Raw genomic sequence first — 56,741 nt, forward strand, 5'->3', positions numbered from 1 at the left:
CTGTAGCGGTGCAGAACATGTCATCCAACTACGGCAAGGTGAACATCTCTGGCAACTCGAGTCAGACCACATCCATCTACGGTGCGTCGATTGTGGCGAATCTGGCCAACGGTGCTTTTGCACATGCCTATCAGAACATCGCCTCGAACGACTCCTGCGATCCCCCCCCAGTGGTCTGCGTAGGCCCGGCCTGCGGCCCATACGCAATGCGCTAAGCAAGCGAACTCAGCCGGCCCAGCCACGGGCTGGCTGAACATGCATCCGTACTTGCGCACGCGATACGGCCATCCACTGCGACTGCCTGGAGGCTTGTCATGACTTCCTCTATCCGAATTCTTTGCACCTTCATGGCGGCTCTGCTGACCGCGCATATCAGCTCCTGGGCCGCTCCGGGCGAAGACCCGGTCGCGATTACCGGACGCGTCAATTATCTGCAGCTCCCTCTTGCGCCCGTCACACGCTCTACTAGCGTTCAGTATCTCCAGCAGATGCCCGATGATGCCGCCGCCAAAATTAGCCGCTATACCGCCAAGGCCTATAGCAACAACCTCGGTGAGATCAAAACAGAAAAAGATGTTGTGCAGTCCGTGCAGACCAAGGGCATGCAGACCAATTGCTATCAGTCCATTGGAAGCGTTGTCGCGCCTAAAGGCATGGGAAATAACGAGCAAGTCGTGGTGCTACGTGGCGATGTCATCAATATCTGCAATTGAATAAGAAGTGGCAACCAGCGCTGCGTCACGACTCATTCAGGGCTGAATGAATCTCACCAAACAGATCCACTCCATAAAAGCAAATTCAAGAGGTCATCATGGAACGCACTGAAGTGGAGACAGTGACATGCAAAGCCGGGCAAGGCCTGCAGAAAGGCCGCATCACCCAACTCTGGTATTGGCTGGGCTCGGCGCTGATACTGGCCAATACGGGCTGCGGCCAGCTGGATGCCCGCCGCCATACCGACGCTCATGAAATGGCAACCACGGTGAACCGGCCTGTGGTTCGCCCGGTTCGCTCCATCTCCAGCTTCTCCGAATCACTCAGCTGCATGGACCACATGCTGCGAGCGGCTGAGCTGCCTACGACCTTGATCAGTAGCAAACAATTCCCGGACTTCTCGGGCAAGGTGCCGGTCGCCGTCAAGGACATGGTGGTGACATCGCTCTCGCAGATGTCGCACCTGAGCAATGCCTTCCGATATGTGGATTACGAAGTAGACATCGCCCGTCAGGACACTGTTCAGAACCTGACCACGATTTTGCTCAACAACAACCAGATGCAGCTGCAGCGCCCTGCCCTGTACGTCTCTGGCGCTATCGCGTTTGTGGATCAGAACGTGATCAGTCAGCGCAGAACCGCCGGGATTTCTGGCGACCGTGTGGATCTTGGACACAGCAAAAGCAACACCGCCACCGTCGTCGCACTCGAAGCCCATCTGGGAGATTTTCGTACCCGCACCATCATTCCGGGACTGGATTCCGCCAATGAGGTGGTGATCGGCGGCGCTGGCGACGGGCTTGATCTCGCAGGCCGCATCGGAAGCTACGGCGTACGGTTCAATGTAGGGCGCGACTATGCCATGGGAACCGGAGGCGCTTTGCGCACTCTGGTCGATCTGGCCATGATCGAACTGGTGGGGAAATGGGCTCGCGTGCCCTACTGGCAATGTCTGATGCTCGATCAGACCAACCCCAGTTTTCAGCGCCAGATGCGCGACTGGTTTGACGCAAGCGGCCCCGAGGGCCAGTTGCGCCTGGTGCGCTCTTCCTTGATCAGCCGCGGCTATCTGCCCAACAACCAGGAAAACCTGAACGCCAACGCGCCCGCCCTGCGCGAAGCCCTTGCCCAATTTCAAGCGGACAAAGGTGTGATCGTCAGCGGCACCATCACTTTTCCCACCTACGAAGCCGCGCTGCGTAACTTTGTAGGTCTCGATCAAGAGGGAGCTCTGACGCGCATCGGCTGGAACAATGACAGCATGCAGACCAGCACGGCATCTCGCTCACCTTGGCCGTCCTGGAACATCAACCTGCAGCTGGAAAACCCCCAGCCCGCTGGCGCCCGCCCAGCCTTCACCGAAGGCGAGCAAATCTTCCTGTCAGCCACGGTTTCAAAGGCATCGCACCTTTATTGCTACTACGTTGACAGCGCCGGCACTGTCACGCGTCTGCTGCCCAATGCACTGCAGACCAGCACACTGCTCTCGGCAGACCAAGCCGTGCGCATTCCCGACTGGATGAGCCCCAGCCCAGGCTTCATTCTGGATGCAGGCAAGCCAGGTAGCGAAAACGTGATCTGCATCGCGACAGCCCATGACGCCATGCCAAGACTATCTGCAGACATGCAGGGCCCGGCGCTCACGGTGATGAAGGATGTGCGAGGTACCCAGGGTGTACTGGATCGATTCCAGCAAGCGCTGGGCAGCGAGGGACATGTCGTGCAAAACATCAACTGGAACGTGATCGCCCGCAAGACCCCGCCCGCTGAAGCCCCTGAAAAAGGAGCGAAGTAATGCCCCGACAGCAGCCTGAGCTCTGTAGCCTCGCGGCAGTCGGCCAAGGGCTTGCGCTGTTGATCCTGATCTTGGTCTGTGCGGAGGCGGCAGAGGCTCGCACCCGCTCTGCGGAAGCTGCCCACTGGAGCGCTCTGCAACCTCAACCAGTACCCATCGCCAGCACCCCATTGCCTGCTCAGAGCATCCCGCCCCTCACCACCGACAGCCCTCGCATTGAGGCACCGGCCACGCCTCTGACACCCGGTATCAGCGCCCCTCCGCTCCCCTCTCCGGGCGAAACGCTCATGCCCAAGGCCGCAGCAGGCATGGTGCTGAACCGAGAAATTGAGCAGCTGCAAAAAACAGCCTCGCCTGCCAGCGGCTACGGCAGCAGTAATGCCAGTGCGCAGGCCGCGTGGCTGCTGGGCCTGATATATCTGCATGGCACGGGCGTGCGCATCGACCAGCCACTCGCTTTGCAGTGGTTTGAACGCGCGGCGCGCAAAGGGCGCGAGCCTTGGGCTTTTGCCGGTCTTGCCTGGTGCGCCATTGATGGCTGCGGCACCGCCGCCAACCCGGCAACCGCCACTCAATCCATCAGTCGCTTACGGGCCGCGCACCCCGCGCGCGCAGATTTTTTGGCCTGGCTTCAGGCCGCACGCCTCAAGCCCTTGCAGCTCAACACGGCATCGGCAGGTGCCAGCCCCGCCGCGCCCGAGCGGCAGCTGCTGGAGCGTGCTGCTGCCGCGGGTGACATTCAGGCCAATATCGAGCTGGGGATTCAAGCATTCGCCAGCAAGCAAACCTCACAGGCTGTGACCTACTTTCGCCGGGTGGCTGCGCGCTCTTCTGTGGCCGCAGAAAACCTGCGCATTGTCCAGTCGCGAGGTCAAGCCTCTGAAGCAGCAGCACCCTCGGCTCACCCGGGATCGGCACAGTTCGCACTCGATATGGCCCGCATGTACCACCGCGGGCAAGGCGTGCCCGCCAACTATGCGGAAGCTCTGCGCTTTTACCGCCTGGCTGAGCAGCGTGGCAGCTCGGAGGCCCACAAGATGATTGAACTCATTTTCTCCAGACCCATGCCCAACGGCAGCTTTGACCCAGGCTGGATGCAGCAACTCGCCAGGGTTGACCTCAGCCACGCCACCCCGCAGATTGCCAGCAGTGTCACGGCGTTGCAGCTTCAGCGTGAGCCGACTCCGTTGTTCGACCTTCTGCCTGCCGTCTGGCAAAAAAGGCAGCAAGCGATTGCGCCGTAACGCCCGCTGCTGCCTTGACCACCTAAAAAGCTGAAACCGGGCGATCAACCCGGACGCTTTTCAAACGCATACTTTTCAGTATCCACCTCGCCCTGGCCTTGCAGCGCATAGCGGTCACCGGCAATGGCTTCAGGCTTGAAAATGTCATCCAGCTCGGCCAGCAACTCAGAGCTCAGCTTCACGCTGCCGCCACGCACATCTTCGTGCAGATGGTCCACCTTGGTGGTGCCGGGCAACGCGATCACATGCTCGCCCTGCGCCAGCACCCAGGCAATGGCCAGCTCGGCCAGCGTGCAATCGGCTTTTTCAGCCACCGCCTGCATAGGGGCCAGCAGGCGCAGGTTCCGCGCATAGGCATCTGCCGTAAAACGCGGCATGGTGGCGCGGATATCGCCTTTGACTAGATCATCCACTTGCTGCAACTTGCCGCTCAAAAAGGCGCGCCCCATGGGGCTGAAGGCCACATAGGCAATGCCCAGCTCTTTGCAGGCGGCCAGCGTGCCCAGTTCTGCATTGCGCGACCACAGCGAATATTCGCTTTGCAGGGCCGCAATCGGATGTTCCTTATGGGCGCGACGCAAAGCTTCGACACCGACTTCGGACAGACCCAGTGCGCGAATTTTTCCCTCGTCCTTCAGGCGCGCCATCTCGCCCACGGATTCCTCGATGGGCACGTTCTTGTCCCAGCGGTGCAGGTAGTAAAGGTCGATCACGTCCGTGCCCAGGCGTTGCAGGCTGTCTTCGCAGTTCTGGCGCAGGGTTTTGGGGCGACCGTCAATCACGCGGCGCATGACGCCATCGTCGCCACGCACGCCGGCCATGCCGCCTTTGCTGGCCAGAGTGATGCGCTGGCGGTTAGGCTTGAGCACGGGGCCGACCAGCGATTCGCTGGCACCAAAGCCATAAAGCGCAGCGGTGTCGAACATCGTCACGCCCGCATCAAGGGCCGCGTGCAGCACGGAGTGAGACTGCTCGGTGGAGACTGGGCTGCCATACGCGTGGCAGAAATTCATGCAGCCCAGCGCGACGTTCGCCACGCTGAATGGGCCTAGTGCTCGGTTTTGCACGGAGACTCCTTGAAATTACAAAATTAAAGCATTTATAGCCGATAGCCCAATGAGATAAAGCGCTGGCAGCTATCAACATAGAAGCAAAAAAGGCCGGAGCATGCCCCGGCCTTTGTCTGCATCAATCCATCATCCGAACTTACTCGGCGTTCAGTTGCTGCTCCAGGTCGTGCAAAACCTTGTAGCAGTTGAACACTTGCTGCACGCTGGAGTTGGGCTCGCGGCCTTCGCGGATAGCCGCGAAGAATTCGCGGTCCTGCAGCTCGATGCCGTTCATGGACACATCGACGTTAGAGACATCAATCTTCTCTTCCTTGCCGGTGTACAGGTCGTCGTAACGGGCCAAATAGGTGCCGGTATCGCCGATGTAGCGGAAGAAAGTACCCAGAGGGCCATCGTTGTTGAACGACAGGCTCAAGGTGCAGATGGCACCGTTGGCGGCCTTGAGCTGAATGCTCATGTCCATGGCAATGCCCAGATCCTTGTGAATCGGGCCTTGCACGGCATTGGCCTTGACGATGGGGCTGCCCGCTTGATACGCAAACAGGTCCACGGTGTGGGCAGCGTGGTGCCACAGCAGGTGGTCGGTCCAGCTACGGGCCTGGCCCAGCGCATTCATGTTGGTGCGGCGGAAAAAGTAGGTTTGCACATCCATTTGCTGGATGTTGAACTCACCGGCTTCAATCTTCTTGTGCACCCACTGGTGGCTGGGGTTAAAGCGACGGGTGTGGCCCACCATGGCGACCAGACCGGTCTGCTTTTGCAGCTCGGCCACTTCCTGCGCATCCTTCAGGGCGTCAGCAAGAGGAATTTCAACTTGCACATGCTTGCCGGCCTTCAGGCAGGCAATGGACTGCTCGGCGTGCATTTGCGTGGGCGTGCACAGAATGACGGCATCGACTTCAGGCAGCGCCAGCGCATCAGCCAGGTCGGTGCAGACATGCTTGATGCCGTACTTGTCAGCCACTTCCTGGGTTTGATCCAGACGACGCCCGACCAGCGAGACGACTTCCACGCCGTCGATGTTCTTGATGCCGTCCAGGTGCTTGATGCCGAAGGCACCCGCGCCAGCCAGCGCGACTTTGATGGTCTTGCTCATTATTGATTCTCCAAGATGAGGTGACCCACAGCCGTATTGGATGCGGGCACATGGTAGAAGCGGTGTGCCACTTTAGGCAGGGGCGCAGGGCCATCCACGTCGGACATGGCGCCGCGCGCAATCAGCCACATCACCAGCTCGATGCCTTCGGAGCCGGCTTCGCGTACGTAGTCGATGTGAGGCTTCTTGGCCAATCCGTGTGGGTTCTCGATCAGCAGGTCGAGGAAATTGTTGTCCCATTCCTGATTGATCAGACCGGCGCGTGCGCCTTGCAGCTGGTGGCTCATGCCGCCTGTGCCCCAGATGTGGACGTTGATGTCCTGGTCGTAGCTCTCGATGGCCTTGCGGATGGCGCGGCCGATGTTGAAGCAGCGCTGGCCCGATGGCACGGGGTACTGCACCACGTTCACGGCAAAGGGAATCACAGGGCAGGGCCAGGAACCGGTCTTGGGGTCCTGCTCGCCGCACATCAGCGACAGAGGCACGGTCAGGCCGTGGTCCACCGCGATGTTGTTGACGATGGTCAGGTCAAAGTCCTGCTGAATGACCGACTGCGCGATGTGCGCGGCCAGCTCGGGGTGGCCCTTGACGACGGGCACAGGGCGTGGGCCCCAGCCTTCATCGGCGGGCTGGTACTCAGCCGAGGTGCCAATGGCAAAGGTCGGGATGATGTCCGAGCTGAAAGCCGTGGCGTGGTCGTTGTAGACCAGGAAGATCACGTCAGGCTTGTTGTCCTTCATCCACTGGCGGGAGAAGTCATAGCCTTTGAACAGAGGCGCCCAGTAGGCTTCCTGCGTCTTGCCCATGTCCATGGCTGCACCAATGGCAGGCACGTGCGAGGTGAAAACAGATGCGGTAATGCGTGCCATGTCTTAGTTGCTTTCCTTGTTCGCTGTACCTGTGCCACCGGCGCTGCCTTGAGGCTGGCGGTGGGCCTGTGCATCGCCCTCTTCGCCCACATAGCGGTTGCCCTCAACCGAGCGGCCGCCAGCGACCATCATTGCGCGGTACTCGTCTTCGGTCATGCCGGTCATGGAGCCCGCCATCTGCTGGAAGCTCTTGCCATCGGTGGAGCCGATCTTGGCCAGAAAATAGATATTGCCGCCGGTGCGCATGCACCAGTTCAGATCGCGGGCCAGCACGGCCTGCTTTTGCTCCTCAGACATGGCCCATTCGTCCAAATAAGCGCGCTCATTGGCACGGAAACGATCACGGTTTTCCGGCTTCATCAGCGACATGCAAAACTGGTTGAGCCAGTAGCCCCGACGCGCTTGCTCGGCATCAAAAATGATGGTGCCAGGCACGTCCAGATAGGGTTTTTCCAATGCCATAAATTTTCCTCGTTTACGGATGCCCGAGCCCATGCGACAAGGCTCCGGGCTGTGTCCGGGTGTATGTTTCGCCGGAACTCCGTCAGACCTCTTCGGGCCAGTACAGACGCATGGGGTTGTCCACCAGCAGCTTTTGCTGCAGCTCGGCGGTCGGTGCGATGTGGGGGATGAAGTCCACCAGCAAGCCGTCATCGGGCATATGCTCCTTCAAATTGGGGTGCGGCCAGTCGGTGCCCCACAGCACGCGATCGGGGAATTCTTCCACCACGCGACGGGCAAACGGCACCACATCCTGATAAGCGTTCTGCTCACCATCCAGCGCCTTGGGACCGGAGACTGACAAACGCTCGGGGCAGGACACTTTGCTCCACACATTCTTGTGCTCGCGCATGAACTTGAGGAACAGAGCGAACTCTTCGCTGTCCACGCCCTTGGCCACATCGGGGCGACCCATATGGTCCACCACCACGGTGGTGGGCAGCGCGGTGAAAAAGTCCCACAGCTCAGGCAGATCCACGGCTTCAAAGTAGATGACCACATGCCAGCCCAGCTTGTTAATGCGGGCGGCAATCTCCATCAGTTCGTCCTTGGGCGTGAAATCGACCAGGCGCTTGACGAAGTTAAAACGCACACCACGCACACCGGCGTCATGCAGCTCCTGCAGCTCGGCATCCGAAATGCTGCGCTTGATCGTGGCCACACCACGGGCCATGCCGCCCGAAGCCTTGCAGGCATCGACCATGGCGCGATTGTCCGCACCGTGGCAAGTGGCCTGCACCACCACGTTGCGGGCAAAGCCCAGGTGATCACGCAGTGCAAACAGCTGCGCCTTGCTGGCGTCGCAGGGCGTGTACTTGCGCTCGGGCGCAAAGGGGAATTCATGGCCGGGGCCAAAGACATGGCAATGCGCATCCACAGCGCCCGCAGGCAGCTTGAAGCGGGGCTTGCTGGGGTTGGCGTACCAGTCCATCCAGCCGGGGGTCTTTTCAAATTGGCTCATGTCAGTCCAGTCGTTATCGTCAAAGAGGGATCAGATCACCATCAAATCCTTGCCCACCACGGCATCGCCCTTGAAGTGCTTGCGCACACCTTCGAGCAGCATCTCATCGGTGATGCTGGGGTCGTCGCCCGGCACGATGTGCGAGAGCACTAGCTTCTTGACGCCCGCAGCGGCGGCAATGCGACCCACGTCGTCGGTCGTGGTGTGGCTGGCCAGCAGATGCTCCTTGAGCGAGGCCGCATTGGGCACGCGCTTGACCATGGCATCCACGCCGGGCACATAAATCACCTCATGCACCAGCACGTCTGCCCCCTTGGCCAGCTCGGCCACGGCAGGGCAATAGGTCGTGTCGCCGGAGAAGACGACGGAGCGGTCCTTGGTGTCAAAGCGCAGCGCAAAAGAATCGGTGATCGGCGGGTGAATATTGCGCACCGCCGTGACCTTGACCTTGTCGTTTTCCAGAATCACGCCGGGCTTGGAGAACTCATGCGTCAGCACCATCTTGCGCAGGTCGGGCTTGCCTTCGTCACCCATGCGGATGTCAATGTCGAACTTCATGGACTCCATGAAGGCCTTGGTCATCGTATCCAGCGTGGGCGGACCCCATACATCAACCTTGTTGCGCAAACCGGCAGCCCAGGCCGAATACAGCATGGGGCCGTACTCCAGGTTGTGGTCCGAGTGCATGTGGGTGATGAACACCTTGCTCAGACGCGGCAGGGCAATGCCAGCCTTGACCAGCTGCGCCGCCACGCCATAGGCGCAATCGACGACAAAGGGTTCGCCATCGATCAGCAGCACACTGGCCGGGTTGGAGCGCTCACCGCCCACGCGCGGGCCGCCCTTGGTGCCCAGCAAGATGAGTTGTGTGCCCTGCTGCCCGGCAGCAGCCTTGACAGCCTGTGCCAGGGCATTGCTGGAAAAGCCCAGACCCAGTGCACCGGCACCGGCCAGACTGGCCGCAGAAGCCAGGCATTGGCGACGCGAGAGGTTCACCGATGGCTCGGTGTTGGAGGAAGAGGATTTGATGGAAGAGAACATACGGCGGCTCCTGTTGTAGTGGTTTTGGGGTGCGTTTGTTCTGATTAGTCGATGTACTTGAGGCCGGCAGCCGCCAGGGGCTCGCGCATCTTGTACATGTCCAGGCCCAGAATGCCCGAGGCCAGCTTGGCGCGCTTTTCGCCTTCAAAGCTTTCGCGCTTCTGAGCGGCTTCCAGCACTTGTGCAGCACGGGCAGCGGGCACGCAGACCACGCCGTCGTCATCGGCCACAATCACATCACCGGGCGTGACCAGCATGCCGGCGCAGACGATGGGGATGTTGACCGAGCCCAGGGTCGCCTTGATGGTTCCCTTGGAAGAAATGGCTTTGCTCCACACGGGGAAGTCCATCTCCTGCAGTGTCTTCACATCGCGCACGCCGGCATCGATGATCAGCGCGCGCGCGCCGCGGGCCTGAAAGCTGGTGGCCAGCAGGTCGCCAAAGTAGCCGTCGGTGCACTCGGCAGTGACGGCAGCGACGACGATATCGCCGGGCTGAATCTGCTCGGCCGCGACGTGCATCATCCAGTTGTCGCCGGGCTGCAGCAGCACCGTGACTGCCGTGCCAGAGACTTGCTTGCCCGCAAAAATGGGGCGCATATAGGGCTTGAGCAGGCCGACGCGGCCCATGGCTTCGTGCACGGTGGCAGAGCCCAGAGCGGCCAGACCATCGGCCGCCGCGCGATCAGCGCGCTGGATATTGCGGTAAACGACGCCGAGTTCGTACATGAAATACCTTTTTGCTTAGACATTATTGAATCAAAAAAGAGAGCTGCTAGCGCTTGCTTTGCATCAAATTCAAAATGATTTAATGCTTGAAGGCTTATGGAGTCAGCGCTAGCCGCTCCTCTTTTTAAGAATTACAGACCCTTGGCCTTCAGTGCCGAATCCAGACGCGTGAACACGCGGCGGGCATTGCCTTCGTACACGGCGTGCTTTTCGTCAGCCGTCAGGTTCTGCGTCGCTTCGATATAGCGCTTGGTGTCGTCGTAGTAATGACCCGTCTGCGGGTCGATACCGCGCACGGCGCCAATCATCTCGCTGGCGAACAGAATGTTCTTGGTCGGAATCACTTCAGTCAGCAAGTTGATACCGGGCTGGTGGTACACGCAGGTGTCGAAGTAGATGTTGTTGAGCAGGTGCTCTTCCAGCAGCGGCTTCTTCATCTCTTGCGCCAGACCGCGGAAACGGCCCCAGTGGTAAGGCACAGCGCCGCCGCCATGGGGAATCAGGAACTTCAGTGTGGGGAAGTCCTTGAAGATATCGCTGGTCAGGCACTGCATGAAGGCGGTGGTGTCCGCATTCAGATAGTGCGAGCCGGTGGTGTGGAAGCAGCTGTTGCAGCTGGTCGACACGTGAATCATCGCGGGGATGTCGTACTCCACCATCTTTTCGTAGATGGGGTACCAGCTCTTGTCGGACAGCGGGGGCGAAGTCCAGTGGCCACCCGAGGGGTCTGGGTTGAGGTTGATGCCGACGTTGCCGTACTGCTCCACGCACTTGACCAGCTCGGGGATGCAGGTCGCGGGGTCCACACCGGGCGACTGGGGCAGCATGGCTGCGGGGATGAAGTAGTCGGGGAACAGCTCGCTGACACGGAAGCACAGCTCGTTGCAGATGGCAGCCCAGGTGCTCGATGTCTGGAAGTCGCCGATGTGGTGAGCCATGAACGAAGCGCGGGGGCTGAAGATGGTCAGGTCCGAACCGCGTTCCTTCATCAGGCGCAGCTGGTTGGTCTCGATGGTCTCGCGGATTTCGTCGTCGCTGATCTTCAGAGAAGCCACCGAAGGGGCCTGGCTGGGGTCCTTGAGGCCGGCGATCTGCAGATCACGCCATGCGCCCAAGGCAGCAGGGGCTGTGGTGTAGTGACCGTGTACGTCAATGATCATCTTTAAACTCCGTTAAAAATAATGCGTCAATAAAACAAAAGGATTGAAACAGGACTCAGTGGGCGCCGCCCAGACCCGCCATGGACTTGCTAGGCGCGCCGCCGGCATAACGGTTCTTGACCAGCAAAGCCAAAGCCGCAATCACGCCGGGAATGGCCACGACCATGAAGACCTGTGGCAGCTCCAGATGGCGACGCGACAGCTCTGCCACCAGGAAAGAGCCCGCAATACCACCAAAGCGGCCAATACCCAGCATCCACGACACACCGCTGGCGCGGCACTCCGTAGGGTAGTACTCAGCAGCCAGCGCCTGCATGGACGACTGTGCCGCATTCATCAGCAAACCGGCCACAAAGACCGAGGCCACCAGCATGCCCACACCACCACCCAGCACCTGGCCGATAAAGGCCACACCCAGGCTCGTCAAAAAGTAGCCTGCCGCAATGATCAGATTGGCATTCCAGCGGTCCATCAGCAAACCGACAAAAATCGCGCCCACACCGCCGAGCTGGAACAGCGCCGCAATCACGGCAGCCTGGCCAGCAGGCACGCCCGCTTCCTTGAACAGCACAGGCATCCAGTTGACCAGGCCATACACAATGACCAGGCCCATGAAGTACGTCACCCACAGCGACAGCGTACCCACCAGATACTTCTGCGAGAACACCAGACGCAGACCCTGAGGACCTTGCTGCACTTGGGCAGCGCGCTGGGCGTTATCGTCCAGCACAAAGCTCGTGGCGTTGCGAGTGCTGGCGGCAATGCGCACCATGATCTTGCGCACGCGATCGGCCGAGTAGTTCTTGAGCACCATGAAGCGCACCGACTCGGGCAGCATCACCACCATGATGACGGCCAGAATCAAGGGCACCACACCGCCCACAATCAGCAGGCTGCGCCAGCCGAAATGCGGAATCATCCAGGCAGCGATAAAGCCACCCAGCGCCGAGCCAATGGGAAAGCCGCAAAACATGCAGTTGGTGATGAAGGAGCGCTTTTTATCAGGGCAGTACTCGTTCATCAGCGTGATGGCGTTGGGCATGGCCGCGCCAAGTCCCAGACCGGTGATAAAGCGCCAGATGGTCAGACCCTGCAGGTCATGCACCAGGCCTGAGGTAATGGATGCGCCACCCATCACCACTGCCGCAATGATCAGCACCGTCTTGCGACCAATGCGGTCAGCCAGCGGGCCTGCGGACAGAGCGCCAAACGCCAGACCAAACAAGGCCGCACTCAGCACCGGGCCCAGATGGGATTTATCAATGCTCCACTCATTGAGCAACGAGGGGGCAATAAAGCCGATGGCGGCGGTATCAAAGCCATCGAGCAAAACGATCAGAAAGCACAGGGCGAAAATCACCCATTGATAGCCCGAAAACGGATTCTCGTTCAGCACAGTCTGTACGTTGACGACCTTGGGGTCAGTGTTCTGCTTGGTTGTTTGCGAAGTCATATTGGTATCTCAGTTGCCTCTCTTTGTCGCCTCTATCTCCGGTCTCATTCCGGTCTCGCGGCTGGCGCCAAAGCCTTGCGGCTCCTGTACGTCTGTCACGAAAGGGCTATGGCTGCCCTTTTCCTGATTCAGGTCAGCATCCAGGTCTTGGCCTAGAGCTGCCTTGATCATTTCTTTAATTACGCTGGCTCCATCCCTTGGCGACGCTTGGCCGCTGCCGCTTCGGGCGAAGCCATGAAAGCCAGCAGACGCTGCACCGCCTCGGCATTCGCCGATCCAGTCACCACGCCTGCGGAAAAAACCGTGTCAATCGCAATCGACGAAGGCAAAGAGCCCACGATCTGAATGCCTGCTACATGAATCAGCTCACTCAGTTGCTGAAAACCCAGCGCCACTTCCCCCGAAGCGACCAGTGAGCCCACAGGCACACCTGGACGGGCCTGAACAATGCGGGGCTTGATGGCATCGGCAATGCCCCAGCGCTCAAACAATTTTTGCAGCGCAACGCCGCTAGGGCCGGTTGAATAACCAATGCTGGGGGCCGCCAGCACGGCGGCGCGCACAGCGTCTTCCGTGCTGATATCGGGCTGCTGCGCTGCGGCAGGCACGGCCACGGCAGTGCTGGAGAGCATTAGATCCACTTTGCTACCGGGCAGCACACGGCAAGCCGCCTGCAACTTGTCGATAGCACCTGAGGCCAGAAACACCACGTCAAAAGCTTCATCACCGTTTTGCACGCGCTGCGCGGCATCGACACCACCCACAGACTCGATCTGAACCGGCTCGCCGCCCTGCGCCTGCCATGCTGCCGACAGATCTGACAGAACCTGGCGTGTTGCCATGGACGAAATGCCGTTGAGAGCTGCGCTCATGCCTGATGTCTCCTGGGGTGTCTTGCATGGTTGCCCTGCGAGCGCTCGGCACGACTTGTGCGTTATCGAGGCCAGTCTCGCTGCGTGCGTCTCGCGCCCCCTTGTCACGGGGAGATCGCCTGCATCTGCGGCAGCAACCATCCAGTCAAAATGAATGAGACTATTGTCGGCAAGCTTTCCCTCCCCCACCAGCCAGACACCCCGCTAGCAGCTATGCCTAAACAACATAGCAAAGCACTCGCTTATTCTGGAAACAAATACCAAAAAAAATGCCAAAAACCCTATAAACAAAAAAGGCTTGATGCTATTTTTTTTATAGCATTAAACCTTAACAGATGTGCATAAGCAACAGATAAATTAGTGGTTAACCCCTAATCAATCATCGTGGCGTCCGTGGCCCCGCCCGTGACCACGTCCTCGGTCGTCGTGATCATGCCGGTCCCAGTCGCGCCGGTCATGGCGATCATCCCGGCCGTGGCGGCGCTCATCTCGTCGCTCGTCACGGTGCCAGCGACGCTCATCCCGGCGGTGATCATTCCAGTCCCTGTCATGGTGATGATGAGGAGGCTCGGCACGCCAGCGAGGGGGCGCGCTCCGCAGGAAGTACACAGGCCGACCACAGGCCTGGTACTGATAACAATAACGACGCCAGTTACGCGAGTGATCGGGCGGCACCCACATATACATGGGCTGCGCCTGCGGCATCACCGCACCCTGGCTGCCCCACATGGGCTGCGCATACACAAGCGGCGGCGGTGCGGCATTGCCAATATTGACCTGCCCGTAAACACCGGGTGCCAACTGCCCGGAAATAGTGCTGCTGATATAGGCCTGAGCCTGAACAGCGCCGGCCGCGCAAACCATCGCCAGAGCCGCTAGTCCGCGGGTGAGTGAAGTGCGATTCAACATGTGTCTCCCAACGTTATACAGATCGCCAGAGCGAAGCTTTATCGCGCTTGAACTCTGAAATGCCTCCAAGCTCAACGCATGAATGCCCTATTTGGCCGACATGTGCAAGATTTTAAAATTACTAAGGAGTCAATCCAGTGGCGCTCGATTAAATCAGAGCCATGCGCCTTGCAATGACCGGGTGGCGTGTTGCATGATCGCTCGCCTCAAAACCCAACTCATTTTTCGGGGCAGATAATAGAGGCCTGCCGTGCGCGCCTCAGGATCGTGTCTGGCCCAGACCTTCACTCTCCAGTCGTACTGCCACTTATCTAAAACCTAACACTATCGTTGCTGCAAGTCGAATTTTTACTGACATGAACGCCACTACCCCTCAAAGCACTATCACGCTCGCATCGCCCCGCCTGACCTCTCTTTCCCATGGCGGCGGCTGCGGCTGCAAGATTGCGCCAGGTGTACTGTCTGAGTTGCTGGCCAAGAGCAATCTGCCCAAGCAGTTCTTTCCTGATCTGCTGGTTGGCACCGAAACCGCTGACGATGCTGCCGTCTACAAGATCAATGACGAGCAGGCCATTGTGGCGACGACGGACTTTTTCATGCCCATCGTTGATGACCCGTATGACTTTGGCCGCATCGCAGCGACCAATGCTCTGTCTGATATTTACGCCATGGGCGGCACGCCTCTGATGGCACTGGCCATCGTGGGTATGCCTATCAATGTGCTTCCCCACGATGTGATTGCCAAGATTCTGGAGGGCGGAGAGTCCGTCTGCCGCGATGCCGGTATTCCGCTGGCAGGCGGCCACTCGATTGACTCGGTCGAACCTATCTACGGCTTGGTGGGCATTGGCATCGTCAACCCCAAGCAAATGAAGCGCAACGCCGATGCCAGGGCAGATGATGTGCTGATTCTGGGCAAACCTCTTGGCGTGGGCATTCTCTCTGCGGCACTTAAGAAAAATCTGCTGGACGATGCGGGCTATCGCGCCATGGTCGATGCCACCACCAAGCTCAACCGCCCTGGCGCTGAGCTCGCCAAACTGGAAGGCGTGCACGCGCTGACCGATGTGACTGGTTTTGGCCTTCTGGGCCACGGGCTGGAGCTGGCGCGCGGCGCCCAGCTCAGCGCGCGCATTGATAGCAGCAAGCTACCCGTCTTGCCCGGCGTGCAGGCTTTTGCCGACCAAGGCGTTATCACCGGGGCATCGGGCCGCAACTGGGCCTCTTATGGTGAGAATATTCAGCTGGCCTCTTCCGTCAGTAGCGCCCAGAAAGCACTGCTGACCGACCCTCAAACTTCAGGCGGCCTGCTGGTTTCCTGCTCCTCCGACGCCGTGGAGCAAGTGCTGAAAGTCTTTGCTGACAGCGGCTTTGCTGACGCCGCAGTGATCGGCTACATGGAAGCTGGAGAAGCTAAAGTCTTTATAGATTAATCGCATCCAGCTATAAAAACGGGAGCATCAGCTCCCTTTTTTACGATCACACAATGCAAAACGCCCGGCGCAGACCGGGCGTTTTTGCCTTTGCAGACAGCCAAATTCACTGAATTCAGGAAGCAGGCGTCTCGCCCACCACTTCAGCCGTGGTGCGGCGATCAATCTTGCGGCTCAGCACCACCGAGGTGTAGGTTTGCTGAATGCCATCAATCAGGCCGATACGATCGAGCAGCGCATCCAGCTTCTCATTGCTCTCGCAGCGCACAAACACCATGTAGTCGTACTGGCCGCTGACGGCAGATACTTCTTCCACCTCGGTAAAACGGTTGAGCGCTTGCATGACCGAAGTCGCCGTCTTGGGAAGCACACGAATACCGCAATAGGCACGCACCGCTGACTGCTCCATGCGCGAGCCCAAGCGAACGCCATAACCGGCAATCACACCTTCCTGCTCCAGCTTGGCAATTCGCGCGACCACAGTCGTGCGTGCCAGATTCATCTGACGGGCCAAATGTGCAGTAGATGCACGCGCATTGGTCTGCAGCAAACGCAGCAGCTGGCGATCCGTTTCATCCAGTCGATATTCCATACCTTGCCTATCCAAATCTTGTCATGCCCTGCATGCTGCCCTCTCGCGGGGCCTCTGCAACGCCTTCAATGCAGGGAGGTCGCCGAAAATTCCGGCAAAACCAGCGCCTTGCACAATAACCGACCTAGCCCTATCGCGCCATAAACCATTGCTGACGAAACGACCAAAGACTCCGTAATTCTGGCCAAGTCAAGCCAGCAAGCCGATAGACGCAAAAGAGCGGCTCCGATTCTCGGAATCACTCACACGGATGTTGAGCCACCAGGCATGCTGTCGCATGTGACTCAAATTTCTGCAAAAAGGGGAAGAGGCTCAGTTTCAGCAAACATGGCTCACTCATTTCACCCCTGATTGAGTCAGCAAAAACGCAAAAATAGAAAAGCCCTGATCATTTTCATGATCAGGGCTTTAAATCGTGGCAGGGGAAGAAGGACTCGAACCTTCGCATGCTGGAATCAAAATCCAGTGCCTTAACCAACTTGGCGACTCCCCTACGATGGATCGAATTGTACAACGACTTTTTATACCCAATTTCGAAGTTGGCTAAAAATGTGCATTTGCACAAAGCAGCTCTGGGTTCCGTCGTTTACTCGACCACCACGGCGGTCCCGCTGGCAGACACCATCAACATGCCATTGCCCTGCCCCAGCACTTCGAAGTCCAAGTCCACACCCACCACGGCATTGGCCCCCGGCTTCTGCGGCGCGCTGCTCCAGCTCCTTGAGTGCTATTTCGCGTGCCTTTTGCAACTCTCGCTCATAGGTTCCCGAACGGCCGCCGACGATGTCGCGAATGCCCGCAAAGAAGTCTTTGAGCACATTGGCACCCAGAATCGCCTCACCTGCTACCACGCCGCAGTAGCGGATGATGCGCTTGCCTTCGATGTTGGGAGTGGTTGTCACAATCATGGCAGTCCTCTGAGTTCAACAAACGGCCATGGTAGGCCAAGTGCGCGGGTAATTTTCGCAAGAAAACAGGCGTTAGCGCTTGTGAATCGTGCGCTTGCAGCTATTAATACCGCAGCATCCGATTATTGCGGCGGGCACAGCAAGGGCTGCATGCCCTGTACGGCATCGCGCAGAAAGCTCCAGGTGGTTGAGATACGCGGAATCTGGCGAGACTCAACGGGCATGCTCATCCAGAAGGTCCGGGTAAAGCAGGCCTGCTCGGGCAACACTCGACTCAAGATAGGATCTTTGTCTGCCACAAAAGCCGGCAGCACGGCCAGACCTGCACCAGCGCGCACGGCTTCGTACTGCGCGGTGATGCTGGTGCTGCGCAACGCAAAGCGCTCGGGTCGATGTAAGGTGTCCAGCAACTGCAGCTCCCGCGTGAACAGCAGGTCGTCCACATAGTGCACAAAGCTGTGCTGGCGCAGGTCTTCTGTGCGTGCCACCAGCGGCTTGCGCGCCAGGTATTCGCGCTGACCATAGAGGTAGAGCCGGTAGTCCGTGAGTTTGGTGACGATGACCGGGCCGCGCTTGGGCCGCTCCAGCGAGATGACGATATCGGCTTCGCGGCTGGACAGGTGCAGCATGCGCGGCAGCGCCAGCAAATCCACGCTGAGCAGTGGATAGCGCAGCGTGAGCTTGGCCAGTTCAGACGCCAGCATCTGCGTGCCAAAACCTTCGGTCGCGCCCACGCGCACCAATCCGGCCGGGCCTTCGTTGGTCGCCGCCTGCGCCAGCGGCCCGTGCTCCAGCCCATCCACAGCGCTTTGCATGGCGTTGCTCACGGCCAGCAACTGGCGCCCGGCCTCAGTCAGCCGCCACTGGCCGGACTCCCGCGCAAACAGCACGGCGCCCAACTGCTTTTCCAGCGCCTGAATGCGCCGCGAAACCGTGGTGTGCTCCACCCCCATGCGCCGTGCGGCCGCCGCCATGTTGCCGCTGCGGGCCAGTTCTCCAAAAAAACGCAGATGATCCCAGTCCACGAAATCGCCTTTCATGTTTTTGCACCCAATAGCTCTCAAGCCAATCACTGACAGGCATCAATAGCTATCACTTTTGAGAGTGCAATGCGGCATTTTAAAGAGACAACACAAAGTTACACTGATGGAGGCAGCGCGCCTTGCCCGATTGCAATCGGGCTTATCTTCGCGCCTGCTTCGGGCCATGCATTCTCCCAATGCGGGAGCGCACCGCATGGCTGCATGTGCCACGCACAGCTTTTTTGACTGCGACTTCAATCACAACAAGATGAACTTTTCCATCAAGACTTCGGCAGCCGCCGCGCTGCTTTGTCTGACCGCTCTCTCTCAGGCTGCTGAGCCTTCTTCCGCCGTGGCTGCCGCCGATCTGTATCTGCGCACCCTGGTCAATCATGAGGAAAAAGCCGTTGCCGACCTCAACAGCTATCTGCGCCCGGACCGCCTGCGCTCGGGCCGCAGCGCCGACTATGCCGATTTCGCCGCGCTGAAGCAGGCTGACCAGGAGTTCCCCGGCGAAGTCACCGCCATGGCTCTGCCGCTGTTCCCCGAAACCCAGCGCAGCAGCCTGAAGAAGCCCATCGAAAAGCTGATGCTGGCCGTGCAGCAGGCACGTCAGAAGTCCGAATGCAAGGCCTTGTCAGCAGGCGAGGCCGAAACCGGCGCGCATGGCGTGCTCAATACCCAGATTCAATTCCAGTGCCTACTGGTCAAGACGCCTGAAACCTGGGCCCAAGGCATTCAACGCATGGCCCGCGCCAAGCTGGGCACGGCCAAGGTGGTGGCCGAGCTGGCTTCGCTGCAGCAAGCCTATTCCGGCCCCGCCAGCTACAAATACGAAGGCGTGTTTCCGCTGAGCACCGTGCCCCAGGACAAGGACCTGGCCTGGCGCAATGACTTTGCGCGTGAAGTGGTGGACGAAATGTTCAGCGAGTTCTAAGAGTCGCGAACACGACCCAGCAAACCGAAGGTTTGCGTTTGAGACGAGGCGTGAAGCCGAAGGCAGTACTAAAGTACGACAAGGCGAAACAACGACGTATCAAGGGTTGTGTTAGCGGCTCTAAACGTCCTGACCAGGCCGCAGCGACTGCAACCATTGCCGGGTCTGCTGCGGCGTGCGGAACTCCAGCCACTGCACCTGCGCAAACTGGCCGCTGGCGCGCAAATCGCTGTATTTGCGCTGGTTTTTGGCAAAAGTCTGCCACGACCACAGCAGGATGGAATCCTTGGAGAAAAACGCGCTGCGCCAGCTCTCACGGTTGCCGTGAAACAGATGCGTGCCCAACGCGGCGCGGCGAATGGTGCGCCACAGCACGCGTGAAAATACCGTCCAGCGCCCGTAGTTGAGCCACACGACATGCGTGGCATGCGGCCAAAGCTGATCGCGCACCACGCTGTAATTGCCATCCATCACCCAGCGCTGCCCTGCTGCGGCCTGTGCAGCGCCACGCACAAACTGCTCGGTGGGTGCAGGCTTCCAGTCAGGGCCCCAGTGCAGTTGGTCCAACTCGGTATGGTTCAGCCCCAAAACCGCAGCCAGATCCGACGCCAATGTGGTTTTGCCCGCGCCACTGGTGCCGATGACCAGCACGCGCATGACGAGCGAGATATCGCTCGAGATATCGCTAGCGACAGCGTCCAAGTCAGCACCCAGGTCAGGCTTCATCGCCTGCATCCAGCTTGCGCACCCAGGTCTGGGCGGGGCGTAACTCATGGCCCTGCGCATCCAGCACGCGCAGGGGCGGCACGGGCTGACCGGTGGCTTTGTCCAGCAGCAGCGAATGCGCCTCGCCCGGTTTGAACAGATTACTTTCACCCCACTGGCGCAATGCCAGCACCACGGGGAACAGGCTTTGTCCACGCGGCGTGAGCACATAAGCCTGATAGGCCGAGCCTTCGGCAGCGGCTTCGGTTTCCAGAACGCCAGCATCGACCAGCTTTTTCAGCCGGTCCGAGAGGATGTTGCGCGCCACGCCCAGGCTGCGCTGAAAGTCGCTGAAGCGGCGCATGCCGTCAAAGGCATCGCGCACGATGAGCAGCGACCAGCGGTCGCCAATCAGATCAACCGACCGCGCCACAGGACAAGGTTGGTCATTCACGGGGGCAGCAGTGGCCATGGTTCTCCTTGAAAGCACTGGCAAGCCATTTTAGTTGCATTTTAAAACCTAACAAATTAGCATGCATTCGGTTTTATTTTGCAACCAGAAAGGCCACTCCATGCCCGCCAATACTTGCTCTGCTTCAGCAAGCCCCGCTCCAGAACTGCCTTCTGGCCTAATGCTGCTTTTTGCCACCGCCAGCGGGCTGAGCGTGGCCAATGTCTATTACGCACAGCCTTTGCTGGAAGCTCTGGCCAGCGACTTTCAGATACCGCTGGCCGCCGTGGGCGGCGTGGTCAGCGCCACGCAAATCGGCTGCGCACTGGCGCTATTGCTGCTGGTGCCTCTGGGGGACCTGCTGGAGCGGCGGCGTCTGATGCTGTGGCAACTGCTGGCGCTGGTGGCAGCGCTGCTGCTGGTGTCGGTGGCCGCTGCGCCGTCTGCATTATTAGGGGGCATGCTGCTGGTGGGCCTGCTGGGCACGGCCATGACGCAGGGGCTGATTGCTTATGCCGCCAGCGCTGCAGCGCCCCATGAGCAAGGCCGTGTCGTGGGGGCGGCGCAAAGCGGCGTCTTTGTGGGTTTGCTGCTCGCGCGGGCCTTTGCCGGGGCCGTCAGCGATATGGCTGGATGGCGCGGTGTTTATCAGTGCTCCGCCTTTCTGATGCTGTGCATGGCGCTATTGTTATGGAAGCGTTTCCCCTTACTTCCACCCTCGCCCAACGCCTCCAGTGGTCTGCTTTATCGCGACTTGATCGCATCCATGTTCACGCTGCTGCGCCGGGAGCGCGTGCTGCAGATAAGGGGTCTGCTGGCTCTGCTGATGTTTGCAGCCTTCAACATCTTCTGGAGCGCCCTGGTGCTACCGCTGAGTGCCGCGCCGTTTTACTTCTCGCGCACGCTCATCGGTGCTTTTGGGCTGGTGGGCGTGATCGGCGCGCTGATGGCGGCGCGTGCCGGGCAATGGGCTGATCGCGGTCATGCCCAGCGCACCAGCTGCGTCGCACTGCTTTTGCTGCTGCTGGCCTGGGGGCCGCTATCGCTGCTGCACACCTCGCTGGGGGCCTTGATGCTGGGCATTGTTTTGCTGGATCTGGGCGGCCAAGCCTTGCATGTCACCAACCAGAGCATGATTTTGCGAACGCGGCCAGAAGCCAGTGGCCGCCTGATCGGCCTTTACATGCTGTTTTACGCTGCAGGCAGCGGTCTGGGGGCCATTGCCAGCACGATGGCTTACGCCCGCGCGGGCTGGCAAGGCCTGTGCCAGCTGGGCGCAGCGGTCAGCCTGCTGGCTTTGCTGCTCTGGTGGTGGACACGACACCACGGGGATAGTCCCGACCCAGCATCCAATGCCTGAGGTGGTACGGCGAGCATGCACCGCAGCTGGCGGACACCGCACCCAGATGTGCACATTTGCACACCCTATGTGCAGCAAATCCTATTGCCCGAGCAAAACCGCACACATACCATGGGGAGCAAATTCACCACCAACGGAGACACTTCATGAACGCACCCACTTCCGCCAAGGTACTGGCGCCTACGGTCAAGCTGCTCATCAACGGGCAGATGGTCGAATCCCAAACCACCCAGTGGCGCGACGTGGTCAACCCTGCGACTCAGGAGGTGCTGGCGCGTGTGCCGTTTGCCACGCCCGATGAAGTCAATGCTGCTGTGGCCAATGCCAAGCAGGCCTTCAAAACATGGCGCAAGACACCTATCGGCGCGCGCGCCCGCGTCTTTCTGAAGCTGCAGCAGCTGATTCGTGAAAACATGAAGGAGCTGGCCGCCATCCTGACTGCCGAGCAAGGCAAGACCCTGCCCGACGCAGAGGGCGATGTCTTCCGCGGCCTGGAAGTGGTGGAGCACGCCGCCAGCATCGGCAACCTGCAACTGGGCGAGCTGGCAAACAACGTGGCCAATGGCGTCGACACCTATACGCTGAACCAGCCGCTGGGCGTGTGCGCAGGCATCACCCCCTTCAACTTCCCGGCCATGATTCCGCTGTGGATGTTCCCCATGGCCATCGCCACAGGCAACACCTTTGTGCTCAAGCCCTCCGAGCAAGACCCTATGGTCACCATGCGCCTGTGCGAGCTGGCGCTGGAGGCCGGCGTGCCCCCAGGCGTGCTCAACGTCATTCATGGTGGCGAAGATGTGGTCAACGCCATCTGCGATCACCCTGATATCAAGGCCATCAGCTTTGTGGGTTCCACCAAGGTCGGCACCCATGTCTACAACCGCGCATCGCTCAACGGCAAGCGCGTGCAATGCATGATGGGTGCCAAGAACCACGCCATCGTCATGCCTGATGCGAACAAAGAGCAGTCGCTCAACGCCCTGCTGGGCGCAGCGTTTGGCGCGGCGGGCCAGCGCTGCATGGCCGTTTCTGTGGCCGTGCTGGTAGGCGATGCCCAGAAGTGGATTCCCGATCTGGTGGCCAAGTCCAAGACCCTCAAGGTCAGCGGCGGCACCGAGGCGGGCACCGACGTGGGCCCAGTCGTATCCTGCGCAGCCCTGTCGCGGGTAGAAAGCCTGATTGAGCGTGGCATTGCCGATGGCGCAGTGCTGGAGCTGGATGGCCGCAAGCCCCAGGTAACCGGTTACGACAAGGGCAACTTTGTCGGCCCCACCGTTTTCAGCGGCGTCAAGCCCGGCATGAGCATCTACGAGCAGGAAATCTTCGGCCCCGTACTCTGCCTTGTCTCGGCAGACAATATCGATCAGGCCATCGAGTTCATCAACGCCAACCCCAACGGGAACGGCACCGCCATCTTCACGCAGTCAGGCGCGGCTGCGCGCAAGTTCCAGGAAGACATCGACGTGGGCCAGGTCGGCATCAACGTGCCGATTCCCGTGCCCGTACCCCTGTTCTCCTTCACCGGCAGCCGCGCTTCCAAGCTTGGCGATCTGGGTCCCTACGGCAAGCAGGTAGTGATGTTCTACACGCAGACCAAGACGATTACGGCGCGCTGGTTCGACGACTCGACCACCAGCCAGGGTGTGAACACCACCATTAGCTTGAAATGAGCTTGACCGCGCGCCCTGCTCTCTGGAGTCTGGCCGCGGCCGCCGCCCTGCTCGCCTCTGGCGCGTGGGCGGCGGGCGACGATCGGGTCTACGACTGCAATCCCAACGGCAACCAGCAACAGATGAATGACTGTGCGGCACAGGACTACCAGGCCGCTGACGCACAGCTCAACGCCCGTTATCGCGAAGTCATGGATTCGCTTTCTCCGCCAATGCGCGATGCATTGCGCACAGAGCAGCGCCGCTGGTTGCGCGGGCGTGATCCTGCCTGCCATCAGGCAGCCAAGGCCTACCAAGGCGGCTCCATCTGGCCGCTGATCTTCAGCAGCTGCCAGGAAAAAGCCACGCGCAAGCGCACGGCTGAGCTGGAAAAATGGCGCGGCCGTCAGCGATGAGCGACCCGCTGCCGCCCAAGACTGCGATGATTGCCCCATGCATTCATGGAATACAAATTTTGAGTCAAAACCGCTCAAAGTGCTTATCAGCAAAGTGGCAGCAGCTATGGTTTTAACAGTGTTTCAGCTCTCGCCAGCCCACGCTCAGGCCGGTGCCGACTGCGTCAGCGGCGGCAGCCAGACTCAGACCAATGCCTGCGCCATCAAGGATTTTCAGCAGGCCGACACCGATAGCCAGATTCTTTATGGCGATGTGATGCGCTCCCTGTCCGCCCATGAACGCCCGGCATTGCGCAAGGAGCAAAGCGAGTGGAGCCGCCAGCGCATCACCCAGTGCAAGCAAAGCACCAAGGCTTTTGAAGCACAGGCCGACTGGCCCAGCCGCTACCACGGCTGTCTGGTGCAGGAGATCAAGGCCCGCGATGCGGCGCTCAAGCGCTGGCTGCATCTGGGGCCGCCGGACTGAAAAATCAAATTTGATAGCTGCCAGCGCATATCCAGAAAGCGCCAGAGGCCCATAAAACTATAAGGGAGACATTCCATGGACTTTGAACTCAGCCAAGACCAGCGCGCCTTTGCCGACACCGCCCGTGCCTTTGCGCAGGCGGAACTGGCCCCGCACGCCGCCCGGTGGGATGCCGAAGGTATCTTCCCCCGCGAAGCCATTGCCAAAGCAGGCGAGCTGGGCTTTTGCGGCCTGTATACGCCTGAAAGCGCAGGGGGTCTGGCACTGCCCCGACTCGATGCGACGCTGGTGTTTGAAGAAATGGCGGCCGTCGATCCATCGACCACCGCCTTCATCACCATCCACAACATGGCGACCTGGATGCTGGGCACCTGGGCCACAGATGCCGTGCGCGAACAATGGGGCGAGGCACTGACCAGCGGGCAGAAACTGGCCAGCTACGCCCTGACCGAGCCCGGTGCGGGCTCGGATGCCGCCTCGCTCAAGACCCGGGCCGAGCGGGTGGGCAACGAGTACATCATCAACGGCAGCAAAGCCTTTATCAGCGGCGCCGGAAGCACCGACGTGCTGGTGCTGATGGCCAGAACCGGGGACGCAAGCTCTGGCGCGTCCGGCATCTCTGCATTTGTCGTGCCCGCCAACGCCGAAGGCGTGAGCTATGGCAAGAAGGAAGAAAAAATGGGCTGGAACAGCCAGCCCACGCGCGTCATCAACTTCGACAAGGTGCGCATTCCCGCCAACCACCTGCTGGGCCGCGAAGGCGAAGGCTTCAAGATCGCCATGAAGGGACTGGACGGCGGGCGCATCAACATCGCCACCTGCTCGGTCGGCGCTGCGCAAGGCGCGTTGACGCAGGCGCAAAGCTATATGCAGGAGCGCAAGCAGTTCGGCAAACCCATCGCCAGCTTTCAGGCGCTGCAGTTCAAGCTCGCCGATATGGCGACCGAACTGGTCGCCGCGCGCCAAATGGTGCGCTTGGCCGCCAGCAAGCTCGACGCCGGTGCGCGCGATGCTTCGACCTACTGCGCCATGGCCAAGCGCTTTGCCACAGACGCAGGCTTCATGGTCTGCAACGAGGCGCTGCAACTGCATGGCGGCTACGGCTATCTGCGCGACTTTCCACTGGAGCGACTGGTGCGCGACGCGCGCGTGCACCAGATTCTGGAGGGCACCAACGAGATCATGCGCGTCATCATCGCCCGGCGCATGCTCGATGGCGATGCGCCCGAGGCGATTCGCTAAGCTCGGAACACGTTAATTGCAAAGACTGCCATGCCCGCCAAGCCCATCGCCCCCGAGACCCTGCAGCTCATAGACGCCGTGCGCAATGCACTGCCGGACTCCGCCGAGGTGGAAGAAAAAACCATGTTCGGCTGCCATGTGTTCATGGTCAACGGCAAGATGTGCCTGGGCGTGGAGAACGACGAATTGCTCGTGCGCCTGCCTCCCGCCGGTCATGCCCTGATTGCGGAGATGCCGGGCGTTCGCCCGCTGTCCTCGCGCGGGCTGATGGATGGCTACTTTCTCGTCGGCCCAACGGCCTACGCCAAGCGCGAACAGTGGCAATACTGGATCCACGAAGCTCTGGCCTTCAACCCGCTGGCAAAGGCCACACCCAAACGCAAAAAAGTGGGCAGATCAGAAAACAATAGCACCCAGCGCACAGCCCCCAAGGGCAGGAGCAGCAAAGCGCTTGAAGCGGCGGAAACTGCCGACGTCCCGAAAAAGCACCCCATTTTTGACAGCGACTAAGCCCGAAGGACTCACCCCATGGCCCTTTGCATTGTTCAGCTAGGCAGCGACCGCTCCCCCGATGAAGGCCTGCGCATCGGCACCGTGCGCCGCCCGCCGCGTGGCGTGCCCAAGACCGAGTTCGCCAGCCGCAACTATTACGACTGCTGGTTGCCAGAGCTCTCGCCCGAGGCCGAGCTGATGGCGCAGGCACAGGAATCCGTCAAGCGGCGTGCCGCTGGCCAGACGACCGAGGCCGACACGCTCTGGAAGCTGTTTGAAAAGCAGTTTCGCAAACAACTGGCCGAACCGGCAACAGACCGCACGCTGGGTCTGCTGGCGGCCCTGTCGCACAGCTCAGCCTTTTCTCTGGGTTGCTATTGCGACGACGAGGCGCATTGTCATCGCAGCATCTTGCGCAGCCTGCTGGTGGACAAGGGTGCGAGTATCAAAAATCAAGGCTAACCCGCCTCAAACGCATACAGATCAAACGCAAGCAGCTATCAAACTCATAACAGCAAGGAGACAGAATATGCAAATCGCTTTTATCGGTCTGGGCAATATGGGCGCGCCCATGGCCATCAATCTGGCCAAGGCCGGCCACAGCGTCAAGGCTTTTGACCTGAGCCATGACGCCATTGCCAAAGTGGTGGCAGCGGGCGGCCAGGCGGCATCCTGCGCAACCACTGCGGTGCAGGGTGCCGAGGTCGTCATCACCATGCTGCCCGCCAGCCAGCATGTGGAATCGCTGTTTCTGGGCAACGCCGATCAGCAAGGCCTGCTGGCCCATATCACCAAGGGCACGCTGGTGATAGACAGCTCCACCATTGCCGCAGCCACCAGCCAGAAGGTGGCCAAGGCGGCTGCGGCCCTGGGCATTGACTTCATGGACGCCCCCGTCTCCGGCGGCACAGGCGGCGCGATTGCGGGCACCTTGACTTTCATGGTCGGCGGCAGCGATGCACAACTGGCACGTGCCCAGCCGCTGCTGGAGAAAATGGGAGCCAACATCTTCCACGCAGGCGGCGTGGGCGCAGGGCAGACCGCCAAAATCTGCAACAACATGCTGCTGGGCATTTTGATGGTGGGCACCAGCGAAGCGATTGCGCTGGGCGTGGCCAACGGGCTGGACCCCAAAGTGCTGAGCGAAATCATGCGCCGCAGCTCGGGCGGCAACTGGGCGCTGGAGAAATACAACCCCTACCCCGGCGTGCACGAAAACGCACCCGCCAGCAAAGGCTATGCGGGCGGTTTTGGCACGGACCTGATGCTCAAGGACCTGGGCCTGGCGCAGGACAACGCCACGGCCAACCGCGCCAGCACGCCGCTGGGCGGCATGGCCCGATCCATCTACGCCGCGCACAGTCTGGCCGGTCATGGCGGTGAGGACTTCTCCAGCGTGATCAAGATGCTGCAGAAAAAGGGCTGAAGCCATGGCCCTGCCCCACGCTCAACCCGGTGTTCCTGTCGAAGTTCAGCCCCATGGCGTTTTGCTGGGGAACCAGAAGACCTGTGCGCTTTTCAAGTCGGAAAGTTTGGAGGTGATTCGTCTGGTGCTGATGGCAGGCAAGCATCTGCCTGCGCATCAAGCGCCCGGCGAGATGACGATTCAGTGCCTGCAGGGCCGACTCATCGTCAGCGTGGGCGACAACCGCCAGACGCTTGCGGCGGGGCAGCTGCTGTTTCTGCCTGCCGGGACCATGCATGCGGTCGAGGCCGAGCTCGATTCCTCAGCCTTACTCACCATCGCTCTGCACGATCGCTAGAACCACTGCACTGCCCAGCACACTGATTTCCAGTCGTTTCAGCTTCCAGCCCTTTTTCGTAAAGGGCTGGAAGCTATTCTTTTTGAAGATATCGGTCGCCATCAGGCTTCTCGTCCGCCCCTGCAAGTCGGCGGCTGCTGACGCCTGCCTCCATGGTGCAAACCGCTGCCCTGTGTTTAAGATGGCCACAGAGGAAATGACAGTTGCGCTGCTCTCAAGGAGTATTCCATGATGAAGCTGACCGAACAAAACATTCTCATCCTCGGTGCCGGCAAGATTGGCTCCACCATTGCCGATATGGCCGCCGAGCTGCATGGCGCCACCGTCACACTGGCGGATATGCGCCCTCCACCTGCCAGTGGTGACGCACAGATTCAGCCATTGCAGCTGGACATTCAAGACGACGCCGCGCTGGCCGCGGCCCTGCAAAAACACACCCTGGTCATCAATGCCCTGCCTTTTTTCTGCGCCGCGCGCGTGGCACAGGCTGCAGCGCAACAAGGCGTGCACTACTTCGATCTGACCGAGGACGTGGCCGCCATGCGCACCATTCAGGCACTGGCACCTCAGGCCAGATCGGTGCTGATGCCGCAGTGCGGGCTGGCCCCGGGGCTGATCGGCATTCTGGGCGGCCATCTGGCCCAGCAGTTTGATGAGCTGTACGACCTGCACCTGCGCGTGGGCGCGCTCACCCGCCACGCCACCAATGCGCTGCGCTACCACTTCACCTGGAGTGTGGATGGCGTCATCAACGAGTACTGCAAGCCCTGCAATACCATCGCCAACGGCCAGCAGGTTACCGTGCCACCACTTGAAAATGTGGAAACACTGATTCTGGATGGCGAAACCTTCGAGGCCTTCAACACCTCGGGCGGCCTGGGCACGCTGTGCGAGACGCTGCAAGGCCGCGTGCGCAACCTCAACTACAAAACCATACGCCACCCCGGTCACCGCGACGCCATGCACCTGCTGCTGCACGGCCTGCGCCTGATTGAGCGGCGCGACCTGCTGCGTGAAGTGCTGGAGGGCGCCGTGCCCCACAGCCGCGACGACATGGTGATCATCGCCGCCATGGCCAACGGCATGCGCGCCGGCCGGCTGGAGCAGCTGACCCACACCGCTCGCATCTTTGGCGGCCTGCTGCGCGGCAAGCAGCGCACCGCCATCGAGCTGACCACCGCCGCCGGCATGCTGGGCGCAGTTGAGCTATTTGCCACCGGCCAGCTGCCGCAGCAAGGCTTTGTGCGCCAAGAGCAATGCACACTGCCCGCCCTGCTGGCCACCCGCTCAGGTGCGTACTTTCAAAGCCTGCTCCATTGAACCATTCACACCACAAAGCCATGACCACCACCGCCGACCTTCAGACCGTACTGAGCCGCTGCGGCATTGATCTGCCCCGCTACAGCGGCCATGACATCAGCGTGCATTCGCCCATTGATGGCGCAGAGATTGCCCGACTGGCCGCCCTGCCCGTCGCCCAAATGCCGCAAGTGATTGACCGCGCCACACAGGCCTTTGAGCAATGGCGACTGGTGCCCGCGCCCGTGCGTGGCGAGCTGGTGCGGCTGTGGGGCGAGGAGCTGCGCCGCGCCAAGGCCGATATCGGCCACGTGATCTCCTGCGAGGTCGGCAAGATCGTTCAGGAAGGATTAGGCGAGGTGCAGGAAGGCGTGGATATCTGCGAATTTGCCGTGGGCCTGTCGCGCCAGCTGCATGGCAAGACCATTGTTTCGGAACGCCCCGGCCACCGCATCATGGAGCAGTACCACCCGCTGGGGCCAGTGGCGATCATCACGGCCTTCAACTTTCCCAGCGCCGTGTTTGCCTGGAATGCCGCGATTGCGCTGGTCTGCGGCAATCCGGTGATCTTCAAGCCGTCTGAAAAAGCAGCACTGTCCGGCCTTGCCACTTTCAAGGCGCTGGAGCGCGCCATTGAGCAGTTTGGCAACCGCGCACCTGCCGGGCTGGCGCAGATTGTGCTGGGCACAAGCGACGTGGCTGAAGCGCTGGTAGACAGCCCGCAAATCGCCCTCGTGTCTGCCACCGGCTCCACCCCCATGGGCCGCACCGTGGGCCCCAAGCTGGCGGCGCGCTTTGGCAAGCGCATTCTGGAGCTGGGCGGCAACAACGCCATGGTGGTCACGCCAGCCGCTGATCTCGATCTGGCCGTGCGCGCCATCGTCTTCAGCGCCGTGGGCACGGCAGGCCAGCGCTGTACGACGCTGCGCCGCCTCATCGTGCACCGTGATATCAAGCAGGCGCTGCTGGATAAGCTGCTACCCGCCTACCGCAGCTTGCGCATCGGCGACCCGCTGCAGGCGGGCACGCTGGTCGGCCCGCTGATTGACAAGGCTTCGTTTGACGCCATGCAGCACTCCATTGAGCAAGCGCAGCAGCAAGGTGGGCAGTTGCTCGCCGGCGGCCAGCGCCAGCTGGAGCAAAGCTTTCCCCATGGCTTTTACGTCGCGCCCGCCATTGTGGACATGCCCGCGCAAACCGCCATCGTCCAACACGAAACCTTTGCGCCTTTGCTCTATGTGCTGAGCTATGACGAGCTGGCGCAGGCCATTGCGCTGAACAACGATGTGCCCCAGGGTCTCTCGTCCTGCATTTTTTCCAACGATCTGCGCGAAGTGGAGACGTTTTTGGGTGCCGCAGGTTCTGACTGCGGCATGGCCAACGTCAACATCGGCCCCAGCGGTGCCGAAATTGGCGGGGCCTTTGGTGGCGAGAAAGAAACCGGCGGCGACCGCGAGAGCGGCTCGGATGCATGGAAGCAGTACATGCGCCGCACCACCAACACCATCAACTATTCGCGCGAGCTGCCACTGGCTCAAGGCATTCAGTTTGAGTGAGCGATGCCAGGCCAGCGCAGCAAACCGCCGCTTGATTTGCCAGACAATGCCTGCTCACCGCCTTTCCGAAATCAACCACGGCAGCATCAAGCGCACATGGTCGAGCCACTCCTGCAACTGGGCGGCCATATCGAATTCATTCCCAGCCCCGCTCTCTGGCACCTCTCAACATCTATGACCGGTAAGAGTCTCTGGGCCTTGAGCGGCTGGCTACGACCCCAATGACCCAAAGCAGCTGCGGCAGTTGCTAGATATTCACGTCTTCCCGCTCTGGAGTCAGGGCGCATGGACTGCCGCGCATCAAGTCGCACTGCCCCATACTCCGCATTCCGCCTTGCAAAAACCCGCAGCACAACTTTGCAGGCCTGCTTGGAAGATGACGATAGCGACTGCTTTTATCGACCGGCAGCTGGCACATTCAAAACCCCAGACAGCTTTTGCTGAACGCCCACGCCGCCATGTAGGCGCATTTGGCCAAAAAATCAGTCAACCATTATTTAAGCAACAAATTAAAGTGATAGGCGATGAAGAGCGAAGATAAGGCCTGATTCCCTACAGCCTTGTCACAAAACTGTGATTGAACTTGCGCACCGGGCAGTGGAGAATGTCTTACTACCGCTTTCGCCTCAGGTGCTGTCATGGACCACAAACACTCCACGCCCACCCACCAAACTCTGGATGTCGCTCCGTTTGGAGCCAGGCTTTCAGCCGCTCACTCCAGCGTGCTCTTCAAGGCGGAAGATCTGGAAGTCATTCGCATCGTGCTCCGCCACGGGCAGACCCTGCCGCCGCACCGCGTTCCGGGCAGTGTCAGTCTGCAATGCCTTGAAGGCAGGCTTGAAGTGATGATCGGGCAGACGGTGCACGAACTCTCAGCCAAGCAGCTTATTCATCTGCCCGCCAATATGCCCCATGCTGTGCGTGCGCTGGAAGATTCGTCAGCCATCGCCACCATCGTTCTCTGCAGCGCCTGAAGCCCTCTCAACGCACTGGTAAGAATTGCATGAATGGGCCCGCCACCAGCCCCTGCGCGTAACCGATGACGGAGCGCCGGTAGCGCTCTGTGGTGTAGTCGGCAATCAGATCCAGGCGGCCAATGATTTTCCCTATTTCTCGCTCAAAGCTCAGGTTGCGCGCGTCTTCGCTCATCTGATTCGATAGCAGCAAGGGCTGGCCCGTAGGCGCTTTGCGAGAGTTAAGAATCCAGTTGGCAATCTCGAGGTTGCGCGCGGCGTTGAAGACATGCTGCGGGTCCAGCCCGTCGATCAGCGTGAAGCTGGTGCGCCCGCCATGCGAGGTGACCAGCATGTCAGCCGCCGCGTAGATAAAAGCGGCAACCCTGTCACCCTTGAATTCAGGCTGCAAAGCCAGCGACAGTGCCGCCACATCGCGTTTGCCCTGCAGTTCATGCCAAGGCTGGCGCTCCATGATGGCGATGCGCACATAGGTCATGGCCGCCTCACGGCTGGTGGCGGTCTTTTTCCATTCGTTGGGATTGCGGCGGTAGAGCTTGTCCATGATGAGGAACAGGCTCTCCAGGTTCTGCTTCATGGCCAGCGTGGCCATGCGGTTGCTGTCCGACTGCAGCAACTCGCGCGAGTGAAAGCTCTCGCCTTCCACCTCGCCGTGATGGGTGGGGGCGCTAGAGCATGCGACTAAACCCAAAGCCAGCAGGCCCGACAGCACGCTCACCCGCAAGGCACTGAGGCTGGCGGCGGCGTCGGGTACAGCGGGAACTGAAGTCATGCGAGAAACATAACAGCAGATGCCACTCAATTAATCACGCCACAGCCCTGTGATTGTTATCAATCGTGAATGCAGGAAAAGCAATTTGAGATAGTTTCCACGGCTATCCACGCAACTGCTTGAGGATGTGTTCCAGCATTTTCCACGGTGCCACATGGTCCGCCATGGCCACGGGCACGCGCAGCATGCGGCTGGTGGCTTGCTGGGGTGAAAACAGCACGCCCGGCGCCAGCAACAGATTGCTCAGCGCCGCCTGCCGCGCCAGCACCTCGGTGTCCACTCCGCAATCAACCCATGCAAAGGTGCCAGCCACAGGCTCATGCTCCGCATAGCAGCCAATGGCTTCCAGTTTGCGCAGGCAGCGAATGCGCGCTCGGTCCACACGCTCTCGCAAGCGGTCAACATGCTTGCGGTAAGAGCCGTCGGCCAGAATATGGTGCACGATGTGCTCGGCGGGCAGCGATGAGGTCAGGCCCGACAGCAGCTTCATGTCCGTCAGGCGGTGCACATAGTCGGGCTTGGCTGCGATGTAGCCCACGCGCAGGCCTCCCGACAGCGTCTTGGAGTAGCCACCCACCAAAATTACACGCTGCAGCCTGTCCATGGCAGCCAGCCGCAGCGGCATGGCCCCCAGAAAATCGGCATAGGTATCGTCCTCCACCAGCAGAAAATCGTGGCGCTCGGCAATCCGCAGCACCTCATGCGCCACACCGGCAGACAGGCTCAAGCCCGTAGGGTTGTGAACCGCTGTATTGAGGATAAAGAGCTTAGGTTGGTGGGCCTGCGCCAGCGATTCCAGCGCCACCACATCGGGCCCCCCCGGCAGGCGCGGCACGCCAATCACATTCACGCCCATGTACTTCAGCCGCCCAAAAATCAAAAACCAGGCCGGATCCTCGACCAGCACCGTGTCACCGGGCTTGAGAAAGCAGCGCACGATCAGGTCCAGCCCCTGGGTCACACCGCCCACCGTCATCAGATTGGCCTCGGGGTGGGCTTGTACTTCCTGAGCTTGCAGATTGGAGGCTATCTGCTGACGTAAGGGCAGAAAACCCTGTGGATGGCCGTAGCCGAGAAAGCCCAGTTCCGCACGAGCACCCTGGCGGCTGATGGCACGCATGGCACCCGTAATCAGGCCCTGGTCCATCCAGCTGGACGGCAGGCAGCCCGCGCCACCGGTGTTTTCGCCGTCATCCCGAAAAATGCCGCGCAGCAGATAGGCGGTATCAAACTCCACCACTTCTGCCGGAACCTCGGCCACAGCCGCAGGCTCCATGAGGCGGCGCTGCGCCGCCACATAAAAGCCGCTGCCGCGCCGCGACTGCAGCAATCCTTGGGCGGCGAGCTTGTCATAGGCCTGCACCACGGTATCGCGGCTGACCCCGGCGCTCTGCGCCAGCGCCCGCACGGACGGCACCCGCATGCCCACGCGCAGGCCGTGGTTGCGAACCAGCCCTGTGAAATGCTCGACCAGTTGCTCCACCAAAGCGGTGCCACTGGATCGCATGGGCTGCCAGCCCATGCTGGCTGCAGCCGGTGTCGTTGCCGAGGCCGCTGCCCTCGCCAAGGAATGGTCCGCGGCGGCGGTGTCAAATGGCATGTCTTGCACGGATATTCACCTCAAAGTGTCATGCTTATGAAAGCAGGCCAGCTCATCAATTGGCCTGCAAAAGTGTACCGCCACTGTACCGATTTCAGCAATTAGCATGAAGCACAACGCAACGTACAGTCCCAAGCCTTTATGTCTTACCTGCCCGACTCCACCGCTTTCATCCTGCCACTGGCCATGTTCGCCTTTGTCAGCTCCGTCACACCTGGCCCGAACAATGTGATGCTCACGGCCTCCGGTGCGACCTTTGGCTATCGCCGCAGCATTCCCCACATGCTGGGCATTTGCCTGGGCGTGGTAGTGATGGTGCTGCTGATCGGGACTGGACTGGGCAAGCTGTTCGAGGCCGAGCCACGCATCTACACCTTGCTCAAATATGTGGGCGCGGCCTATCTGATCTGGCTGGCCTGGAAGATCGCCAGAGCCGCTGGCGTCGATCAGGGACAGTCCGGCAGTCGGCCCTTCAGCTTCTGGCAGGCTGCGGCCTTTCAATGGGTCAACCCTAAGGCCTGGATCATGGCCGTAGGCGTCGTCGCGACCTATACACCTCGTGAAGGATTTTTTGTGAACCTGCTGCTGTCCGCCCTGGTGCTGGGCCTGGTGAACTACCCCAGCATCAGCGTCTGGACCCTGTTTGGCAGCACCGTGGGTCGTGCGCTGCGCACGCCTCAGGCTTTGCGTGTTTTCAACGGTGTGATGGCAGGTTTGCTGCTGTTGTCACTGGTGCCGATCTTCATGGAGCACACCTAAACTGGGCTCATGCAACACTCCATACGACCGCTGACCTCCCCCGACCTAGAGAGCTACCGCACCCTGCGCCTGCAAGCCTTGACGGAATGCCCTGCCTCATTCGGCGCCACGCCCGCTACCGAACAGGCGCAAAGCGATGCGCAGATAGTGAGCCGCTTTGGCGGCAGCCCCGGTCACATCATGTGGGGCGGCTTTGACAGCAATGGCAAGCTCTGCGCCACGCTAGGCATGTATCGTGACCAGAGTGAAAAGACGGCGCACAAAGCACATCTTTTTGCCATGTATGTGGCGGCTCGGGCCCGAGACCTGGGCCTGGCGCGGCGTATGCTGGAGACGGCTGTTGACCACGCCAACGCGCTGAAATTGCGGCAAATCATGCTGGGATGCAATGCCAGCAACCTTGCAGCGCTGCGTTTATATGAGCAAGCAGGCTTTAGCCGCTATGGACTGGAGCCTGCTGCCCTGTATGTGGACGGCGAATACTTCGACGAAGTGCTGATGGTGCTTGCGCTGAATGCCGCCCCTCAAACCGCCTGACGCTGTCAGCGCGTCTGCAGCGCCCTGACCTGCTGCGCCAGCTTGGCAATGCCTGCGTCGGACAGGTCATCGGTCTCCAACACCTGACGCTGGGGCCACTGCACAAAGTGGTTGGACTGCGAGCGTTCGTAATGCGGGTCGTAATGGCGCAGCATCAGCTCCTCAAACAAGGGCGATAGCTCTTTGGTACGCGCCCATTCCTGCCAGCGGCTGATCACGACATTGCCATGCAGCTCTTTGAGCCAGCCCAGCTTGTCGGCCAGCGCATCGGGCTCATCGCCCAGATATGCATAGTCGCGCAGCAAAAAGGACAGGCGTGCAGACTCCGTGGCACGCACTTCGATGACAGGCGCCTTGTGCAGATGCGACACCAGCACCAGCGGCAGGCCAATACGGCCAATCTTGGCGCTCTCGCCTTCCAGATAGACGGGGCGGGAGAGGTCAAACTGCTCCAGCTTTTCGGCAATCAGGGTCTCAAAGCGCTTCTGGCTGGGCTGCTCAATGCCAGGCAAGTTGCCCAGCAGTGAGCCCTTGTGGCTGGCAAAGCCCTCAAGGTCCAGCACCTGCTCGCCGCGTTCGGCCAGCGCATGCAGCACACGGGTCTTGGCCGAGCCCGTTGCGCCGCACAGCACACGCATCTGCAACTGGGGCACCAGCGTTTCAAGCTGCTCGATCACATGGCCGCGAAAAGACTTGTAGCCACCGGCGAGCTGCTGCGCGTCCCAGCCAACCAGACGCAACCAGGTCACCATGGAGCCGCTGCGCAGGCCGCCGCGCCAGCAATAGACCAGCGGCTTCCAGTTGGCAGGCTTGTCGGCAAAGGTTTCGCGCAGGTGGCGTGCCAGATTGGCCGCGACATAGGCAGCGCCCAAGCGTTTGGCCTCAAACGGGCTGACCTGTTTGTAGATGGTGCCGATCTCCGCGCGCTCTGCATCGCTGAGCACAGGGCAGTTGATGGCACCGGGAATATGGTCCAGCGCAAACTCACCGGGAGAACGGGCGTCAATCAGGGTTGCGTACTGGTGGCGTTCGGGAACGCGAACGGGCTGGCGATGGGACACGGCAGACTATCCATGGCTGCGCCCATGCGACCTGCTGGCCGAGGGGCAATGGCGTGTAGTCGGGCAGAGGTCAGGCTGATGAAAGCGGTGATCGCGTGCGATCTGACTCGATGCTCGGCAACATGAAAAACCTGCGGCCACTGTCAATCGACAGCACCAGACAGGCCACGAAGCCAGGGCGTGGATCGAGCCTCGATACGCACCATAGCCGCCGCCTTGTGGGTTGCAACCATTCCCTGAAAGCATGCATTTTCGCAGATGCAGCCACCGCCATCGGCCAGCCGCGCCCAAAACCGCACAGGGCGCTAATGCTTGCACACCAGCGCCCTGTCAAAAGATTTTTTACAGATAAATAGCTACTAGCGCTTATCCATCAAACGTCAACAGCTATCAAAAGTGATTATTGATTTTCTTTGCGCGCAAAGTATTCGCGGGTGAGTTGAACAATCACAGGCGAGAGCAGCAACAAAGAGATCAGATTCGGAATCGCCATCAGCGCGTTCAGCGTATCGGCCACCAGCCAGGCAAAGTCCAGCGTCGCCACGGCGCCCACAAAGGCGCTGATCGTCCAGAAAATACGGAAAGGCTTTTCGCAGACGGTGCCAACCAGATACGTCCAGCACTTTTCGCCGTAATAGGCCCAGCCCAGAATGGTGGTGAAGGCAAACACGGACAGACAAACAGCCAGCACATATTTGCCCATGCCCGGCATGGCGGCCTCAAAGCTCTGCGTCGACAGCACCGCGCCCGTGGCACCCGAGTGCCAGACACCGCTGACCACAATGGCCAGACCGGTCATGGTGCAGACGATGATGGTGTCGATGAACGTACCCATCATGCCGACCAGGCCCGAGAACACCGGATCGCGCGTGGCTCCAGCGGCCTGTGCAATACCGGCAGTGCCCAAGCCCGCTTCATTCGAAAAAATACCGCGGGCCACACCCATGCGGATGGCCATCAGCACAGTCGATCCCAAAAAGCCACCGGTTGCCGCCGAGGGGTTGAAGGCCTGCTCAAAAATCAGCGCAAAGGCCGCAGGAATGCGGTCCACATAGACGCCCAGCACATACAGCACGCAAATGACATAAGCCACGCACATGGCGGGAACCAGCTTTTCAGCCACCGCACCAATGCGGGTGATGCCGCCGAGCACCACAGCGCCGGTCATCACAGCCAGCGCCACGCCGGTCACCCAGTTTTCCAGACCAAAAGCCGTATGCATGGCCGATGCAATGCCGTTGGACTGCACCATGGAGCCAATACCAAAACCAGCCAGACCGCCGAACAAAGCAAACAGGGTCCCCAGCCACTTCCACTTGCGGCCCAGACCATTCTTGATGGCGTACATGGGGCCGCCCACCCACTGGCCGTGGTCGTTCTTCTCGCGATATTTCACCGCCAGCACCACTTCACCGTACTTGGTGGCCATGCCCAGCAATGCGGTCATCCACATCCAGAACAAGGCACCGGGCCCGCCCACGGCAATGGCCGTAGCCACGCCGGCGATATTGCCCGTGCCCACCGTGGCAGACAGCGCCGTCATCAACGCGGCATAGGGGGTGATGTCGCCATCCGCCTTGTCACCGGGGCGGCGGCTGCGCCAGATCATGCGGAAGCCCCGCACGATATTGCGCAGCGGCATGAAGCCCAGTCGAATCTGCAGGTAAAAGCCCGTGCCGAGAATCAGCACGATCATGGGAACGCCCCAGACAAAGTCGTTAAGGGTCTTGAAGAGTTGGGTTAACCAGTCCATTGAGTGTCGTCCGCCGCACGCCATCTGGCGCGCAGTCCATTAAATGGCAACAGTCACGGAACATGTCTTTCACTCATGAGCATGGCGGGCACACCAGCCAGCGCAAACCGTGTAAGTCTGCGGCGTAGCGCGCCTGTTCTGTTTGCCGGTTGGCAAAGCGGCCTACTTTAATGCAGTCAGACAAGGCTTAAAGGCAAAAGCGGCCTGCCACCGCACAAACGTGAACCGCGTTGTTTCCGGTGTCGATCGCTGTGTCCATGGCTCCCCCCCAGTCAACGGCCCGGCTTGCGCGGGCGCAGCAGCATTTCATCGCCGCTCATCTGCACATCAAAAAAGCGCAGAAAATTCTGGCCCAGCAGCGCATCGTCGCTATCGTCACCGGTGTAGCCCGTTCCCACACGCACATCGCGCACGCGCAAGCTGGCAATGCGCACCTCATCCGCCACCACAATTCGGCCGTCGCGCTCACCGTTGGCGGTGCGAAAGCGCACCTTCTCACCGCCCTCCAGTCCAGCACGGTCGGCCAGCACGTCGGTCACGCTGACTGAAGATGCGCCCGTATCGACCAGAAAGGTCACAGGCTGGTTGTTCACATAGCCCTTGGCACGAAAGTGCCCGTCCATACCGCGCTCAATGCGCACCGTACCATCGGCCAGGACTTTGGCCTGCGCGGGCTTTAGAAAATGCTGCATGGCCAGATACATGCCGCCCATCACCACCAGCCAGAACAGCAAAAACAGAAAAGTGCTGCGCCGGGCAACGGACTGCGGCGTAGGCTCGGATTGTTGGGGTGAACGCGGCGGTGGCGTGACATTCATGCGCATAGGTACAGATCAGGCAAAGGACAATGCGCCCATTTTGCCAAGATCACCGCCAGGGTCATCCTGCAGAAGACAGCAGCGCCTTTGGCACAGCCTTTACATTGAAGACTGTTCGTACTTTTGCAGGCCTTTCAAGGCTATCCCGCCCATGACTACATTCACCCCTGCGGCCTTGGTGCTGCACTATATTTTTGATCCGCTTTGCGGCTGGTGCTACGCCGCCGCCCCGCTGGTCAAAGCCGCACGCGAAGTGCCCGGCATTCAGGTTCAATGGCATGCAGGCGGCATGCTGACCGGCGACCACACCCGCACTATCACCGCCGACTGGCGCGAAAAAGTCATGGCCAGCGACCAGCGCATTGCCGAGATGACCGGCCAGCCCTTTGGCGAGGCCTACTTCAACGGCCTGCTGAACGACATTGGCGCGCCACTCGACTCCGAGCCCCCCACTACGGCACTGCTGGCGGCTGAAGCGCTCTCAGGTCAAGGCCTGGAAATGTTGTCTGCCCAGCAAAAAGCCCATTACGTGGACGGCCGCCGCATCAGCGACCCCGCCGTACTGCGCGAGCTGGCCGCCAGCATCGGCCTGGACAGCGCGGCCTATGACGCTGCCTACGCTGAGCAAAGCGGCGTAGCCACCCATGAACACATTGCCGACAGCCGCCAGTGGCTGGGCATGGTTCAGGGTCAAGGCTTCCCCACTCTGGCGCTGGAGTTTGACCACCCCGAACAACCCGGCCAGCGCGCCGTGCAGCGCCTTGAACTGGGTGAATGGCTGGGCGATGTGTCAGGCTGGAAACAGCAACTGGCGGAATGGGTAGAGCAAATCGCCGCCCTCAACCCACAGCAAGCCGGTGATGCGGACCCCAGCTGCGGACCCGACGGCTGCGAGCTGCCCCCGCGCTGATCGCCAGCCCCCACAAAAACAGCCCCGTCGGGGCTGTTTTTGTTTAAACGCAATGCACGCGCACCGCTTGATTCGACACGCCTCAAGCGAGAAAGCGAGAGACAGCAAGCAGGGGCCGCCCCGCAGCAAAGCTGTTGTCCCCTTGGGCAAAGGCGCGCAGCGCCTCAGGGGTAACTTGGCTAGTCCATCATGGAAATGACCACATCCCCAAACTTCGAGCACGACACCTGCGTCGCGCCATCCATCAAGCGAGCGAAGTCATAGGTCACATGCTTGCTCAGAATTGCTTTCTCCAGCGATTGCACGATCAGGTCCGCCGCTTCACGCCAGCCCATATGGCGCAGCATCATCTCCGCGCACAGAATCATGGAGCCGGGGTTCACATAGTCCTTGCCCGCATAGCGCGGTGCCGTGCCGTGCGTGGCTTCAAAGCAGGCAATCGTCTCCGACATATTGGCGCCAGGCGCAATGCCGATACCGCCCACCTGCGCGGCCAGCGCATCCGAGATGTAGTCACCATTGAGATTCAGCGTGGCCACCACCGAATACTCAGCCGGGCGCATGAGAATCTGCTGCAGGAAGGCATCGGTGATGGAATCCTTGATGATGATGTCTTTGCCCGTCTTCGGGTTCTTGATGCGACACATGGGGCCGCCATCCATCAGCTCGGCACCGAACTCGCGCTGCGCCAACGCATAGCCCCAGTCACGGAAAGCGCCTTCCGTGTATTTCATGATGTTGCCCTTGTGAACCAGGGTCACGCTGGGGTGGTTGTGATCGATGGCGTACTGGATCGCCTTGCGCACCAGTCGCTCCGTGCCCTCGCGCGACACGGGCTTGATGCCGATGCCCGAGGTCTCCGGAAAGCGAATCCTGCTGGAGCCCAGTTCCTTGGCCAGAAAGTCAATGAGCTTTTTCACCTTCTCGCTGCCCGCCGCATACTCGATGCCCGCGTAAATGTCTTCCGAGTTCTCACGGAAGATCACCATATTCGTCTTCTCAGGCTCCTTCAGCGGCGAAGGCACGCCCTTGAAATACTGCACGGGGCGCAGACAGACATAAAGATCCAGCTCCTGGCGCAACGCCACGTTCAGCGAACGAATGCCGCCACCCACAGGCGTGGTCAGCGGGCCTTTGATGGACACAGCGTAGTCGCGCACGGCAGCGACCGTCTCTTCGGGCAGCCATACATCGGGGCCATAGGTGCGCACGGCCTTTTCGCCCGCAAACACTTCCATCCAGGCAATCTTGCGCTGGCTGCCATAGACCTTGGCCACGGCAGCATCGACCACCTTGCGCATCACCGGCGTCACATCGACACCGACGCCATCACCTTCAATAAAAGGAATGATGGGCTGGTCAGGAACGTTCAACGTCTTGTCCGCATTGACGCTGATCTTCTCGCCCTGCGGCGGAACCTGAATGTGCTGGGTCTGGCTCATGCTGTGAAATCTCCTGATCTTGAATACTGTGCGGCGGCGCACCTTGCTGGTGCTTGTCTTGACCCTGATTTTGGCATCTCTGCGCGAGCCTCCACCCAGATTGGTGCAGGAATCACGTTTTGAGAGCAAAGAGCAGGCATCACTTACCCGCCTTACTCAGTCCATCTCAAGAATAACCGCATAAAACCAGCCGTTGCAGCGCTGCAAAAAATGGCTCAAACCTGCTTGAACCTAGCAGTCCATGCCCACAACGCCTGCAAAATAGAAAGCGATACAGACTTTCCGTGCCTAGCGCGTGAGAACATGTTTCTGGTTCTGGTTTTCGATCCCCTGTCTGGCATGCAAGGCTTATGAAGAACTCTCTCGACAAGACCTCTCTCCAACGCACTCAAAAAAGTCCACGCTCCCGCTGGCTCGCTCTGGCATCGACGGCCCTGCTCGCCCTTGCCAGTGTGAGCAGCATGACGCCCGCCATGGCCCGCGATGAAGGCCAGCCGCAGATGAACCTGCGCCGTGTAGACCTGACCGCCGGCATGTACCGTATCGACACACAACTCGCCCAGACGCCCCAGCAGCGTGAGATCGGGCTCATGTTCCGCAAAGAGATGCCCCAGCAAGAAGGCATGCTCTTCATCTTTGATGTGCCCGGAGTGCAATGCTTCTGGATGCGCAACACCTTGCTGCCACTCACCGCCGCCTTTGTGGCCGACGACGGCACCATCGTCAACCTGGCCGACATGAAGCCCATGAGCGACGACTCCCACTGCTCGGCCAAACCCGTGCGCTATGTGCTGGAAATGAATCAGGGCTGGTTTGCCAAGCGCGGCATCAAGGCTGGAGCCAAACTCAGCGGCGCGCCGTTCGTTCGCCAGTAACTCCTGATTTGGTAGCTGTAGGCGCTTTGAAGGATTGGGCCTGGGGCTGATTTCATTCGAAATTCACCTTAGCTCAGCGCATCAAAAATCAAAGGGCGTTGTTGCATGTACGGAGGGCCACGCATGAATGCATGCGCTGATTCTTATGGCAAGACGTCCCGCTCGCAAAGAACTGTAGTTGCAGCTATCGCCCTGAGCTCCAAGAAACGGGTCGCAACCCCATGGGCCGAGACATACTCAGCTCCAGACAACACATCGTCGTAGATACCAGAGGCATCCAGCGGGTGAGCCTCCTCAACAGAGCCAGCAGGCATGGCTCCAAGATGTTCGAGAGGATTCGTGGATAAGTGGCATTCGCAGCCCTACTACGCACAAAGCGTCATTGCGCAGGCGTGCGTAATCCGGGGCGATTCAATCCTTGCGTATGACTCCGTGCAAAAGAGCTTGTTCTGCCAACTGAGCCAATGCGGCCCGTGGTATGCGTCCTCTGCGTTCGCCATCGATCAGCGCAATCAGCGTTCCTAACCAGAGCTCGGTCAGCGTTGCTGCACTGAAGTCGATACGAAACACGCCTTCTTGCTGGCCACGCAGAAAAAATGCATCGACCTTGGGCTCCCAGGCCGCTGTCTCCTCCACCGGTTTGTCGACTTCGTTCCAGTAATAGGTCAGAAACAGCGTGAATTCGCGGTGCTCAAGGTGTTTGGCATTGAGCCGCCTGAGGGCCTCCAGTACCGGCCCTTCATCGATCAGGGCCTCATCCAGCGCATCGTCAAGTGTGCGCAGACTTTGGTCGAGCAGGCGCTTGACGAGCAACTCTCGCGTGGGGCAGAACCGGTAAAGCGTGGTCTTGCTGATGCCGATGGCCGTGGCCAGTTCCTGCAAGGTGGCACGTGGCTGATTGACCAGCGCCAGCGCCAGCGGGGCAAGGATTGCGGAGTTTTCGGAAAGGGCTGTTGTTTTCATCGTGGCTCCGGTTGGGTCGGATATGTATGAATCTATTTTGATTCAAGCAGCCAAGCTATTGCTCTCAGGTACTGAGTTTAAGTAGCAGCTATATCACTTGAATCTTGAAAGGTCTTATTGAATCAAAATTGATTCAATAAGTATCTTCATGCATCATCCGCGTCTTTCTAGATTTGACAAGGCGCAAAAGCCATGAAGACAAGAAGCCGGGAAATGCGCAGATGGCCAGCCCTCGCCGCAGTGGCAGCCGCAATGGTGTTGGCAGGATGCATTCAGAAGGATGCGGAGGGGCCATCGCAAGAGTTGCCGGTGGTGGATGTCATGACCGTCAAGACCAGGTCGCTAACGCTTACGGATGAACTCCCCGGACGTATCGAGCCTGTGCGCGTGGCGGAAGTGCGCGCCAGAGTGCCAGGCATTGTGCTGAGCCGTCACTTCAAGGAAGGGGCTGACGTGAAGGCCGGCGATGTGCTGTTCAACATCGACCCGGCCCCACTGCGTGCGGCACTGGCCCGTGCGCAGGGCGAGCTGGCGCGGACCGACGCAGCGTTGCTGGATGCACAGTCCGTGGTGCGCCGCTATGAGCCGCTGGTCGCGCAGGATGCGGTGAGCCGTCAGGATTTCGATACAGCCAAGGCCACGTTGAATAGCGCCAAGGCCCTGCGCCAATCGGCTCAGGCCGATGTGGAGACGGCACGCCTGAATCTGGACTACGCCACCGTGAAGGCTCCCATCTCGGGCCGAATTGGCCGAGCCCTGGTGACGGAAGGTGCCTTGGTCGGTCAAGGCGAGGCCACACCGATGGCGGTGATCCAGCAGCTTGATCCGATCTATGCCGACTTCCGCCAGCCCGCAGCGCTGGCCACACGTTTGCGCGCTCAGCACCTGAATGGGGATGCTGCAAAACAGAGCACGCGCCTCACGCTGGTTGCGGACGGTATGGATGAAGCGCGCCAGGGGCGGATGCTTTTCTCCGATGTGACCGTAGATCGCGGCACCGGCCAGCTATCGCTGCGCGGTGAGTTTCCCAACAAGGACGGTTTGCTGCTGCCCGGAATGTTTGTGCGTGTGACGGTCAGTCAGGGGGAAGAGCCAAGCGCCATCCTTGTTCCGCAGCGTGCGGTGCAGCGCGGCAGCGATGGATTGGCCCATGTACTGGTTCTCGATGAACAGGACACGGTGCACTCCCAGCCTGTCACCACAGCGGCCATGTATGGCGCTGAATGGCATATCACCAATGGTCTGAAGGCGAACGCCCGTGTTCTGGTTGGCGGTCTGGCCGCAGCTGTGCCCGGAGCCAAAGTGCAAGTGAGAGCCGAGACACACAAAGTGGCAGACACCGCAAAAGACTCCGTTGATGCTACAAAAAATTGAGCAACAAACGTCTGTATGTCGGATGCTGACTGAACAAAATACCCGCCCTGTACAAGGATAGACAATGTCCCGGTTCTTCATTGATCGCCCCAAGCTTGCCTGGGTCGTGGCGATCTTCATCCTGCTCGGCGGATTGCTGGCGATTCCGATGCTCCCTGTGGCGCAGTTTCCGAACGTCGCTCCGCCGCAAATTTCCATCTCGGCAACCTATCCGGGGGCGTCGGCCACCACAGTCATGGAGTCGGTCACCAGCGTCATCGAGGAAGAGCTCAATGGCACCAAGGGCCTGCTCTATTTCGATTCGTCCAGCGGCTCCACGGGGCTGGCTGAAATCACGGCCACGTTCGCGCCAGGCACCGACCCCGCACTCGCTCAGGTGGAAGTGCAAAACCGCATCAAGAAAGCCGAAGCGCGCTTGCCCTCTTCCGTGATGCAGATGGGATTGCAGGTCGAGCAAGCCAGCGCCAGCTTTCTGCTGATCTACTCGCTGACCTACAAGGGCGACGATAGCGGCAAGAACGAAGTCCGGCTGTCCGACTACGCGGTACGCAATATCAACAACGAGATTCGCCGAGTGCCCGGTGTTGGCAAGGTGCAGTTCTTTGGCGCCGATGTGGCCATGCGGGTATGGATTGACCCTCAGAAATTGCTGAGCTACGGGCTGTCGGTCGCCGATGTGAACGCAGCCATCGCCGCGCAGAATGCGCAGGTACCGGCAGGCAGCTTCGGCAGCCAACCGGGTTCTGCAGAGCAGGAGCTGAGCGCGACCATCGCGGTCAAGGGCACGTTGAGCTCGCCCGAGGAATTCGGCCAGATCGTGCTGCACGCCAAGGCCGACGGCTCGGTGGTGTATCTGGCGAATGTGGCCCGTCTCGAGGTGGGTCAGCTCGACTACAGCTTTGCCTCGCGCGAGGATGGCCACAAAGGTGTGGCTGCGGCCGTACAGCTCGCACCCGGAGCTAATGCCCTGAAGACCGCCAAGGCCGTCAAGGAGCGACTGGATGAGCTGTCAAAAAATTTCCCCAGCGACATTCAGCACACAGTGCCCTATGACACCTCCCGCTTCGTCGAGGTAGCCATCAGCAAGGTGATCACGACGTTGATCGAAGCCGTGGTGCTGGTGTTTCTGGTGATGTGGTTGTTCTTGCAGAACCTGCGCTATACGCTGATCCCCACCATCGTGGTCCCTGTGTGTCTGGCGGGCACGCTGGCGGTGATGTATGCGCTGGGCTTCTCGGTCAACATGATGACCATGTTCGGCATGGTGCTGGCCATCGGCATTCTGGTGGACGACGCCATCGTTGTAGTGGAGAACGTCGAGCGCATCATGGCCGAAGAAGGACTGTCGCCGCTGGCGGCAACCGTGAAGGCGATGCAGCAAGTCTCAGGTGCCATCGTCGGCATCACCCTGGTGCTGGTGGCGGTGTTCCTGCCGCTGGCCTTCATGGGCGGTTCGGTGGGTGTGATCTACCGGCAGTTCTCGCTTTCACTGGCGGTGTCCATCCTGTTCTCGGGCTTGCTGGCGCTGACCTTCACGCCGGCGCTGTGTGCCACGCTGCTCAAGCCCATCCCCCAGGGACACCATGAAGAGAAGAAAGGCTTTTTCGGCTGGTTCAATCGCTACTTCGAAAAGCTGACCGAGCGCTTTTCTCTGCTCAATCAGCGGCTGGTCAAGCGCGCGGGCCGCTACATGCTCATCTACGTCGCCATTGTGGGCGGGCTGGGCTTGGCCTATACACGCATGCCGGAGTCCTTCGTTCCGACCGAAGACATGGGTTACTACATCGTCAGCGTGCAGCTGCCGCCGGGTGCGACCGAGACCCGCACGACCGCCGTGGTGCGTGACATGGAAGCATTTGTGCAAAGTCGTCCGGCCACGGCGCAGACAGAATTCCTCATGGGCTACAGCTTCTCCGGCATGGGACAGAACACAGCGATGGCATTCGTCACCCTCAAGGACTGGTCTCTGCGCGGTGCCGGACAGGCGGCTTCAGACGAAGTTCAGGCTTTCAACCAGCGTTTTGGCAGTCTGTCGGATGGCACGGCCATGGCTGTGGAGCCTCCGGCCATTGATGGTCTCGGTAATTCCGGTGGCTTTTCGCTGCGGCTGCAAGACCGCGCCAGTCTGGGCCGCGAGGCGCTGATTGCCGCACGTGACGAGCTGCTGAAGAAAGCCAACGCGTCGCCGGTGATCGCCTATGCCATGATGGAAAACCTCGAAGACGCTCCCCAGTTGCGCATGGATATCGACCGCCGCAAGGCCCAGGCTCAGGGCGTGAGCTTTGCGACCATCAGCGCGGCGCTTTCCACGGCTTACGGGTCGGCGGTGATCAACGAGTTTCCGAATGCCGGTCGTCTGCAGCGTGTGGTGGTGCAAGCCGATACGAAATCACGCATGACGCCTGAAGACCTGCTGCGTCTGTATGTGCCCAACTCTCAGGGGCAGCAGGTGCCGCTTGCTTCTTTTGCCACGGTGGACTGGGAGATGGGGCCGGTGCAGATTTCGCGCTACAACGGCTACCCGGCCTTCCGCATTGCGGGGGATGCCAAGCCTGGTCACACCACGGGTGAAGCCATGGCCGAGCTCGAACGCATCATGGGCGAGATGCCAGCCGGCATAGGCTATGAATGGACCGCACTGTCTTACCAGGAAAAGGCTGCAGGCGCGCAGGCGCCCAAGCTCTTTGCCCTAGCCATTGTGGTGGTGTTCCTGCTGTTGGTGGCCTTGTACGAAAGCTGGAGCATTCCCGCCGCAGTCATGCTGATCGTGCCCATCGGTGCGCTGGGCTCGGTGCTGGCGACTTCGGCCATGGGATTGTCCAATGACGTGTACTTCAAGGTGGGCTTGATCACCATCATCGGCCTTGCCGCAAAGAACGCCATTCTGATTGTGGAGTTCGCCAAGGACCTGCATGAACGCGGCCACTCGCTGATGGACGCTGCATTGCAGGCGGCACGCTTGCGATTTCGCCCGATTGTGATGACCTCTTTGGCCTTCATTCTGGGTGTGGTTCCTCTGGCGCTGGCCACAGGTGCGGGCGCATCCAGTCAGGCCGCCATCGGCGTCGGTGTGATCGGCGGCATGATCAGCGCCACGCTACTGGGCGTGCTGTTTGTCCCAATCTTCTTTGTGTTTGTGCTGTCGCTATGGCGAAAGCGCACCTCCGAATCCGAAGTGAAAAACAACACCTCCGAAGGAGAATCTGCATGAGCGCGCATGTCCCAATGCGAAGAGCGGCGCTTTCGCTCATGGTCATTGCACTGGCAGGTTGCTCATTTGCGCCAAGCTACGAAAGGCCCCCCACACCCATCCCTGGCACATGGAGTGCGCCAGCTTCGCCTGGCGCAGCAACGGCCACGGCATTGCAATGGGAGGATTTCGTGACCGACGAACGCCTGCGCACACGTATCACCAAAGCGCTGGCGAACAATCGCGACTTGCGGCAGGCATTGCTCAATGTACAGGCCGCGCGCGCGGCCTACCGCGTGCAGCGCGCGGATCAGTTGCCCGCAGTGAGTGCGCAAGCCAACGGCGGTCGCCAACGCCAGCCTGCCGACCTGAGTGGCACGGGTAGCTCCACTGTCCAGAGCAACTATCAGGTCAATGCGGGGCTGATGGCGTTCGAGCTGGATCTGTTCGGACGCGTGCAGTCCTTGTCCGAGGCGGCGCAAATGGAATACCTTGCCACGCAGGAGGCCACGCGCAGCGTGCAGATCAGCCTGATTGCAGAAGTGATTCAGGCATCGCTCTCGCAAGACAGCGCGAGGCAGCGCAAGGCCTTGGCACTGCGCACAGTACAGGCGCGTGAAAAGGAGTGGCAACTCGTGAGTGAGCGCAACAAGGCGGGGACCGCCAGCCGTCTGGACGAACAAGAAGCTCAAGGCTTGGTAGAGCTTGCACGTACCGATATCGAGCGCTTCGAGCGCGAGCTGCGTCAGGCTGACAACGCCTTGAGCTGGCTGGTAGGCGACGGCCTGGTGCAGGTCGAATCGGAGCTGAGTTCTACGCCATTGGTCCAGGAAATCGCCGCAGGCATGCCTTCTGATCTACTCGCCCAGCGGCCGGATATCCGCGCGGCTGAGTATCAGCTCCGGTCACGCAATGCGAGCATCGGCGCGGCACGGGCCGCGTTCTTTCCACGCATCTCGCTGACAGGCTCCTATGGGTCTGCAAGCGCTGGGCTGTCCGGCCTCTTTGACGGTGCTCAACGCACATGGTCCTTCATGCCACAGATCAACCTGCCTATTTTTAATGGCGGACGCAATCAGGCCAATTTGGAAATCGCGCAGCTGCGCAAAGACATGGCGGTAGCCACGTATGAGCGCAGCATTCAGACAGCGTTTCGCGAAGTCAGTGACGCACTGGTCGCTGTCGAGACTTTGAGACGGGAAGAGAGCGCTCGTCAACGCTTGGTCCAGACCAGCGCGAACACACGTAGATTGGCCGAATTGCGTTACCGCGCCGGAGTGGACAGCCATTTGCGCTATTTGGACGCGCAGCGCACTGACTTCACCCAGCAGATGGCGCTGATCGAGGTCAGCGCGCAACGACAAATGGCCCTGGCAGCCTTGTTTAAGGCTCTTGGAGGTGGCTGGCAAGGCCATTCTGGCTTGTATTACTGAGCATCTGGAACGTCTCTCGCTATGGATGCCCTGCCAAAGTCACACAGAAAGGCGCTTGCACATGTGTGCCCAGTGCAGAGCATTCCGAAGTTCGGTAAGTTAGAGACGCTGTTGCAGAAATCGCCATCTCGTAAGCCGCAGGCTCCAAGTATGAGCAAGCCTCGCTTGGTCACTGACAATAAAGTTCTGTCCTCAGACAATAAGTTCTGTTCTGAAGCTCGTTGGAAGGCAAAAATATATACACAATAAAGTTGTGTCCGTCCTGTAAAACGAATCGTAAGTGACATCTCCGAGGGGATTTTTGGTAATCAGACCAACATTACCTAGCTGTACGGCTCTAAAGATGGAAAGTTGCGGAATGCTCAAAAAATTGTCAAAACACGGTATTTTTGACAATAAGTTCTATTCCCGTTTGGGGAATGACATTGAAGTGCTGTTCTAGCCCAGATGCGCTTCGAACGCTGAGTCGGCCAAGGGGCTCGGTGTCTCAAAACATCTATCAGAAGCTCCTCAGCAGTCGTACAGCCCTTTCACATTGGCGCAGTTTCAAAGAATAGGATCGCTGTAGCGGAACTGAATTTGACGCAAATTTCTAAGCCTGCTTTGCAGCGAGGCTGCGTAAAAACGCATCAAGCACTGAGCTCAGCAAAAAACTGACCTCTCAGATCGCTCTGTATGCGTTTTCCTTGCTCTAGGGAATGGTGAGAAGATCCCTGAATTTCTTAGTTGAACGAGTTTTCACACAGCCTCCAGCGAGAGCAGCCTTCCTCAACCATCTGTCCTATGGCTGCTTCACATTGCCATAAGACAAAGGCCCGTAGCCATTGTCGCGGGCCTTTGTCTTGCTGGGGCTTAGATCACCACAGCACCTTAATCCCCACAGAAGCCTGCACCCCGCTCTTGACCCGGCTGTCACCCCCATTGGCCCAGAGCTTGCCCAGTTCACCATACAGGCTGGTGCTCTTGCGCACCTGCAGCGATGCACCTGCAGCCAGTTCGGTGGAGGTGTAACCACCCTTGGCCTTGATGTCAGTCGTCGCAGCAGGCACTACAAAGCTGGCAACGTCCGTCGTACTGCTGGCCTTGTAGAGATTGATGCGGCCATAGGGCTGCAGCATACCGGCGCTGGTGGTAAAGCTGCCCTTGATACGGGCGCCCAGACGCAAGGTCCAATCGTCATCTGCACGATTTTTGACGGTAGCCAGACTCAGCGCCGTGTCGTCCAAGCTGATCTTGCGGTAGATCAACTGGGCCTGCGGCTCAATCTGCCAGTTGCTGTTCAATGCAAATGGCTTGCCTACTTCCAGAGAGACCAGCCAGCCGCGGCCCTTGGTGGTGGCTGCATTGGCACCGGTGTTCTCGGTCTTGTGCAACTGGCTGCGGTAGTCAGCACCTTGCAGCACCGTATCGGCATACAGACCCGAAGCGTCTTTCCAGTTGCCATACACACCGAGATAGCGGCTGTGCAGGGTGTTAAAGCCTACGTACTTGCTGTTGATGCCACCAGCAAACCCGGTAGTGCTCATATCGCCATCCAACTGGCCCACATAGATACCCGCCTTGATGCTCTGGTTGGCATACAGGTCCAAACCTGCCTGAAAGCCTGTCATATGACCGCTGCTTTCTGGGGTGACCGTGCCTTGCTGATGAATCGTGGGGTCGGTGCGCAGAATGCGGCCCCAGACCCGGCGGTTCTGGCCTAGGTCGGCACTGGTGGTTCCTGCTCCATTACTGGCCTGCACATTGTCATCACCCATGCGCCTGTGCATATCGCCCAGCATGCTCATATCCGCCTGACGCAGTTGTGCGGGCAAGGCCGACATCAGCGGCACTTCGCTGCGGTAAGCCAGCAGGGTATCGGTCGATTGCAGCGTGGCCCCTTGTGCTGTCTGGAACAGACGGTACTCATAAGCACCGGCATCCACATGCTCGCCTGCCAGCGTAAAGCTATTGGCCTGCAAGCTACCGCCATTCTCCGTACCGACCACCTGAATGCCTGTCCCCATGGTTTGCCCCCCCAGGCCGCCCGCATTGGTGATCTGGATGATGGTGCTGCCGCTGGCGACCGCGTTGCTGCCACTGAGCAACAGCTTGTCTGTGGCACTGCCATCAGCAGCCAGCACAGTGGAGAGCCCCAAGGTTCCGCCATTACCCACATAGGCGCCAGTGACCTTGAGCACAGTGCCGGGAGTGCCCCCACCATTGCTACTGAGCTTGACCATGCCGCTATTGTTCAGGCTAGCCAGCGTCTGGTTATAGCCCGCAAGATCCAGCGTAGCCCCTGTGGCCACGGTGTAAGCAGAGCTGCTGCTGAAGGTATTAGTGGCACCGGCCTGCAAAGTACCCTGAGCTACTTGGGTCGCACCGGTGTAATTATTGGCAGTGCTGGTCAGCGTGGTAGTGCCCGTGCCTTGCTGGGTCAATGTGCCTGTGCCGCTGATCTTGCCTGCCAGTGTGGTCGCACTCAGGTTGTTGATGACGAGAGCGCCGTTGTTGGCGATATTACCTGCGATGCTGCTCTGGCCTGTTACTGTGCCGTCACCCAGTTGCAAAGTGCCTGCGCTGATGGTGGTGGTGCCGGTGTAGCTATTGGTGCCGCTCAGTGTTTGCGTGCCTGCTCCGGTCTTGGTGATGCCGCCAGAGCCATCAATGCGGCCCGCAAAGCTCTGGTTGCTGTTGTCGCCAAAGCTCAGTTGATTAGCTCCCAGGTGAATCTGGCTACCAGTCACGCCAGCAAACGTGCTGACGGTCTGGCCTGCATTGGCTGTGCTGATATCAAGGCTTGCGCTGCTGCCACTCAGGTTTAGCGATGAGCTGCTGCCCAGAGATCCCGCCCCTGACAGAGCCAGCGTGCCATCGACAATCGTCGTGCTGGTGGGGGCAAAGCCGCCGCCCAGGTTCTTGTCCAACGTCCAGGGGCCTGTGCCAGCCTTGGTCAAGGCTCCAGCCAATGTGGTGTCACCTGTCACGGCGCTGGAGTAGCTCTGGTTGCCTGTTCCATCCAGCGCAAGCGTAGAGCCTGTGTTCGTGCCAATGTTCAAGTTGCCCGTGAGGCTGCTGCCTGTAAGCAATGTGACGCCGTTGGCAGCGCTGCTGTCCAGCTGCACATTGCCAATGATCTTGCCTGCATTGCGCAGGCTGACGGCGCTGCTGCCTGCTGCCTGCACGCTTTGGGTGCCGACGATGGTAGAGCCTTTCTGGTTGTCAATGCTACCGCCCGCCTGCAGACTTACGCCCACATTGGCAGCCGAATTACCGATCTCCCCAGCATTACTGACAGCGCCACCGCCTTGCAGCTTGATAGCGATGCCACCCGCACCAGGGTTGATGAAGGCACCGCTGCTGTTGTTGACCGTCACCGGACCGCTAGTGCTGCTCACGGTCGTGCCTGTGGCCGTCAGCGTGCCCGAGTTATTGAGCGTTGCCTCGTTGCCTAGCGTCACTGCATTGTTCAGGCTGATGCCGCTGATGACGTTCAGGGCCGAGGTGCTGCCATTGACCGTGACCGAGCCTGTGCCCAAAGCGCTGTTGGACGCTGCAACCAGCTTACCTTTGCTAACGGTGGTGCCGCCTGTATAGCTATTCTGGCCGCTCAGCGTCAGCGTGCCAGGGCCTACCAGAGTCAGGCTGCTGGCCGTGCCATTGGCAATGCCTGCAGAAATCTCGGCGCTGACGCCGGGGTCCACATTGATGATGCCGATCTGCGGGTTGCTGCTGCTGGCAGGGCTGATCAGCAGGCCATCTGCGCTGGTCGCAGCGGCCACCGTGTAGCCGCTGCTGCTGAACTGCAAGGTGTCAAAGCTTTGCTGGCCGCTAACGGTGACGATTCCCGATGTGGCTCCTGTGTCTGTACCAAACACTGCCACCGATCCCTGCCAGCCACTGGTCACACCAGACGTGGGTGCATCATTGGTCCAGTTAACGGTATTGGCATCCCATGTATTGCCATTGGCACCATTCCACAGTTGCAGTGTCTGGTTCTGACCCACCACCGCCAGATTGACCTGCTTGGGCACCGTGGTCAGCACAGAGGCTGTAGCCTTGCTGGCGTCAAAGCTGCTGGAGCTGTGCAGCGCCGTGCTGTCAAATTGACCCTTCACCGAGCCAGAACCACTGGTTCCATAGTTGATCAAGCGATACCAGCCTGCCGAGGCGACGGTGGCATCCAACGTACCGCCCAGGTTCACGCTGCCGCCCACCTTGATCAAATCATTGCTGACACCACCCACGGCCCCTGCCTGACCCAGTTCAAAGGTAGTGGTAGAGCCTGGATTGCCGCCCGAAGCAGCTATCAGTGTCAGATCGCCTCCAATCGTCAAAGTACCAGGGCTATTGCCGGGCAACAAAGTACCGCCACTGCCCACCGTCACATTGTCGCCAATGCTGCCCGAGCCACCTAGCGCAGCGCCGGTATTGACCAGCACATTGCTCGCCACCGAGCCGCCTTGTGCAGCATTGCCTACCAGCAGCTTGCCACCGTTGACAGTGGTGTCGCCGGTATAGGTATTGCTGCCGGTCAGCCAAGTCGTTCCCGTACCGTTTTTGATCAGACTGCCGCTGGCGCCGATTACCGTTGCAGCCAGCGTTTGATTGCTGCCATCGCCAAAAGTCAGCGCATTACCACCCAGCGCCACAGTGCTGTCTGCAACGCCAGACAATGCGCCCACGGTCTGACTGCCACTTGCAGCGCTGATATCAAATGTCGTGCCGCTGCTCGCCAGATTCACGGCACCTGTAGCCGCCAGACTGCCACCTATACCCAGGGCCAGGGTGCCGTCGTTGACAGTGGTGTCGCCGGTATAGGTATTGCTGCCGGTCAGCCAAGTCGTTCCCGTACCGTTTTTGATCAGACTGCCGCTGGCGCCGGTTACCGTTGCAGCCAGCGTTTGATTGCTGCCATCGCCAAAAGTCAGCGCATTGCTACCCAGCGCCACAGTGCTGTCTGCAACGCCAGACAATGCGCCCACGGTCTGACTGCCACTTGCAGCGCTGATATCAAATGTCGTGCCGCTGCTCGCCAGATTCACGGCACCTGTAGCCGCCAGACTGCCACCTGAACCTAGAGCCAGTTTGCCTTGGTTGATCGTCGTGCCGCCTGTATAGGTGTTGGTCGCTGTCAGCGTGGTCGTGTTTGCTCCGTTTTGCCGCAAGCTGCCATCGCCGCTGATCACCTGACCCAGAGTCACCGAATTACTGCGGTTGACGGCCAACACAGCGCCTTGGCCAATATTGATGGCGCCACTACCCAGGCTGCCTGTGGTGCCGCCATTGCCCAGTTGCAGCGTGCCGGCACTGATCGTGGTGGTGCCGTTGTAGCTATTGTTGGCCGTGAGCGTGGTGGTGCCCGTGCCGGCCTGTTCGAGCTTGCCGCTGCCGCTGATTACCTGGCCCAGCGTCAGTGCATTGCTGCGATTGACGGCCAACGTGCCATTGTTGGTGATGGCTCCCGTGACCGTGCCAGTGGTGCCGCCATTACCCAGTTGCAGCGTGCCGGCACTGATTGTGGTGCCGCCGCCGTAGCTGTTGTTAGCCGTGAGCGTGGTGGTGCCCGTGCCGGCCTGTTCGAGCTTGCCGCTGCCGCTGATTACCTGGCCCAGCGTCAGTGCATTGCTGCGGTTGACGGCCAGCGTGCCATTGTTGGTGATGGCTCCCGTGACTGAGCCGATGGTGCCGCCATTGCCCAGTTGCAGCGTGCCGGCACTGATCGTGGTGGTTCCGTTGTAGCTATTGTTGGCCGTGAGCGTGAGCTTGCCCAGCCCCAGTTTGCGCAGGCCGCTGTTCTGACTGGCCAGGGAAGCGAAGGCGGTAGAGACGCCGATGTCGAAGCCGTTGGTGTCAAAAATGGCGCCGTCATTGCCCAGAGTCTGCGGGCTGAAGCCAGTCAGGAAGTCTGACCGACTCTCCAGCGCACGCAGAATACCTCCGTTCAGATTCAGCGTGCCCATCCCATACGACCCTATTCGTTTGGTTTCGAGAACACCGTTGGTGCTCACATTGAGCGAGCCCGGGCCTGAGCTTGCGCCGATAATGAACTCCCCTGAGTTGCGCACCAGTCCTTCATTCGAAATTTCTAGGGTTCCGCTGCCAAAGCGGCCCACGAAAACTAGGTTGGTATTACCCTGGATAATCCATTGAGACCCTACTCCACTGACAGTTGCAACGCCGGTCGCACCAAGGTTTGTGCCAATGTCCGCACGGTTGGATGTCACACCCCCCCATTTTCAATGGTAAGCGTGCCGGAGCCGGAGTTGCCGACATACATGCCGTTGATGTCGATCCGAGATCCTGCCCCTGAGACCCACACAGAGCCGTTGCCACCGACACGGGGATAGCCGCTGTAAGCGACGTGAATGACGTCGCCTGTCACTTTCGCGCCGTTGGAAACCGTAAGCGTTCCTGTTTTCCCTTCTTCGACACCTAGTGCAAAGATGAAGATGTTCGTATCCCATGTGTTCGGGGTCGTCATCGGGCTAACTGGGCTCCACGTATTATTACCGTCCCAGTTCCACAGATCTCCAGCAATCGACACTTGCGCCTGAGCGGGCGGAGCCAGTGCCCCCGATAGGGCCAGCACCAGCGCGCCCAGTGAATGACGCCAGATATGTGGGGGCGTGAGCACCGTCGCGCCGCCGGAGCCATTTTTTCTGCGCCCGGCAGCCAATTCAGAAGCCACCTGCATGACGCCCAAGCAGTGATTAAAGACAAGACGGTAACTGCGGTTCATGGCGATCCTCCCTCGTGTGTTTGTTTTCTCCGCTGGAGTCCAGGTAAAGAACCTAGGGCGCGGCCCGATGGAGATTAGGGGCGGGCGGTGGCGATGTACATCACTGAAATTTGGTATTTTTTGGTAAGACTTACGAACAGGCATTCAGCGTCAGTCTTCGTGATCAGAAAAAAGAGGTGGCAGGCTTCGAAGAGGCTGCCGTACTGCACAACCATCAAATTCCTGAGCGAAGGCCTGCACCTTCAAGCGTCAAGTTGTTGAGCTGCATGTGTTCGTGGCATTGCTCAATCGCTTCACGCAATCAGCCACCCGCCGCCGCTTTGCCTGTGCTTGTTTAGACTGGAGCGAATGACAGTCGCCCCTTGGCGGCCAGTTGGGTGCAGCATTGTTGGTCACGCTCGTACGAAAATGATGTGTAATCCGCCAACTAGACAGTCGCGAGCTGCAACTTACTTCGAACGACCGGAAATCACTGATGGATCACTTTGGCTTGGCATTCCAATAGATCATTTCGTCCTCATAATCTTTTGCAGTGCTATAGACTTTTGACATAGCGTGCCTCCATGGCGCTGGCCGCACGCAAGACCATGGACAAACGCAAGCTATAAGCTATTGCTGACCGTGGCTACTACAGCGGCGAGCAGATCAAAGCATGTGAAGACACTGGCGTTGCTGCCATTCTTCCTACGTTGCGGCTGTATTTAGGATGTCACGCTCCCCATCGGCTCTTTTGAGCTCCGCTTTGAGCCCGGATACCTCGGCCTTAAGCAGGCTTGATTCTGCGCCACCTGTGCTGGACTCCTCTTTGGCAAGCAGCACCCACAAGTACAGGCTTTTGTCCGACATGCCCAA

The 56,741-nt window shown here is 59.8% G+C and carries 50 protein-coding genes, 1 tRNA gene and 3 pseudogenes (1 of these 54 running past the window's edge); 27 read left to right on the forward strand and 27 right to left on the reverse strand.

What is annotated here, in order from left to right; translation table 11 throughout:
* From HF327_RS19195 to HF327_RS19210, 4 genes and pseudogenes are all read left to right on the forward strand, one after another.
* Positions 1-215: pseudogene (locus tag HF327_RS19195) on the forward strand (hypothetical protein); the annotation flags it as partial.
* Between the two features lie 99 nt (positions 216-314).
* Positions 315-713, forward strand: coding sequence for a hypothetical protein (locus HF327_RS19200; protein ID WP_198461988.1), 399 nt, complete (start codon positions 315-317; stop codon positions 711-713).
* Positions 714-811: 98 nt separating this feature from the next.
* Entirely contained in the window at positions 812-2,509 is a 1,698-nt protein-coding gene (locus HF327_RS19205; RefSeq protein ID WP_236024291.1) for a DUF4384 domain-containing protein, read from the forward strand.
* Positions 2,509-3,753 carry a tetratricopeptide repeat protein gene (locus HF327_RS19210; RefSeq protein WP_198461990.1) on the forward strand — a complete coding sequence of 415 codons (1,245 nt, stop codon included), beginning with the start codon at positions 2,509-2,511 and terminating at the stop codon, positions 3,751-3,753. The genes HF327_RS19205 and HF327_RS19210 overlap by 1 nt, the downstream gene beginning before the upstream one ends.
* Before the next feature lie 44 nt (positions 3,754-3,797).
* Here HF327_RS19210 and HF327_RS19215 read toward each other — a convergent pair whose 3' ends face one another.
* From HF327_RS19215 to HF327_RS19260, 10 genes are all read right to left on the reverse strand, one after another.
* Positions 3,798-4,820 (reverse strand): aldo/keto reductase, encoded by a 1,023-nt coding sequence (locus tag HF327_RS19215; RefSeq protein ID WP_198461992.1) that lies wholly within the window; start codon positions 4,818-4,820, stop codon positions 3,798-3,800.
* A 139-nt stretch (positions 4,821-4,959) separates the two neighbouring features.
* Positions 4,960-5,919, reverse strand: a complete 960-nt coding sequence (locus HF327_RS19220) for a Gfo/Idh/MocA family oxidoreductase (protein WP_099736689.1) — start codon at positions 5,917-5,919, stop codon at positions 4,960-4,962.
* Entirely contained in the window at positions 5,919-6,788 is an 870-nt protein-coding gene (locus HF327_RS19225) for a class III extradiol dioxygenase subunit beta (protein ID WP_099736688.1), read from the reverse strand. The genes HF327_RS19220 and HF327_RS19225 overlap by 1 nt, the downstream gene beginning before the upstream one ends.
* Positions 6,789-6,791: 3 nt before the next feature.
* Positions 6,792-7,250: a protocatechuate 4,5-dioxygenase subunit alpha gene (ligA, locus tag HF327_RS19230; RefSeq protein WP_099736687.1), complete on the reverse strand. Its 459-nt coding sequence runs from the start codon at positions 7,248-7,250 to the stop codon at positions 6,792-6,794.
* Positions 7,251-7,332: 82 nt separating this feature from the next.
* Complete coding sequence (locus tag HF327_RS19235; protein WP_198461994.1) at positions 7,333-8,250, reverse strand: amidohydrolase family protein; 918 nt, start codon at positions 8,248-8,250, stop codon at positions 7,333-7,335.
* A gap of 30 nt (positions 8,251-8,280) precedes the next feature.
* Positions 8,281-9,291 (reverse strand): MBL fold metallo-hydrolase, encoded by a 1,011-nt coding sequence (locus HF327_RS19240; protein WP_198461995.1) that lies wholly within the window; start codon positions 9,289-9,291, stop codon positions 8,281-8,283.
* Positions 9,292-9,335: 44 nt separating this feature from the next.
* Complete coding sequence (gene ligK, locus HF327_RS19245; RefSeq protein ID WP_198461997.1) at positions 9,336-10,019, reverse strand: 4-carboxy-4-hydroxy-2-oxoadipate aldolase/oxaloacetate decarboxylase; 684 nt, start codon at positions 10,017-10,019, stop codon at positions 9,336-9,338.
* A gap of 131 nt (positions 10,020-10,150) precedes the next feature.
* Entirely contained in the window at positions 10,151-11,179 is a 1,029-nt protein-coding gene (locus tag HF327_RS19250) for an amidohydrolase family protein (RefSeq protein ID WP_198461998.1), read from the reverse strand.
* 55 nt (positions 11,180-11,234) lie between these two features.
* A complete protein-coding gene (locus HF327_RS19255) occupies positions 11,235-12,632 on the reverse strand; it encodes an MFS transporter (protein ID WP_198461999.1) in 1,398 nt (465 codons plus the stop codon).
* Positions 12,633-12,811: 179 nt separating this feature from the next.
* The gene (locus HF327_RS19260) at positions 12,812-13,504 is read right to left on the reverse strand and encodes a substrate-binding domain-containing protein (RefSeq protein WP_198462000.1); all 693 of its coding nucleotides are present in this window, start codon (positions 13,502-13,504) and stop codon (positions 12,812-12,814) included.
* A gap of 150 nt (positions 13,505-13,654) precedes the next feature.
* Here HF327_RS19260 and HF327_RS19265 point away from each other — a divergent pair, with 150 nt between their 5' ends.
* The gene (locus tag HF327_RS19265) at positions 13,655-13,849 is read left to right on the forward strand and encodes a hypothetical protein (protein WP_198462001.1); all 195 of its coding nucleotides are present in this window, start codon (positions 13,655-13,657) and stop codon (positions 13,847-13,849) included.
* Positions 13,850-13,879: 30 nt separating this feature from the next.
* On the opposite strand, the gene HF327_RS19270 is transcribed toward HF327_RS19265, so the two are convergent.
* Entirely contained in the window at positions 13,880-14,413 is a 534-nt protein-coding gene (locus tag HF327_RS19270) for a hypothetical protein (RefSeq protein ID WP_198462002.1), read from the reverse strand.
* 356 nt (positions 14,414-14,769) lie between these two features.
* Here HF327_RS19270 and selD point away from each other — a divergent pair, with 356 nt between their 5' ends.
* Positions 14,770-15,846, forward strand: coding sequence for a selenide, water dikinase SelD (gene selD / locus HF327_RS19275; RefSeq protein WP_198462003.1), 1,077 nt, complete (start codon positions 14,770-14,772; stop codon positions 15,844-15,846).
* Positions 15,847-15,961: 115 nt separating this feature from the next.
* Here the strand turns inward: selD and HF327_RS19280 are convergent, their stop codons facing one another.
* The 4 genes and pseudogenes from HF327_RS19280 to HF327_RS19295 form a co-directional block, all read right to left on the reverse strand.
* The gene (locus HF327_RS19280) at positions 15,962-16,438 is read right to left on the reverse strand and encodes an Lrp/AsnC family transcriptional regulator (protein ID WP_099736667.1); all 477 of its coding nucleotides are present in this window, start codon (positions 16,436-16,438) and stop codon (positions 15,962-15,964) included.
* Positions 16,439-16,854: 416 nt separating this feature from the next.
* Positions 16,855-16,931 (reverse strand) — tRNA-Gln (locus HF327_RS19285).
* Positions 16,932-17,024: 93 nt separating this feature from the next.
* A pseudogene (locus HF327_RS19290) lies at positions 17,025-17,346 on the reverse strand (heavy metal-binding domain-containing protein).
* A 122-nt stretch (positions 17,347-17,468) separates the two neighbouring features.
* Complete coding sequence (locus HF327_RS19295) at positions 17,469-18,371, reverse strand: LysR family transcriptional regulator (RefSeq protein WP_198462041.1); 903 nt, start codon at positions 18,369-18,371, stop codon at positions 17,469-17,471.
* Between the two features lie 211 nt (positions 18,372-18,582).
* Between HF327_RS19295 and HF327_RS19300 the strand changes: the two genes are divergently transcribed.
* The gene (locus tag HF327_RS19300; RefSeq protein WP_236024292.1) at positions 18,583-19,305 is read left to right on the forward strand and encodes a hypothetical protein; all 723 of its coding nucleotides are present in this window, start codon (positions 18,583-18,585) and stop codon (positions 19,303-19,305) included.
* Between the two features lie 120 nt (positions 19,306-19,425).
* Here the strand turns inward: HF327_RS19300 and HF327_RS19305 are convergent, their stop codons facing one another.
* The gene (locus HF327_RS19305; protein ID WP_328701921.1) at positions 19,426-20,031 is read right to left on the reverse strand and encodes a P-loop NTPase family protein; all 606 of its coding nucleotides are present in this window, start codon (positions 20,029-20,031) and stop codon (positions 19,426-19,428) included.
* Positions 20,021-20,482, reverse strand: coding sequence for a winged helix-turn-helix transcriptional regulator (locus tag HF327_RS19310; RefSeq protein WP_198462004.1), 462 nt, complete (start codon positions 20,480-20,482; stop codon positions 20,021-20,023). The genes HF327_RS19305 and HF327_RS19310 overlap by 11 nt, the downstream gene beginning before the upstream one ends.
* 100 nt (positions 20,483-20,582) lie before the next feature.
* Between HF327_RS19310 and HF327_RS19315 the strand changes: the two genes are divergently transcribed.
* The 13 genes from HF327_RS19315 to HF327_RS19375 all read left to right on the forward strand — a co-directional run bounded on the left by HF327_RS19315 (position 20,583) and on the right by HF327_RS19375 (position 31,678).
* Complete coding sequence (locus HF327_RS19315; RefSeq protein ID WP_198462005.1) at positions 20,583-21,821, forward strand: MFS transporter; 1,239 nt, start codon at positions 20,583-20,585, stop codon at positions 21,819-21,821.
* Between the two features lie 146 nt (positions 21,822-21,967).
* Positions 21,968-23,491 carry a CoA-acylating methylmalonate-semialdehyde dehydrogenase gene (locus HF327_RS19320; protein WP_198462006.1) on the forward strand — a complete coding sequence of 508 codons (1,524 nt, stop codon included), beginning with the start codon at positions 21,968-21,970 and terminating at the stop codon, positions 23,489-23,491.
* Complete coding sequence (locus HF327_RS19325) at positions 23,488-23,886, forward strand: lysozyme inhibitor LprI family protein (protein WP_198462007.1); 399 nt, start codon at positions 23,488-23,490, stop codon at positions 23,884-23,886. The genes HF327_RS19320 and HF327_RS19325 overlap by 4 nt, the downstream gene beginning before the upstream one ends.
* Positions 23,887-23,992: 106 nt before the next feature.
* Positions 23,993-24,352, forward strand: a complete 360-nt coding sequence (locus HF327_RS19330; RefSeq protein WP_236024293.1) for a lysozyme inhibitor LprI family protein — start codon at positions 23,993-23,995, stop codon at positions 24,350-24,352.
* A gap of 75 nt (positions 24,353-24,427) precedes the next feature.
* Entirely contained in the window at positions 24,428-25,594 is a 1,167-nt protein-coding gene (locus tag HF327_RS19335; protein ID WP_198462009.1) for an acyl-CoA dehydrogenase family protein, read from the forward strand.
* A 30-nt stretch (positions 25,595-25,624) separates the two neighbouring features.
* Entirely contained in the window at positions 25,625-26,104 is a 480-nt protein-coding gene (locus HF327_RS19340; RefSeq protein ID WP_198462010.1) for a TfoX/Sxy family protein, read from the forward strand.
* 18 nt (positions 26,105-26,122) lie between these two features.
* Positions 26,123-26,548, forward strand: coding sequence for a DUF488 domain-containing protein (locus HF327_RS19345; protein WP_198462011.1), 426 nt, complete (start codon positions 26,123-26,125; stop codon positions 26,546-26,548).
* A 67-nt stretch (positions 26,549-26,615) separates the two neighbouring features.
* Positions 26,616-27,512, forward strand: a complete 897-nt coding sequence (gene mmsB, locus HF327_RS19350) for a 3-hydroxyisobutyrate dehydrogenase (protein WP_198462012.1) — start codon at positions 26,616-26,618, stop codon at positions 27,510-27,512.
* Between the two features lie 4 nt (positions 27,513-27,516).
* Positions 27,517-27,849: a cupin domain-containing protein gene (locus HF327_RS19355; RefSeq protein WP_198462013.1), complete on the forward strand. Its 333-nt coding sequence runs from the start codon at positions 27,517-27,519 to the stop codon at positions 27,847-27,849.
* 228 nt (positions 27,850-28,077) lie between these two features.
* On the forward strand, positions 28,078-29,169 hold the full coding sequence (locus HF327_RS19360) for a saccharopine dehydrogenase family protein (protein ID WP_198462014.1): 1,092 nt from the start codon (positions 28,078-28,080) through the stop codon (positions 29,167-29,169).
* Between the two features lie 20 nt (positions 29,170-29,189).
* Positions 29,190-30,704: an L-piperidine-6-carboxylate dehydrogenase gene (gene amaB, locus HF327_RS19365; RefSeq protein ID WP_198462015.1), complete on the forward strand. Its 1,515-nt coding sequence runs from the start codon at positions 29,190-29,192 to the stop codon at positions 30,702-30,704.
* A gap of 244 nt (positions 30,705-30,948) precedes the next feature.
* Positions 30,949-31,245 carry a hypothetical protein gene (locus tag HF327_RS19370; protein WP_198462016.1) on the forward strand — a complete coding sequence of 99 codons (297 nt, stop codon included), beginning with the start codon at positions 30,949-30,951 and terminating at the stop codon, positions 31,243-31,245.
* Positions 31,246-31,342: 97 nt separating this feature from the next.
* Positions 31,343-31,678, forward strand: a complete 336-nt coding sequence (locus tag HF327_RS19375) for a cupin domain-containing protein (RefSeq protein WP_198462017.1) — start codon at positions 31,343-31,345, stop codon at positions 31,676-31,678.
* A 7-nt stretch (positions 31,679-31,685) separates the two neighbouring features.
* Here HF327_RS19375 and HF327_RS19380 read toward each other — a convergent pair whose 3' ends face one another.
* The gene (locus HF327_RS19380) at positions 31,686-32,450 is read right to left on the reverse strand and encodes a hypothetical protein (protein WP_198462018.1); all 765 of its coding nucleotides are present in this window, start codon (positions 32,448-32,450) and stop codon (positions 31,686-31,688) included.
* Between the two features lie 103 nt (positions 32,451-32,553).
* Positions 32,554-34,050: an aminotransferase-like domain-containing protein gene (locus tag HF327_RS19385; RefSeq protein ID WP_198462044.1), complete on the reverse strand. Its 1,497-nt coding sequence runs from the start codon at positions 34,048-34,050 to the stop codon at positions 32,554-32,556.
* Positions 34,051-34,191: 141 nt separating this feature from the next.
* Between HF327_RS19385 and HF327_RS19390 the strand changes: the two genes are divergently transcribed.
* Both HF327_RS19390 and HF327_RS19395 read left to right on the forward strand, forming a co-directional pair.
* Complete coding sequence (locus HF327_RS19390) at positions 34,192-34,809, forward strand: LysE family translocator (protein ID WP_198462019.1); 618 nt, start codon at positions 34,192-34,194, stop codon at positions 34,807-34,809.
* A 9-nt stretch (positions 34,810-34,818) separates the two neighbouring features.
* Positions 34,819-35,346 carry a GNAT family N-acetyltransferase gene (locus HF327_RS19395; RefSeq protein WP_198462020.1) on the forward strand — a complete coding sequence of 176 codons (528 nt, stop codon included), beginning with the start codon at positions 34,819-34,821 and terminating at the stop codon, positions 35,344-35,346.
* A 5-nt stretch (positions 35,347-35,351) separates the two neighbouring features.
* Here HF327_RS19395 and mnmH read toward each other — a convergent pair whose 3' ends face one another.
* The 3 genes from mnmH to HF327_RS19410 form a co-directional block, all read right to left on the reverse strand.
* Positions 35,352-36,407: a tRNA 2-selenouridine(34) synthase MnmH gene (gene mnmH / locus HF327_RS19400; RefSeq protein ID WP_198462021.1), complete on the reverse strand. Its 1,056-nt coding sequence runs from the start codon at positions 36,405-36,407 to the stop codon at positions 35,352-35,354.
* 400 nt (positions 36,408-36,807) lie between these two features.
* Positions 36,808-38,160, reverse strand: a complete 1,353-nt coding sequence (locus HF327_RS19405) for an alanine/glycine:cation symporter family protein (protein WP_198462022.1) — start codon at positions 38,158-38,160, stop codon at positions 36,808-36,810.
* 272 nt (positions 38,161-38,432) lie between these two features.
* Positions 38,433-38,984 (reverse strand): retropepsin-like aspartic protease family protein, encoded by a 552-nt coding sequence (locus HF327_RS19410; RefSeq protein WP_198462023.1) that lies wholly within the window; start codon positions 38,982-38,984, stop codon positions 38,433-38,435.
* Between the two features lie 145 nt (positions 38,985-39,129).
* Here HF327_RS19410 and HF327_RS19415 point away from each other — a divergent pair, with 145 nt between their 5' ends.
* Positions 39,130-39,888: a DsbA family protein gene (locus HF327_RS19415; protein WP_198462024.1), complete on the forward strand. Its 759-nt coding sequence runs from the start codon at positions 39,130-39,132 to the stop codon at positions 39,886-39,888.
* Between the two features lie 179 nt (positions 39,889-40,067).
* On the opposite strand, the gene icd is transcribed toward HF327_RS19415, so the two are convergent.
* The gene (gene icd / locus HF327_RS19420; protein WP_198462025.1) at positions 40,068-41,330 is read right to left on the reverse strand and encodes an NADP-dependent isocitrate dehydrogenase; all 1,263 of its coding nucleotides are present in this window, start codon (positions 41,328-41,330) and stop codon (positions 40,068-40,070) included.
* 461 nt (positions 41,331-41,791) lie between these two features.
* Here icd and HF327_RS19425 point away from each other — a divergent pair, with 461 nt between their 5' ends.
* Positions 41,792-42,205: a DUF192 domain-containing protein gene (locus HF327_RS19425; protein ID WP_236024296.1), complete on the forward strand. Its 414-nt coding sequence runs from the start codon at positions 41,792-41,794 to the stop codon at positions 42,203-42,205.
* Positions 42,206-42,616: 411 nt separating this feature from the next.
* Here the strand turns inward: HF327_RS19425 and HF327_RS19430 are convergent, their stop codons facing one another.
* Positions 42,617-43,168 carry a TetR/AcrR family transcriptional regulator gene (locus tag HF327_RS19430; protein WP_198462027.1) on the reverse strand — a complete coding sequence of 184 codons (552 nt, stop codon included), beginning with the start codon at positions 43,166-43,168 and terminating at the stop codon, positions 42,617-42,619.
* Between the two features lie 192 nt (positions 43,169-43,360).
* Here HF327_RS19430 and HF327_RS19435 point away from each other — a divergent pair, with 192 nt between their 5' ends.
* From HF327_RS19435 to HF327_RS19445, 3 genes are all read left to right on the forward strand, one after another.
* Positions 43,361-44,542: an efflux RND transporter periplasmic adaptor subunit gene (locus tag HF327_RS19435; RefSeq protein WP_198462028.1), complete on the forward strand. Its 1,182-nt coding sequence runs from the start codon at positions 43,361-43,363 to the stop codon at positions 44,540-44,542.
* Positions 44,543-44,606: 64 nt separating this feature from the next.
* On the forward strand, positions 44,607-47,753 hold the full coding sequence (locus HF327_RS19440) for an efflux RND transporter permease subunit (protein ID WP_198462029.1): 3,147 nt from the start codon (positions 44,607-44,609) through the stop codon (positions 47,751-47,753).
* Positions 47,750-49,165 (forward strand): efflux transporter outer membrane subunit, encoded by a 1,416-nt coding sequence (locus HF327_RS19445; RefSeq protein WP_198462030.1) that lies wholly within the window; start codon positions 47,750-47,752, stop codon positions 49,163-49,165. The genes HF327_RS19440 and HF327_RS19445 overlap by 4 nt, the downstream gene beginning before the upstream one ends.
* Positions 49,166-50,022: 857 nt before the next feature.
* Here the strand turns inward: HF327_RS19445 and HF327_RS19450 are convergent.
* From HF327_RS19450 to HF327_RS19460, 3 genes and pseudogenes are all read right to left on the reverse strand, one after another.
* Entirely contained in the window at positions 50,023-55,110 is a 5,088-nt protein-coding gene (locus HF327_RS19450) for an autotransporter-associated beta strand repeat-containing protein (RefSeq protein WP_198462031.1), read from the reverse strand.
* Between the two features lie 260 nt (positions 55,111-55,370).
* On the reverse strand, positions 55,371-55,889 hold the full coding sequence (locus HF327_RS19455) for an ESPR-type extended signal peptide-containing protein (protein ID WP_198462045.1): 519 nt from the start codon (positions 55,887-55,889) through the stop codon (positions 55,371-55,373).
* A 702-nt stretch (positions 55,890-56,591) separates the two neighbouring features.
* Positions 56,592-56,741, reverse strand: a pseudogene (locus HF327_RS19460) (transposase) (its annotated part continues 84 nt past the right edge of the window); the annotation flags it as partial.

Origin of the sequence: Comamonas suwonensis (genome assembly GCF_012844455.2) — a bacterium.
GTDB classification, from domain to species: Bacteria; Pseudomonadota; Gammaproteobacteria; order Burkholderiales; family Burkholderiaceae_C; genus Comamonas; species Comamonas suwonensis.

What these genes read in the sequence shown, in the direction of transcription:
- HF327_RS19450 (WP_198462031.1), bottom strand. Translation starts at nt 55,110, where the DNA reads ATGGGCACGCTGAATCTGAACGGAGGTATTCTGCGTGCGCTGGAGAGT.
- HF327_RS19385 (WP_198462044.1), bottom strand. Translation starts at nt 34,050, where the DNA reads ATGCCATTTGACACCGCCGCCGCGGACCATTCCTTGGCGAGGGCAGCG.
- HF327_RS19405 (WP_198462022.1), bottom strand. Translation starts at nt 38,160, where the DNA reads ATGGACTGGTTAACCCAACTCTTCAAGACCCTTAACGACTTTGTCTGG.
- HF327_RS19430 (WP_198462027.1), bottom strand. Translation starts at nt 43,168, where the DNA reads ATGAAAACAACAGCCCTTTCCGAAAACTCCGCAATCCTTGCCCCGCTG.
- HF327_RS19320 (WP_198462006.1), top strand. Translation starts at nt 21,968, where the DNA reads ATGAACGCACCCACTTCCGCCAAGGTACTGGCGCCTACGGTCAAGCTG.
- HF327_RS19250 (WP_198461998.1), bottom strand. Translation starts at nt 11,179, where the DNA reads ATGATCATTGACGTACACGGTCACTACACCACAGCCCCTGCTGCCTTG.
- HF327_RS19315 (WP_198462005.1), top strand. Translation starts at nt 20,583, where the DNA reads ATGCCCGCCAATACTTGCTCTGCTTCAGCAAGCCCCGCTCCAGAACTG.
- HF327_RS19435 (WP_198462028.1), top strand. Translation starts at nt 43,361, where the DNA reads ATGAAGACAAGAAGCCGGGAAATGCGCAGATGGCCAGCCCTCGCCGCA.
- HF327_RS19415 (WP_198462024.1), top strand. Translation starts at nt 39,130, where the DNA reads ATGACTACATTCACCCCTGCGGCCTTGGTGCTGCACTATATTTTTGAT.
- HF327_RS19395 (WP_198462020.1), top strand. Translation starts at nt 34,819, where the DNA reads ATGCAACACTCCATACGACCGCTGACCTCCCCCGACCTAGAGAGCTAC.
- HF327_RS19220 (WP_099736689.1), bottom strand. Translation starts at nt 5,919, where the DNA reads ATGAGCAAGACCATCAAAGTCGCGCTGGCTGGCGCGGGTGCCTTCGGC.
- HF327_RS19270 (WP_198462002.1), bottom strand. Translation starts at nt 14,413, where the DNA reads ATGTTGAATCGCACTTCACTCACCCGCGGACTAGCGGCTCTGGCGATG.
- HF327_RS19360 (WP_198462014.1), top strand. Translation starts at nt 28,078, where the DNA reads ATGATGAAGCTGACCGAACAAAACATTCTCATCCTCGGTGCCGGCAAG.
- HF327_RS19345 (WP_198462011.1), top strand. Translation starts at nt 26,123, where the DNA reads ATGGCCCTTTGCATTGTTCAGCTAGGCAGCGACCGCTCCCCCGATGAA.
- icd (WP_198462025.1), bottom strand. Translation starts at nt 41,330, where the DNA reads ATGAGCCAGACCCAGCACATTCAGGTTCCGCCGCAGGGCGAGAAGATC.
- HF327_RS19280 (WP_099736667.1), bottom strand. Translation starts at nt 16,438, where the DNA reads ATGGAATATCGACTGGATGAAACGGATCGCCAGCTGCTGCGTTTGCTG.
- HF327_RS19410 (WP_198462023.1), bottom strand. Translation starts at nt 38,984, where the DNA reads ATGCGCATGAATGTCACGCCACCGCCGCGTTCACCCCAACAATCCGAG.
- HF327_RS19380 (WP_198462018.1), bottom strand. Translation starts at nt 32,450, where the DNA reads ATGACTTCAGTTCCCGCTGTACCCGACGCCGCCGCCAGCCTCAGTGCC.
- HF327_RS19375 (WP_198462017.1), top strand. Translation starts at nt 31,343, where the DNA reads ATGGACCACAAACACTCCACGCCCACCCACCAAACTCTGGATGTCGCT.
- ligA (WP_099736687.1), bottom strand. Translation starts at nt 7,250, where the DNA reads ATGGCATTGGAAAAACCCTATCTGGACGTGCCTGGCACCATCATTTTT.
- HF327_RS19340 (WP_198462010.1), top strand. Translation starts at nt 25,625, where the DNA reads ATGCCCGCCAAGCCCATCGCCCCCGAGACCCTGCAGCTCATAGACGCC.
- HF327_RS19310 (WP_198462004.1), bottom strand. Translation starts at nt 20,482, where the DNA reads ATGGCCACTGCTGCCCCCGTGAATGACCAACCTTGTCCTGTGGCGCGG.
- selD (WP_198462003.1), top strand. Translation starts at nt 14,770, where the DNA reads ATGAACGCCACTACCCCTCAAAGCACTATCACGCTCGCATCGCCCCGC.
- HF327_RS19255 (WP_198461999.1), bottom strand. Translation starts at nt 12,632, where the DNA reads ATGACTTCGCAAACAACCAAGCAGAACACTGACCCCAAGGTCGTCAAC.
- HF327_RS19455 (WP_198462045.1), bottom strand. Translation starts at nt 55,889, where the DNA reads ATGAACCGCAGTTACCGTCTTGTCTTTAATCACTGCTTGGGCGTCATG.
- HF327_RS19235 (WP_198461994.1), bottom strand. Translation starts at nt 8,250, where the DNA reads ATGAGCCAATTTGAAAAGACCCCCGGCTGGATGGACTGGTACGCCAAC.
- HF327_RS19260 (WP_198462000.1), bottom strand. Translation starts at nt 13,504, where the DNA reads ATGAGCGCAGCTCTCAACGGCATTTCGTCCATGGCAACACGCCAGGTT.
- amaB (WP_198462015.1), top strand. Translation starts at nt 29,190, where the DNA reads ATGACCACCACCGCCGACCTTCAGACCGTACTGAGCCGCTGCGGCATT.
- HF327_RS19425 (WP_236024296.1), top strand. Translation starts at nt 41,792, where the DNA reads ATGACGCCCGCCATGGCCCGCGATGAAGGCCAGCCGCAGATGAACCTG.
- HF327_RS19445 (WP_198462030.1), top strand. Translation starts at nt 47,750, where the DNA reads ATGAGCGCGCATGTCCCAATGCGAAGAGCGGCGCTTTCGCTCATGGTC.
- HF327_RS19440 (WP_198462029.1), top strand. Translation starts at nt 44,607, where the DNA reads ATGTCCCGGTTCTTCATTGATCGCCCCAAGCTTGCCTGGGTCGTGGCG.
- HF327_RS19210 (WP_198461990.1), top strand. Translation starts at nt 2,509, where the DNA reads ATGCCCCGACAGCAGCCTGAGCTCTGTAGCCTCGCGGCAGTCGGCCAA.
- HF327_RS19265 (WP_198462001.1), top strand. Translation starts at nt 13,655, where the DNA reads ATGAATGAGACTATTGTCGGCAAGCTTTCCCTCCCCCACCAGCCAGAC.
- HF327_RS19325 (WP_198462007.1), top strand. Translation starts at nt 23,488, where the DNA reads ATGAGCTTGACCGCGCGCCCTGCTCTCTGGAGTCTGGCCGCGGCCGCC.
- HF327_RS19205 (WP_236024291.1), top strand. Translation starts at nt 812, where the DNA reads ATGGAACGCACTGAAGTGGAGACAGTGACATGCAAAGCCGGGCAAGGC.
- HF327_RS19200 (WP_198461988.1), top strand. Translation starts at nt 315, where the DNA reads ATGACTTCCTCTATCCGAATTCTTTGCACCTTCATGGCGGCTCTGCTG.
- mmsB (WP_198462012.1), top strand. Translation starts at nt 26,616, where the DNA reads ATGCAAATCGCTTTTATCGGTCTGGGCAATATGGGCGCGCCCATGGCC.
- HF327_RS19240 (WP_198461995.1), bottom strand. Translation starts at nt 9,291, where the DNA reads ATGTTCTCTTCCATCAAATCCTCTTCCTCCAACACCGAGCCATCGGTG.
- HF327_RS19355 (WP_198462013.1), top strand. Translation starts at nt 27,517, where the DNA reads ATGGCCCTGCCCCACGCTCAACCCGGTGTTCCTGTCGAAGTTCAGCCC.
- HF327_RS19305 (WP_328701921.1), bottom strand. Translation starts at nt 20,031, where the DNA reads ATGAAGCCTGACCTGGGTGCTGACTTGGACGCTGTCGCTAGCGATATC.
- HF327_RS19390 (WP_198462019.1), top strand. Translation starts at nt 34,192, where the DNA reads ATGTCTTACCTGCCCGACTCCACCGCTTTCATCCTGCCACTGGCCATG.
- HF327_RS19225 (WP_099736688.1), bottom strand. Translation starts at nt 6,788, where the DNA reads ATGGCACGCATTACCGCATCTGTTTTCACCTCGCACGTGCCTGCCATT.
- HF327_RS19330 (WP_236024293.1), top strand. Translation starts at nt 23,993, where the DNA reads ATGGTTTTAACAGTGTTTCAGCTCTCGCCAGCCCACGCTCAGGCCGGT.
- HF327_RS19300 (WP_236024292.1), top strand. Translation starts at nt 18,583, where the DNA reads ATGGCTGCATGTGCCACGCACAGCTTTTTTGACTGCGACTTCAATCAC.
- ligK (WP_198461997.1), bottom strand. Translation starts at nt 10,019, where the DNA reads ATGTACGAACTCGGCGTCGTTTACCGCAATATCCAGCGCGCTGATCGC.
- HF327_RS19335 (WP_198462009.1), top strand. Translation starts at nt 24,428, where the DNA reads ATGGACTTTGAACTCAGCCAAGACCAGCGCGCCTTTGCCGACACCGCC.